30 protein-coding genes (1 of these 30 cut by a window edge) are annotated in these 57,671 nt (G+C 42.0%); all 30 read right to left on the bottom strand.

Annotation, left to right across the window (positions count from 1 at the left end; translation table 11 throughout):
• Positions 1 to 212, bottom strand: the 5' portion of a protein-coding gene (locus tag GO621_RS02820; protein WP_157563999.1) for a heparinase II/III family protein. It extends 1,726 nt beyond the left edge of the window; 212 of the gene's 1,938 nt are visible here — the first part of the coding sequence; its start codon is at positions 210 to 212; its stop codon lies off the left edge, out of view.
• 243 nt (positions 213 to 455) lie between these two features.
• Positions 456 to 1,463, bottom strand: coding sequence for a DUF5017 domain-containing protein (locus GO621_RS02815; protein WP_157563997.1), 1,008 nt, complete (start codon positions 1,461 to 1,463; stop codon positions 456 to 458).
• 37 nt (positions 1,464 to 1,500) lie between these two features.
• On the bottom strand, positions 1,501 to 3,489 hold the full coding sequence (locus GO621_RS02810; RefSeq protein ID WP_157563994.1) for a RagB/SusD family nutrient uptake outer membrane protein: 1,989 nt from the start codon (positions 3,487 to 3,489) through the stop codon (positions 1,501 to 1,503).
• A 32-nt stretch (positions 3,490 to 3,521) separates the two neighbouring features.
• A complete protein-coding gene (locus GO621_RS02805) occupies positions 3,522 to 6,710 on the bottom strand; it encodes a SusC/RagA family TonB-linked outer membrane protein (protein ID WP_157563992.1) in 3,189 nt (1,062 codons plus the stop codon).
• Between the two features lie 453 nt (positions 6,711 to 7,163).
• Entirely contained in the window at positions 7,164 to 9,563 is a 2,400-nt protein-coding gene (locus tag GO621_RS02800; RefSeq protein ID WP_157563990.1) for a glycoside hydrolase family 3 C-terminal domain-containing protein, read from the bottom strand.
• A 531-nt stretch (positions 9,564 to 10,094) separates the two neighbouring features.
• The gene (locus GO621_RS02795) at positions 10,095 to 14,201 is read right to left on the bottom strand and encodes a hybrid sensor histidine kinase/response regulator transcription factor (protein WP_157563989.1); all 4,107 of its coding nucleotides are present in this window, start codon (positions 14,199 to 14,201) and stop codon (positions 10,095 to 10,097) included.
• Between the two features lie 439 nt (positions 14,202 to 14,640).
• Positions 14,641 to 16,041 carry a phosphoglucosamine mutase gene (gene glmM / locus GO621_RS02790; RefSeq protein WP_157563987.1) on the bottom strand — a complete coding sequence of 467 codons (1,401 nt, stop codon included), beginning with the start codon at positions 16,039 to 16,041 and terminating at the stop codon, positions 14,641 to 14,643.
• A gap of 231 nt (positions 16,042 to 16,272) precedes the next feature.
• Positions 16,273 to 17,835: a chondroitinase-B domain-containing protein gene (locus GO621_RS02785; RefSeq protein ID WP_157563985.1), complete on the bottom strand. Its 1,563-nt coding sequence runs from the start codon at positions 17,833 to 17,835 to the stop codon at positions 16,273 to 16,275.
• A gap of 331 nt (positions 17,836 to 18,166) precedes the next feature.
• A complete protein-coding gene (locus tag GO621_RS02780) occupies positions 18,167 to 19,309 on the bottom strand; it encodes a formylglycine-generating enzyme family protein (RefSeq protein WP_157563984.1) in 1,143 nt (380 codons plus the stop codon).
• A gap of 312 nt (positions 19,310 to 19,621) precedes the next feature.
• Positions 19,622 to 21,184, bottom strand: coding sequence for a sulfatase (locus GO621_RS02775; protein ID WP_157563982.1), 1,563 nt, complete (start codon positions 21,182 to 21,184; stop codon positions 19,622 to 19,624).
• A gap of 191 nt (positions 21,185 to 21,375) precedes the next feature.
• The gene (locus GO621_RS02770; RefSeq protein WP_157563980.1) at positions 21,376 to 22,785 is read right to left on the bottom strand and encodes an alpha-L-fucosidase; all 1,410 of its coding nucleotides are present in this window, start codon (positions 22,783 to 22,785) and stop codon (positions 21,376 to 21,378) included.
• Positions 22,786 to 22,858: 73 nt separating this feature from the next.
• On the bottom strand, positions 22,859 to 24,631 hold the full coding sequence (locus tag GO621_RS02765; RefSeq protein ID WP_157563978.1) for a RagB/SusD family nutrient uptake outer membrane protein: 1,773 nt from the start codon (positions 24,629 to 24,631) through the stop codon (positions 22,859 to 22,861).
• Between the two features lie 17 nt (positions 24,632 to 24,648).
• Positions 24,649 to 28,089 (bottom strand): TonB-dependent receptor, encoded by a 3,441-nt coding sequence (locus GO621_RS02760; protein ID WP_198170106.1) that lies wholly within the window; start codon positions 28,087 to 28,089, stop codon positions 24,649 to 24,651.
• Between the two features lie 204 nt (positions 28,090 to 28,293).
• The gene (locus GO621_RS02755) at positions 28,294 to 29,454 is read right to left on the bottom strand and encodes a FecR family protein (protein ID WP_157563974.1); all 1,161 of its coding nucleotides are present in this window, start codon (positions 29,452 to 29,454) and stop codon (positions 28,294 to 28,296) included.
• A gap of 1,139 nt (positions 29,455 to 30,593) precedes the next feature.
• A complete protein-coding gene (locus GO621_RS02750) occupies positions 30,594 to 31,187 on the bottom strand; it encodes an RNA polymerase sigma factor (RefSeq protein ID WP_157563972.1) in 594 nt (197 codons plus the stop codon).
• Positions 31,188 to 31,394: 207 nt separating this feature from the next.
• Positions 31,395 to 33,686, bottom strand: a complete 2,292-nt coding sequence (locus tag GO621_RS02745) for a GH92 family glycosyl hydrolase (protein WP_157563971.1) — start codon at positions 33,684 to 33,686, stop codon at positions 31,395 to 31,397.
• 107 nt (positions 33,687 to 33,793) lie between these two features.
• Positions 33,794 to 36,037 carry a family 20 glycosylhydrolase gene (locus tag GO621_RS02740; protein ID WP_317163378.1) on the bottom strand — a complete coding sequence of 748 codons (2,244 nt, stop codon included), beginning with the start codon at positions 36,035 to 36,037 and terminating at the stop codon, positions 33,794 to 33,796.
• A 162-nt stretch (positions 36,038 to 36,199) separates the two neighbouring features.
• On the bottom strand, positions 36,200 to 37,621 hold the full coding sequence (locus GO621_RS02735) for a glycoside hydrolase family 125 protein (protein WP_157563967.1): 1,422 nt from the start codon (positions 37,619 to 37,621) through the stop codon (positions 36,200 to 36,202).
• A gap of 23 nt (positions 37,622 to 37,644) precedes the next feature.
• A complete protein-coding gene (locus tag GO621_RS02730; RefSeq protein WP_157563965.1) occupies positions 37,645 to 38,970 on the bottom strand; it encodes a sugar MFS transporter in 1,326 nt (441 codons plus the stop codon).
• A gap of 212 nt (positions 38,971 to 39,182) precedes the next feature.
• Positions 39,183 to 41,102 (bottom strand): glucosamine-6-phosphate deaminase, encoded by a 1,920-nt coding sequence (nagB, locus tag GO621_RS02725; RefSeq protein ID WP_157563963.1) that lies wholly within the window; start codon positions 41,100 to 41,102, stop codon positions 39,183 to 39,185.
• A 6-nt stretch (positions 41,103 to 41,108) separates the two neighbouring features.
• Positions 41,109 to 43,805, bottom strand: coding sequence for a glycoside hydrolase family 2 protein (locus tag GO621_RS02720; RefSeq protein ID WP_232335571.1), 2,697 nt, complete (start codon positions 43,803 to 43,805; stop codon positions 41,109 to 41,111).
• Positions 43,806 to 43,974: 169 nt separating this feature from the next.
• Complete coding sequence (locus GO621_RS02715; RefSeq protein ID WP_157563959.1) at positions 43,975 to 45,183, bottom strand: ROK family protein; 1,209 nt, start codon at positions 45,181 to 45,183, stop codon at positions 43,975 to 43,977.
• Positions 45,184 to 45,573: 390 nt separating this feature from the next.
• The gene (locus tag GO621_RS02710; protein ID WP_157563957.1) at positions 45,574 to 46,752 is read right to left on the bottom strand and encodes a sialidase family protein; all 1,179 of its coding nucleotides are present in this window, start codon (positions 46,750 to 46,752) and stop codon (positions 45,574 to 45,576) included.
• Positions 46,749 to 47,930, bottom strand: a complete 1,182-nt coding sequence (locus GO621_RS02705) for an AGE family epimerase/isomerase (RefSeq protein ID WP_157563955.1) — start codon at positions 47,928 to 47,930, stop codon at positions 46,749 to 46,751. The genes GO621_RS02710 and GO621_RS02705 overlap by 4 nt, the downstream gene beginning before the upstream one ends.
• Positions 47,931 to 48,102: 172 nt before the next feature.
• The gene (locus tag GO621_RS02700; protein ID WP_157563953.1) at positions 48,103 to 50,175 is read right to left on the bottom strand and encodes a GDSL-type esterase/lipase family protein; all 2,073 of its coding nucleotides are present in this window, start codon (positions 50,173 to 50,175) and stop codon (positions 48,103 to 48,105) included.
• A 14-nt stretch (positions 50,176 to 50,189) separates the two neighbouring features.
• A complete protein-coding gene (locus GO621_RS02695; RefSeq protein WP_157563952.1) occupies positions 50,190 to 51,758 on the bottom strand; it encodes a sialidase family protein in 1,569 nt (522 codons plus the stop codon).
• 330 nt (positions 51,759 to 52,088) lie between these two features.
• Positions 52,089 to 53,333 (bottom strand): MFS transporter, encoded by a 1,245-nt coding sequence (locus GO621_RS02690; RefSeq protein WP_232335570.1) that lies wholly within the window; start codon positions 53,331 to 53,333, stop codon positions 52,089 to 52,091.
• A complete protein-coding gene (locus GO621_RS02685; protein ID WP_198170105.1) occupies positions 53,330 to 54,490 on the bottom strand; it encodes a Kelch repeat-containing protein in 1,161 nt (386 codons plus the stop codon). The genes GO621_RS02690 and GO621_RS02685 overlap by 4 nt, the downstream gene beginning before the upstream one ends.
• 439 nt (positions 54,491 to 54,929) lie before the next feature.
• A complete protein-coding gene (locus GO621_RS02680) occupies positions 54,930 to 55,871 on the bottom strand; it encodes a dihydrodipicolinate synthase family protein (RefSeq protein WP_157563947.1) in 942 nt (313 codons plus the stop codon).
• Between the two features lie 240 nt (positions 55,872 to 56,111).
• Positions 56,112 to 57,656 carry a SusD family outer membrane lipoprotein NanU gene (gene nanU, locus GO621_RS02675; protein ID WP_157563945.1) on the bottom strand — a complete coding sequence of 515 codons (1,545 nt, stop codon included), beginning with the start codon at positions 57,654 to 57,656 and terminating at the stop codon, positions 56,112 to 56,114.
• Positions 57,657 to 57,671: the final 15 nt, after the last annotated feature.

Genomic DNA, 57,671 nt, shown 5'->3' with positions numbered 1-57,671 from the left:
GAACGATTTTGATAAGGATCGCCAAAGCCTTTTGGTGTTTGCGGCAGCATGTTTGACACTTCAGCAACCCTATCCATATCTAAAGGCACAAGCGGCACAACTTTCCGGGTAAGATCAATGCTGTCCAGTACCCCTGCCGAGGCCACAGTAACAGTTACATTTGCAATGGCAAGCAATATTGCCAGGCGTATTGTAATATTTTTTCTTCTCATTGTTAGTAGATCCTGTTTAAATCTGCATCAGATCCTTCGATATTCTCAGGATTGGTGCTGATGCTTCTTTTATACCTATAAAATTAGCCTCACCCCGCCCTCTCCCAAGGAGAGGGGGCTGCCAATACAAAAAGCAAATAGCCATTTAGTTTTTTGTGCGATAAAAGAAGCATGCTAACTATTCTGAATAAAATTTAAACAAGCCCTTAATTCTTAGCTGCCCTGTAAATAACACCTCTTTCATTATAGCTTGATGGTTAGTGGTATTTTTTTAACCAGCATATTCGACCCATCGTTAGTATTGTTTGAGGCCACAAATACTGCATTATAAGAGCCTGCCGTAGTATAATTGTAAGAATAAGAAGCCAGCCTTGCAGAAATGGATTTTATACCAACACCCGCATCAGGTGTTACACGTGTTAAATCTATTGGCCCCATTACGGCCCATGCCTCGGCAGGTGCGGTAGCTGTTGCAGCAGTTGTAGCACCTGTTATTACCAGAGATGTTTTATCGGTATAAACCCAGGCATAATTGTTCACGTTTTTTTTGGGATCGTAAGAAACTGCCCAACCTGGCCCATAAGTAGTATTACCATAATTAGTGAAGGCTGTTGTTGGCGCATTTAAGTTGGCGATGGTATAGGTTGTGCCATCAGCCAACACATTATTAAGGGAAAGGGCGCTAATAGTCCATTTGTTTTGGATGGTTCCGGCAGCGGCAGTATATTTAAACGCAATATAAACCGGTTTACCAGTTGAAAGATCCGACAGGTTTATAACACCGGAAGGAACTGCTGTAGTCCCGCCTGTTGATAGCGTTGCACGGCTGGTAATATCCGTCCAGGCAGCGGCGGCTATGTTGGCATTGGTAGCTGCAGTATCACGTGTAAGCACACCGTAAATATTATTCGCTACTACGCCTTTAAAATCAGAGGAAACCAATAATGATAATGAGCTGGGTTGCGTGCCGTTGGCCAGTATAGAACTAAACTGCAATTGCGGCATGCCCGCAGCACTGACCCGATTTCTGAAATCATAATTTTTGCCTGCTTCCCCTGAAAAATAGGTGATCACATCCGGGTTACCTGTAAAATTAAACTGAACGGTATCCTTAGTAGAAAAAACGGTTGCTGCCACTCCGCTATTTTTGGCGCTGATAACGTCGAATGCCACGGGCATTACGGCTACATTTTTATTGCAGGCCGCACAAGCCAATAAAAGCATTGTTAGTATTAAATATTTAGATCGCATATTTTTTTGTTTTGTTATCTCCTGCTGATTCAATTAATTACCATCCCGGGTTCTGAGTGGCGAGTTTGTTAACAGACAACTCAGAAGCCGGTATAGGGAACAATACATTCCGACCGCTAATATTAGAGCCTGCCAATGCCGCATAAGCAAATGTGGCACCCGCGTTAGCTTTTATATCGGCTGCCAGGTTGTTCATGGTTGTTACCCATATCCCCCAACGGATAAGGTCGGGCTTGCGTAATGCTTCATAGCAAAGTTCACGCGCACGCTCATCCTGGATGGCCTGAAAAAACGAAGCCTGGGACAAACCTGCCAGATCGACGGCAGTAGTAGCAATGGTTACCGTAGCTGTAGCTTTAACACCTGCATAAGTAAAAACAGCGCCTGTTGCTGCAGCAGAAGATGGGCCGGAAGTTTGCGTTGGTCCGGTAGCTGTTGAGGTGCCTGCCGTAGTAACCGTATATACATTGTTACCGTTTACCACCTGTGTGCCTGTATTGTAAACTGTATTTGCAGCCCATGGCGTACCAATAATTGCTGTTGGTACCGAGGTATAGCCGCTGCCCGGATTGGTGATAGCAATACTGGTAACCTTACCTGTTGAGGTAGAAACGGTTGCCATACCTGTAGCACCTGTGCCGCCGCCGCCTGTAAACGAAATCGGAATATTAGGAACTGAAGTAAGATACCCTGTATTGCCACTTGTTGACAAGGTTAGGCTACTCACTACTGATACAGAAACAACCGGAGTTTTAGGGTTCAATCCAAAACCACGCCTTCTCACCTGGTTTATGGCATCATAAGCTGTAGCTGTTGGCCCGTTAATTTGGTTCTCGGCCTCGGCCAGCATTAATAAAACATCTGCGTAGCGCAAAATCGGGAAGTTAATAGGTGTAATATTTTTACTCAAAAGCGGTGATAATTCATATTCCCTGCGGAATTTTCCGGCATTGCGGTTATATATTTGTGCAGCGGTGAAATAATTATAGGAAACGGGGGTGGTAGCAGCATTATAACTGTAGGGTGCAATGGACCAGTCCCTGCGCAGGTCTCCCGACGGATACAAATTGAATAACTTAGCCGTTGCACTAACAAATCCATAACTGTAGCCAGGGAGGTTATTATTGGCTGTGTATTGAATCCCGTTGGTGTTGCCTAACCTGTTAGCATTGCCCATCCCATCAGCACCGGTCCCTTTACTTTCAACTTCCCACATACTTTCCTTAATGTCATAAATGTCCTGGGTAAGGTTGATAAATATTTGCCGATAACTTGGGTTCAGGCTATGAACACCTGCTGCCTGCACCTTTTTGGCCCAGGCCAAAGCATCGGCATATTTGCTTGCATCGTTAAGTGGCGCACCAGCCATGGTTAAACAAACCCTGGCCAATATACCTTCAACGGCTGTGGTAGAAACATGTCCGCCCCCACCCAATGCAGTAATAGAACTTACCTTACCTTCAGCAGCAGTCATATCTGCAAGTATTTGTGCATATACCTGCTTTGCCGCGGTACGAGGCAGGTTTACGTCTGTAACAGATGCAGTTGGCGTTGTTTTTAATGGAACATCTCCAAAATTGCTTACCAGAAGAAAGTAATAATAACCCCTTAAAAACAGCGCCTCCCCTAATATTACCTGGCGCTTGGTTTCATCCATCGGCGCAATATTGATATTCTGGATCAGGATGTTCGCTCTTTCTATACCTACATATAGCTGGGTCCAGAAATTATTTATATCGTTGTTGCCATAATCAAAGTTATAAGCCACAACACCGGTTGTTACTGCAGACCTTGCGTAAAAACCCTCGTCGGTACTGGCACCAAGCTGATCGAACAAATTGTTACCATAAATACCTTCTGTATTTAAAGGCTGATATACGCCCGCCAGGGCTTGGTTTAATTTGGCTTCGGTATTATAGTATTGCGATTGTACAAGGGAATCTGTTGGAACGGTATCCAAAAATTTTTTACATGAAACCATACTGATGCTTAGTATGGTTACCAGGATGAATAATATTCGTTTCATATTGATCATTTCTAAATCTTAATTTCCAAACCTTAAAGAGTTACATTTAGGCCAAAAGCAATTGTTCTGGGCCTCGGATAAGAACTATAATCAAAGCCACCCGTGAGAGCGGAATTATAAGTGCTCACTTCCGGATCAAGGCCGGTGTATTTGGTCCAGGTCCATAAATTCTGCCCGGAAGCATAAACTCTCAGGGAAGAGATTTTAACCCTTGCTAACATTTTTTTAGGAATATTATAACCCAAAGAAGCGGTCTTTAGCCTCAGGTAAGAACCATCCTGTACCGTTCTGGACGAATATCCCCCGCCAAAATATCCGTTGGTGCGATAATTAGGGGAACCCTGGTTGGTAGGCGACCATCTATCAGCATAGCTTGCATATTGTTCAAGGTACACTTTGTTCAATCCGTTACCGTCGAAAACAAACTCGTTTACGTCCTGGATGTTATTGCCATAAGACCATTGAAAGAAAACATTCAGATCAAAGTTTTTATAGGTAAAGTTATTGCTAAATCCACCAACATGTATAGGCAGTGACCGGCCAATTACTGTATAATCAGAAGAATTGACCACACCATCCCCATTAATATCTTTGTATTTGATATCGCCGGGCTGAATGCTCGTACGGGTATTACCATTGGTTGGAACATTATCTTTTAAAACATAAGTACCTGTAGAACTAATGTTAAAATCACTGTACTGGTAAATACCATTGTAAAGATAACCATACATTAAACCTAAAGGCTGTCCTACCTTCGCTATATAAGACGGTATCGACGTCCAGCCATTGTCCCAAGGTATAGCAGTAGTGAGGGATTCCTGGTTATTAGCCAAAGCCAAAACCTTGTTTTGATTAAAGGAAATGTTAAAATTACTGGTCCACTTAAATTCTCTCGAAGTAATATTAGTTGTATTTATGGAAAGCTCAAGCCCCTGGTTTTGAACACTGCCAATATTTTCAAAAGCGGTATTGTAACCAGTTGAAGTTGGCAAGGTAGCATTGAGCAACAGGTTTTTAGTTATTTTACGGTAAACATCAGCAGTCAGGCTAACACGGCTGTTTAAAAATGACAGGTCTAACCCGGCGTCGTACTGGTCTGTTGTTTCCCATTTCAGGTTTGGGTTTCCCACTGTAAGCGGAATAATACTGGAAACATAAGCGTTGTTGAATGAATAACTGTTTGCCGGGGCAACAGTAGTGGTGGATAAGTAGGAAAAGTCGCCTACCCGGTTATTTCCTGTTTTACCATAGCTAAGCCTCAGTTTTCCGTCTGATACGATCTTATTATCTTTCAGAAATTTTTCCTGAGTAAACCTCCAGGCTAACGCTCCCGAAGGAAAATAACTCCAGTGATTTTGCGGGCTGAATTTGGATGAGCCGTCTGCCCGGTAAGAAGCTGTCAGATAGTATAGTGAATTATAATTATAGGCTATCCTGCTTAAAAAAGAAGCCGACGTCCATAAGGAACTTATAGCCTGGGTTGCAGATGGATTTAAAGTCCCTTCATTCAGGCCGCTTATCCCCAGAGATTCATTTGGTAAAAAGTTAGCGCCAAAACCATAGGTGCTGGAGGTGTTGCCTTGTTCTGTAAAACCTGCAAGTACATTGAAATTGTGAACGCTGTTAAATGTCCTGGTATAGGTTAGCGTATTTTCGTTTGCCCAATTATTTACTTTGCCTGTGGAAATTGAACCATTTACCCCGTTTGCTTGCCCCGGGTTAGTTAACGGACTGCCGTAATAGGTATTGGAGTTATTAAAATTCTCATTATTAACCGTGCTGTTGTTAAGGATTCCCGTTACCCTTAATACCAGGTTAGGAACAATTGTATAAGTTAAATAGGCGTTGACGTTTAAATTATTTGTCTTAACATTCCGCACGATGTTCTCCTGGTTTAGAATCGGGTTAAACTTATAATCATTTGAAGAACTGGTAGTAGGGTCTATTGGCTGATTATCAGTAATTGCGGCAAGCGGGCTGGACCCCCAAACGCTATATAGTATATTTGTTGTGCCGCTATTGGTTGAAGTTGCGGGGGAATTGCCGGCCTGCAGTAAATAGGCATAATTGGCATTAATGCCTACTTTTATCTTATCGTTAAGCGACTGATCTAAAGTAATCCTTCCCTGGTAACGTTTATAACTGGTGGCAATAACAGTTCCGTCTTGCGTATCAACCGAACCGGAGACAGAATAAAGTGTTTCCTTGGTCCCTCCTCGGACGGCAAGTGAATAATTCCTGAGATCGCCTGTTCGAAAAAAAGGCGACTGCCAATCGGTAGCCGGATAGTTTTTATAATCGTTCAACGTTTTACCAGGTACTGTTAAATAAGTATAAGTAGGTGTTGAGGCCGTACTTGAGCCTAAAGTTGGGTCGCGCTCCAATTGGTACTGCAGAAACTGGTAAGCGTTCATTAGCTGCATGGTCTTTATATTATTATTAAAGCTTTGCGTTGTTGTGAACGTAGTTTGTGCTTTTCCAGCCTTGCCTTTTTTAGTCGTAATGATGATGACACCGTTAGCTCCTCTTGCACCATATATTGCTGTTGAAGATGCATCCTTTAATACTTCGATCGATTCGATATCCTGCGGGTTAAACACATTTAAGTTAAATCCTTCGATAGGAAATCCATCAACCACATATAATGGCGAATTGTCTTGTGTAATTGAGTTCGCACCCCGAATTACAATATTTACCGGTGCACCCGGCTGCCCGTCTGATGAGTTCACCTGCACACCGGCAACACGTCCTGCAAGTGCCTGGTCAATTGACATTACCGGCGCTTTATTAAGGTCTTGTATAGAAACCTGGGCTACAGAACCGGTAAGGTCCTTTTTCTTAGCGGTTCCGTAACCGATTACCACAACCTCATTAAGGCCTGATGATTGCTCTGCAAGGACAACATTTATGACAGCTCTGCTGCCAACCAATTGCTCCTGGGTTACAAAACCTATGTAGCTAAATACCAGAGTGGATTTATTATCAGGAACAGTGATTACATATTTACCATTGACATCGGTACTGGTGCCTGCCTGGCCATTTTTCACTCTAACGTTAACACCGATAAGCGGCTGCTTGTGCGAATCGATAACCGTACCGGTTATCTTCAGGCTTTTAGCTTGCCCGAACGATTGTACAGATAATAAACTCATCACCAGGAAAACAGCGGCAACTGCTGTTCCGCAGCATATTTTTAAATACTTAGGGTAGAGATAGGGCATGTTAAACTCCTTTCGTTTTTTTGGTTAATTGCTATTTTTAATTAGTACACATCAATGGCATGTTTATATTTTATCCGCGGAATTGACCATGCTTCTTTTATGCCTATAAATTTTGTTTTAGATACTGTCTAATAAAAAGTATAAAAATTCAAGGTTTTTTAGGTGGTAAAAGAAGCATAGAAAATAAACCGGGCAAAAATTAAACAGGCCCTGATTGAGTTTATGTATTGCCTGACTGATCCGGCCAATGCAGGCAAACTCTATTTTCTATCTTAGCATTTGTCCCTGTATTTTGTATAATGCGGGGTAAATTTTCTTTTCATATCTTTTGTTAAATTGGTATAAGGCTAATGTGAAATTATTTGTTGTTTTATAGGGTTAACGTATCGGTATGATTAGGGGTAAAATTTAGTCGCGTGCTGTTTTTTCGCCCTTGATCTGCGGTTTTTAACGTTATTTCATCTCAAATTTACCCTTCAGCCTGATGTCGCTGGATGATGAGCCAATCATCACATTAAAGTCTCCGGGCTCAACAACATGTTCCATCTTCCGGTTATATAACTTTAAATCGTCGGGTACAATAGTGAATGATACTTCTTTTGTTTCGCCAGGTTTTAAGCTGATCCTGTCAAAACCCCTCAACACCTTTTCATAAGTGGTAACCGTACTTAAAACATCCCGGATGTAGAGCTGCGGTATCTCGTCGCCTGCTACTTTACCTGTGTTTGTTATTTTAAAGGATACTGTTACGTTTCCGGCAAGGTTTTGTATTTCGGGCGTTATTTTAAGGTCGCTGTAACTAAAGGTGGTATAGCTCAACCCAAATCCAAACGGGTACAAAAGGCCTTTTATTTTTGCCAGTTCGCCCTCATCTGTTTCCGAATTTGGTTTTGTGGGGAAGTTGAACGGCAATTGTCCGACGGATTTAGGGAAAGTTAAGGTTAGCTTGCCACCAGGGTTATAATCGCCAAATAAAACATCAGCTAAAGCTGTGCCTCCCTGCATTCCGGGGTAACCGGCATAAATTATCCCATCCACATTCTTGTCAATCCAGTTAATGGTTATGGGCTGCGATCCTATCAATACTACAACCACAGGCTTGCCGGTTGCTTTAATGGCCTGAACCAGCGCAAGCTGTTGTCCGGGAAGGTCAAGACTGGTACGGCTTTTATTTTCGCCGGCAGTTTGGGTATTTCCGCCAAGCACTACTACGGCCATATCTGCACGTTGCGCTGTTGCTACCGCGCTATCTATCATAGCCTGTTCTGTTTCATCCGGGCCCTGCGGGAATATCTCGCTTTCTGGCCAGTGTTTATCAACTAAAGTACAGCCTAATGAATATAGTACTTTTGATGCGCCGATTTTGGTTTGGATACCCTGAAGTACATTTACACTTTTTGAGCCCAGCGGGCCATAATGTGTATGTGCATAATTATCATTTACAGCATTAGGGCCGATCACGGCAACGGTTTTCGATTTTGGAATCGGTAAAATATTGCCTTTATTTTTTAACAATACAATACTCTCTTTAGAAGCCTGCAAAGCTACTGCCCGGTTTGCTGCGCTGTTTACTACTTTAACACTGTTTTCAACATTTTCTACATAAGGATGATCAAACAAGCCTATTTTAAATTTAACCCGCAGCACATCGCGTACGCGATTGTTAACCGTATCTATGGGCAATTTACCCTCTTTAACCAGTTGCCTGGCATAAAGGATAATACTATCGGGAGGGCTGAACGTGGTGCGCACATTCATACCTGCCATAAATGCCTGTAAAACCGCATCTTTTAAGTTAGCTGCTACATGATGTTTGCTGTATAAATATTCGAGGGCATCGCTATCGCTCACTACATAGCCTGTAAAGCCGAATTCTGTGCGAAGGCGTTGTATCAGCCAGTAATCACTGCCGGAAATGGGTATGCCGTCGTAATCGTTGTACGAACTCATGATGCCCATTATATCCGCTTCTTTTATTACTTTTTTAAACGGATATAATAAGATGTTCTCCACCTCACGCGGTGCAACCTGCGGATCGGTACGTGCCAGACCTTCTCGCGCGCCTTTGTTGGCGCTATATACGGCAAAGTGCTTAGCGGTAGCTGCTACCTGGTTGTTTTGCTGCATCCCTTTAGCCATTTCAACGCCCAAGCGTGCAACCAAATATGGGTCTTCACCATAAACTTCTTCAAGCCGGCCCCAGCGCTGGTCGCGGGCTACATCTAATATGGGTGCGTAAATATTGGTATAACCCAGTGCCCTACCTTCCTGACCGGTGATAAAACCTTCCTGGTGTACTAAGGCTTTATCCCAGGTCATGCCCATGTTTAGTTCTGTTGGGAAACCGGTTGACTGGTACGCTTCCACACCCCGGATACCTTCATTCGTAAAATCGGCAGGAATTCCTAAGCGCGTCTGTTCAATAAAAAAGCGCTGGGTTTGGTTCATGGCCAAGATGTGCTTGCGGATATCGGTAACCAAGGGCGAATTTGATATCACGCCCCATTTAACAAAGCCGTTTAAATGCTCATCGATATTGGCTATGCCATCCTTCCAAATCTCATTTTTCCAATTAGAAGTTGGTAATGAGTCTTTTAATATACGTTTATAACCATATAGCGTGGCAAGCTGGCAGGTTTTTTCTTCCAGCGTCATCTGACTTAATAAATTGTTTATCCGGGCATCGATAGGTTGAGAGCGGTCTTCATAAATATCTTTCTTGCCATTTTTATTCAGATCTATCCACCCTTTCTTATAGATAGGAGGATCGGCTTTGAACGAAAGGCCCACAAGCACTAAAAACAAAACGGCTATGCCCGGTAATATACTTTTGTTGGGGGTAGTAAATTTCATGTCTTTAATAAAATATTTGTTTTAGTAGCTTGTATTTTGTTCAGCATCTTTTTCGATGCTTCTTTTATCACCTAAAAATCTGTAAGACCCATTTGCTTTTTGTAACGGCAGCAAGGGCAATGCAAATTTTATAGTGCTAAAAGAAGCATTAGGTTTTTTTTGATATAGATTATACAAGTTTAAACCTGTTCAAATTTTACCGGCTTCTTTTTTCGATGCTTCTTTTATCACCTAAAAATCTGCAAGGCCATTTGTTTTTTATACCGATAGCAAGGGCAATGCAAATTTTATAGTGCTAAAAGAAGCATCAGGACCAATCCTGAGAATATCGAAGGATCTGATAGAAACTTATTCAGGTTCTTATAGTACTCGTTAAATTGCGGTAGCAAAGGCGAATATGAGATTGCATCCTTAATTTAAGGGGCGAAAAAATAACTTTTTTAGGGTGAAAAATCGGTACAAATAAATTGCACCTGTAGGCAGCGTTATTTTATTGTTAACGGGCAGCAGGGTTTACTAGACTTTAAGAAGTTAAGCGCCAACCTGATCCATATATTCGGACGGGGTTTTGCCAAATTGTTTTTTAAACTCTTTGCTGAAGTATTTACGATCGTTAAAGCCAACGGCATAAGCTACCTCGGCTATGCTTAATTTGTTTTGGGCCAGCAGCGCGGCGGCCTGTTTAAGCCTGGTCGATTTTATAAAATCAGTAATATTCATATCGGTTAAGGCTTTTACCTTGCGATACAGGATAGACTGGCTCATTCCGATCTCTTTAGTCAGTTTAACCACATCAAATTCAGAATCTTCCATGTGGGTTTCAACAATGGCCATCAGCTTGTTCAAAAACTTCTCATCAGGGGATCCGATCAACTTATTTTTGGGCATTAGGGTTAGCTGCTGGGTAAACTTTTTACGCATAAACTGCCGCGTCATGATCAGGTTACGGATGGTAAGCTCAAGCATTTGCATGCGAAAAGGCTTGGTGATATAGGCATCTGCCCCTGTTTCAAGCCCGTTAACCTGATGAACGTAGGTAGCTTTAGCGGTAAGCAATATTACCGGGATATGATTTGTACGTTCGTCGGCCTTTATTTTGGAGCAAAATTCAAGGCCATCCATAACCGGCATGGTTATATCGCTGATAATCAGATCGGGAATTATCTGGCAAGCTGCTTCCCACCCTTGAGCGCCGTTCGTACTTTCGTGAATAACATATAATCCTGCAAGCGACTCTTTAATTAAACCCCTTACTTCGTTATTATCTTCCACTAACAAAACGGTTTGCTTTTGTTGAGTATTAGGCACTTCTATGTCTTCGGCCCGCGGCATTAACGCCGGGGTGTTTACCTGCTGTTGTAATGCGTAATCCCCGGCAGGGCTATCGTCCAATTCACTGGCATCAAAATGAGCTTTTCCTTTTAACAGCGAAATGGTAAAAACAGTTTTTCCCGGGCAGGTATCCGTAGCTAATTCGCTTTCAACACTAACCTTTCCTTTGTGCAGGTCAACAATATTTTTCACTAACGCCAAGCCGATACCCCAACCTGGTGTGGTGTTATTTTGGGCCTGGTAAAAGTTATCGAAGATCAGCAACTGTACATCTTTTGCTATACCAGGGCCATTATCGGATATAATGATGTTCACATAATCCTGATCCTCATTTACCGAAAAAGTAACCGTACCTTCAACAGGTGTGAACTTAAAGGCGTTAGATAAAATGTTAAACAACACTTTTTCAAACTGGGCAGGATCGAAATAAACGGTTGTAGCATCGATCTCCTGCTTAAACTGATAACTAATATTTTTCACCAGGCTCAAACGCTCAAACGAAAAGAAGATATCCTGGCAAAATTTAACGATTTCATGCCCGGATACGTGCAGTTTCAGGTGCCCGGTTTCAATCTTCCTAAAATCCAGAAGCTCGTTCACCAACCTTAATAAACGGTCGGCATTTTGTTTTACATAAGTAAGTTGACGGCCTACTAACGGATTATCCAGGGTAACATCTATCAATTTTTCTACGGGAGTTAATATCAGGGTTAGCGGTGTTCTGATTTCGTGTGATACTTTGGTAAAAAAGTCGAGTTTCATCTGATGCACTTCCTGCTGGCGCTCGTAGTTCAGGTGTTCGTAATACAAATCGCGCTCTAACCGGGCTTGCCGCCTAAAGAATCGGATAACCAGAAAAAGTATTCCCGCAAAGCTTAAAATATAAAAGCAACAGGCCCACCATGTTTTCCAGATGGGTGGAAGGATAACGATGTGTAAACTTGCAGCCCTGCTGCTCCACAAGCCGTCGTTATTGCTGCTTTTTACCAAGAAATCGTATTCGCCGACAGGCAAATTGGTATAGGTGGCTGTGGGTATCTTCACAGAGTTCCAGTTTTTTTCGAAGCCTTGCAGTTTGTACATATACTGGTTGCGGCCCGGCTTATCGTAATTAAGGGCAGTAAAATCTAAGCTGAACACGTTTTGATCGTGGGTAAAAGTGATCTCACGGGTTAGGCTGATATCTTTTTGTAGCAGCTTTGTTTTATCTGCAATGCCTACGGGCTGGTTAAACAATTTTAAGCTTGTAAACAGCACCGGCGGGGCTATTACATTTTCTTTAATTTGCTTCGGGCTAAAACTAATCAGGCCGTTGTAGGTGCCAAAGTACAGGTTGCCGTCGGCATCTTTAAATGATGAATTGTAGTTAAACTCGTTTGTAGGGAGGCCATCTTTAACGTTATAGTTTTTAAACCTCCCTGTAAAGGTGTTAAATTTAGAAAGGCCGTTATCGGTACTTATCCATAAATAATTGCCATCGGCGGGTTGTATGTTCAGCACATTATCGCTGGGAAGGCCGTCCTTTATTTTGTAGGTTCTGAAGGTTTGCTTAAGATTGTCATATCTGCTTAAACCACCGTGAAAAGAGCCTACCCAAATTGTACCATCATTGTCCTCTTTTACACAATTAATATAGCCAGCTTTTAAGCTGGTTGCATCACTTTCACTTGTTTTAAAAGTGCTAAATGAGGTTGCACCGGGTTTTAATATCCCAAGTCCGTCTGACGTACCTACCCATATTTGATGATGCCTGTCCTCGTAAATACATCTGATCGCTATATTGCTTAAATATAAATGTGTTGACGGGTTATTTAGATAGGTGCGGAATTGCTGCTGTTTCTTGTCAAAAATATCGAGGCCTTTTGAAGTACCTACCCAAAACCGGTTAAAGCTATCCTCCAAGATACAACTAACAATATCGCTGCTGATGGAATAAGGATTGGTGGCATTATGGCGATAATGTTTAAAAGTAGCAGAAGATGGCTGAAACAGTTCTAACCCGCCCTGGTGCAAGCCTACCCAAATGTTATTTGCCTTATCCCGATAAATAGCCTTGATAAAATTGGTGCGGATACTGCCTTCTTCACTCGGATCGTTGATATAGTGTTTAAATACCTGTTTAGTTTTGTCATAATAATTTAAACCGTTGCCTTCGGTGCCTATCCATAAATTTTGTTTCGCATCTGCAATAATAGTACTTACAACGTTGCCGCTAATGCTATTTTTATATTTACTGGCCTGATAAACATTAAAAGGTATGGTATTAGGATGGATAATATTAACCCCTCCGAACATCGTTCCGATCCAGGCCGTACCATTGTTATCAAAATAAATTTCTTTAATAGAATTATCGCTCAGGCTATTGCGGCTCTCAATATCATGCTGGTAAAGTTTAAACTCTTTTTTGCTTTCATCATACAGGTTTAAGCCGTTCATGGTGGCTATCCATAGTACGCCATTCCTGTTTACGATCTTCCTTATATCATTATTGATCAAGGAATTATTGTTTGCAGGATCGTGTTTAAGATGAGTGAAGGCCTGGGTTTTAGGGTCGAAAATATTAACGCCGCCTGTTTGGGTACCTATGCAAATATTGCCCTGGCTATCCTGTGCAATAGCCTGTACAAAATTTCCATCCAGGCCATTAGGGTCGGTTTTGCTGCTGATAAAATTTTTGAAAGCATAATGGCCGTTCTTCAGGCTCATCAGGGTAAGGCCTTCGTTTGTACCAACCCACATATTGCCGTCGCGGTCCTCAAATAAGCTTTCTATCTGGTTACCTGCAAGGCCAGGGCCGTTCGCTGTAGCTTTAACAAAATGAGTAAACTTTCGGGATGAGGAAAAGCTGAGCATATTGAGGCCTCTTTCGCTCCCAAACCAAATCCGGCCGCTCCTGTCCTGGTAAGTACAGCGGATATTTTTACCCATAAGGCTTTTCGGGTTACTATCTTTGTGTATCAGGCGTTCAAATGAATCGCTTTCGGGAATGTAGCGGTTAAGGCCTTTCGAAGTACCTATCCACAAGTGCTTTTCGCGGTCTTCAAAAACAAAGAAAACGTAATCGCTGCAACTTATGCTCGTGGTATCGCGGTAATCATAATTGTATATTTTGATGTTGCGTGCATCATACCGGTTTAGCCGGTCGCGGGTGCCAAACCACATATAACCGCGGCTATCTTTAAGGATAGATAATACCGTACTTTGAGAAAGGCCGTTTGACACGGAAATATGATCGAACGAAAGCTGGCCAAACGAAGTGTTTAACAAAATGAACTGTAAAATGACAAGAATGAAAAACTTTTTCATTTACTAACAACAGGCAACTATAAATCCTTATAACCCTAAAGTTAACAGTTATACTGTTATGTACATAATGGCATAAAAGAATTTTCATTTATCACCCACAATTGATTTCTATATTAGAAGTTGTTTAAATTTATATCAGAAAAAAACCTGATGCTTCTTTTATCACTATAAAATTAGCCTCACCCCCCGCCCTCTCCAGAGGAGAGGGAGCTGCCGGTACAAAAGTTAATGGCTTGCAGATTTTTAGGTGATAAAAGAAGCATATCAAATATTCTGAACATCATCATTTAAACAGGCTTTCAGACGCTGACGAAAACTTTTTTTGAGTTGATGCTTCTTTTATCACCTAAAAATGTTGGGCATTAACCTGCTACAATTATTTCAACTACAGTGTGTGATCCGATATAGCAGGTTCCGCCTGTTATTAATATTCTTTCCTTTATGGCTGGCTTTCTGATTGTTGCAGCATTGCCTGCAATTCGGATATCATTTTAACTGCAAGATTATTGGCTGATGCTTCATCCGATGACTCGGCATAGATCCTGATAATAGGTTCGGTATTGGAACGGCGAAGGTGCACCCACTCTTTACCAAATTCAATTTTCAAACCATCGGTTACATTTTGCGGCTGATGTTTGTATTGTTTGCTTATTGCTGATAAAAGCCCATCCAGGTCAAGGTTTTCATCTAACTCAATTTTGTTTTTGGCTATGAAGTATCGCGGATAGCTGTCCCTTAATTGCGAGATAGTTTTATTTTGATTGGCCAGATGTGTTAAAAAAAGCGCTATCCCAACTAAAGCATCCCGGCCATAATGCAACTCCGGATAGATGACACCACCGTTGCCTTCGCCACCAATAACCGCATTTGTTTCTTTCATTTTGGTTACTACGTTCACTTCGCCTACGGCTGATGCACTATAGGCCATTCCCGCCGCTTCTGTCACATCACGCAAAGCCCGGGTTGACGACATGTTAGAGACTGTATTACCAGGCGTAAACCTTAAAACGTAATCCGCCACCGCCACTAACGTATATTCTTCGCCAAACATGGACCCGTCTTCGCAAACAAAGCAAAGCCTGTCCACATCCGGATCAACGGCAATGCCCATATCAGCGCCTTGTTGTTTAACTGCGTTTGAAAGCCCGGTTAAATTAGCCGGCAGCGGCTCTGGGTCATGCTGAAAATTACCATCGGGTAAGCAGTTTAATTTGTTTATTTGAGTTACACCCAAAGCTTCCAGCAAAGCTGGTACAGCAAAACCACCGGTAGAGTTTACAGCATCAACAATAATGCTGAAACCAGCATTTTTAATGGCCTGTACATTTACAAGCGGCAAAGCCAATATTTTTTGGATGTGCCAATCAATATAGGAATCAAAGTAAGTTACTTTACCCAATTGGTTAACGTCTGAATAAGATAAGCCATCAGATTCCGCTATTTCTAAAACTTTGATACCCTCTTCGCCACTAATAAATTCGCCTTTGGCATTTAATAATTTCAGTGCGTTCCATTGTTTTGTATTGTGGCTGGCTGTTAAGATAATACCTCCGCCTGCCTGCTCTTCGGCAACGGCCATTTCTACTGTTGGCGTGGTGGATAACCCGAGGTCAACAACATCGATACCGATACTTTGCAAAGTGCCAACAACCAAGTTACGCACCATATCGCCAGAAATGCGGGCATCGCGGCCGACCACTATTTTGCTGATTCCGGATGTGGTTTTAATGAGCTGGCCAAAAGCGGCTGTGTATTTTATAATATCGGGCGGGGTTAAACCCTTACCGGCATTACCGCCAATTGTACCGCGGATACCTGAGATTGATTTAATTAAAGTCATGCTATTATTTAATCGTTTTAAGTGGATGAGCGACAAAAATGAATGAACAGGTTGAATACCTGGGCTGATAAATTAGTCTTACCAGGGATAATGATTATCTTTTTACAGCCCTGCTGCCGGTACAAAAAGCAAATGGCCTTGCAGATTTTTAGGTGATAAAAGAAGCATATCAAACATCCTGATATAAATTTAAACAGTTTCCCAAAAATATTACCGGGAATTGTATGGCGGTTAATGTTCCCTGCTGATAACTTCTTTAAATTTTACTTCTCTCGAAGGTGATAATTTAGTTGTAAGTGCGTAAGTACCAGGAATTTCTTTCAACCAGTTTGGCCTGACATCATTCCAGGTAAGTGGTTTTCCTTTGATCCCGCCATCAACCAATTGCTGAATATCCAGGTCAATCCCTTCTATCGACTTAATTCCGTTTATTAACGACGGTTTGTATATCGATTTTAAATTGGCAGCATCGCCATTGAATTCATTTTTGGCCAATTTGAATTTGGTGGATTTTAGCCCATCTTCCGCAGGGATGCCTGGTTCACTGCCATAAAAAAAATTGTTTTTCCAGTCTTGCTTTTGGGAAATAGCAAAATCATCTTTAAAAAAAGTATATTGAGAACGATTTTCATGATAAAATATATTTCCGCTGATTAACAGATCATGCGGAAGCTCCATTTTCAATTTATTCTGATCAGCAAATTCTACCCTCCGCTGATACAACGGATTAAAATGGATAGCATAGCCATTGATGTTTTTAAAGATATTATTGGCTATAATCAGGTTAAAAGCCAGGGCATGTTCTGAGTTTTCCGGCCCAGGATTTAAATACAACGCTGCATTACCCCGCGAATCAATTGTTTCTGGCAGTTCAAAATAATTACAAGCAATAATATGTTTGCTCCCCCAAACAAACATTCCGCCATAGCCGAATTTAGTATCATTACCTATATAAAAATTATTGATGGCTATCTGGTGATCGCCGTGCCGAAAATTCATTGTTCCCTGGCAGTCGAGGCAAGTATTGGCATAATAAACATTTTCCTGGGATTTACTGGTAATGATCTCGGCTTCAGAATCCTGGCGTTGAAACAGATTAGAATCAACCAGGCATCTGCCCATATCATTTCTATAATAACCAATACGTATTGCGCCGCCAGCGTTACCCGGTTTTTGGGGATTAGAAAAGAAACAATGGTCCACCCGATGATACATCGGTGGTCCGCCAGGCCTGCCATCTTTTATTGCCGACGCTGTATTGTTTAAGTTGATAACCTGATCAAACGTAATTTTATCTGTAAATACACAATGGTCAATGCGGCAATGCTGTGGCACACTACCCTCTTTGGTCAATGAAGTTGTTATATAGGCTGAATTGGCCTCGTCAAAACAATCAAAAACACATTCAGTAACCCTGTTATAACTTCCATAAATTGCTACCAAACCGGGCCCGTGCGATTTCCATTTATTAACGTCCCTGTTTCCATCTTTAAACCATATACCGGCCAAAATAATGTTTTGCGCCCGTAATTCAACTTTGGCATCCCCGGTAAAATATACCTTACCAGGGTTTAACGCTTTGATGATGATTGGCCTATCCGTATTTCCCGACCGGGTAACCATTAATTGAATATCTTTATATTCTCTGTCATTAATTTTTATTTCATCGCCTGGTTTCGATTGGGCTACGGCTTTATATATTTCCTCTTTTGAAGAAACAATTTGCCCAATGCTGTTTAATGTGATGAAAAAAAATGCAATAATTAACAATAAACTTAATTTACGCTTGTTCATTACCTGTCTTATAGTATAAACTCAAACGAAATTAAGATCGATAAACCCATTGGAGAGGGTAATAATTAGTTTAAGTAAGGGTAATAATTGGTTAACATCTCTATTTTTTACTTTCAGTAAGCTATGAAGTTGTTTAAACTTTTTTCCTGGTTTTCTTTTTTTAGGCTGATGCTTCTTTTATCACCTAAAAATTTAAGCATCGTTTCTTTTTGATCTGTTTAAATAAATGCAACACCAGTTTTACCCGGTAAAAGAAGCATTAACTAATTGATTGTTGTTGATCGGGAAAAGTTTAAACAAGTACCTAACCCAAAAACCTGGGTTAATTAAACTAATTGTCCTGGATACATCTAAAACCTAAGTGCTCCATGCCGCTGTCTTCTGTACTTTTCATCCTTCGGGATACCCTGTAACCAGAGCAATAACTATCATTACATAAAAAAGACCCTCCCCTTATTACCCGTTTTTTGGCGTAAGGATCTTCAGGATCATAACTTTTATCTGGCCCTTGCGGATTTTTAACACCGTTTGCACTGGCTACACTTTCATAATATTTGTTATTGTAATAATCGGAGCACCACTCCCAAACATTGCCAGCCATATCATATAAGCCATAGCCGTTTGCAGCAAAAGAGGCAACAGGCGCCAGGCTATAAAATTTATCCTTCATCGTATTTTTGTCAGGAAAATGCCCCTGCCAGGTATTTGCTTTAGGTTTACCCGCATCAACCTGCTCATTGCCCCATGGATAGACCTTATTTTGCAAACCGCCGCGTGCTGCCCATTCCCATTCTGCTTCTGTAGGCAGGCGTTTGTTTGCCCACTTGCAATAGGCAACCGCATCATACCAGGAAACGTGTACAACCGGGTAATTATCTTTTCCTTTGATACTGCTGCCCGGTCCATGAGGGTGCTTCCAGTCGGCCCCTTTTTTCCATGCCCACCAGTGGCTGTAATCATTTAAGTCAACTGCATGGTTTGGTGGGTCAAACACAAGCGAAGCGGCAACCAGTACACTGTCGTCTGGTTTCGGGGTACCGGGAGGCAATTGCTTTTTAAGTTCATTCCAGTCGGGCTTACGTTCTGCGGTAGTAACGTAACCTGTAGCCGCTACAAATTTGGCAAACTGGGCGTTGGTAACTTCTGTTTCATCCATCCAAAAACCTTTTACAGAAGTTTTATGCTTAGGAAACTCATCCGGCGCAGCCTGGTTATTATCTCCTCCCATCATATAAATACCCGGCCTGATCCAAACCATCCCTGCATGAGAAGATGTTCCGAGCGCCTGTGTTACAGAATTTTTAGAACTATTTAGGGAGGGAAAACGTGATGGAATATTCGATTCGCAACAAATGGCCTTTTTTGATAACGCCGGTAAAACGTTGGCATGGGCAGTTGCAGTAGAAGTTTTTTGTTTACATCCACAAAACAGCAGCGGTACAAAAAGGCTGATTAATAAGAATTTGAATTTCATTTTATAAATATGGATTGAACTAATATTACACCAGGCCCGGGAGAGTGGGTTGCATTAATTGCACGTTGTACGCTCAAATTTAATATCATTCTTTTAAAAACCAATATTATCCCTTCAGGGCCTGTTTAAATTTATATCAAAAAATCTAAAATGCTTCTTTTATCAACATAAATCTGGTATTTAAATTTCATATAGATCCAAACCCTGAAAGTATTTTTTTAAATTGATAAAAGAGGATTAAACAAACCAGCTGCCTGACGGAATATTACAGGAAGGTGATTTTCGGTTTTAGCAGATTAGCTTGCCTGCCCCTTAAAGGCCAACAATTTCATCAGGCATGGGCACAGGCTTTCCGGTTAATTTATCAACGGGTAGCTGGGCATTATAAAGCTTTAATTTTTGGGTTAAAAGCTTGGCTAATAATTTTGTTTCCGCAGGACGTTTTTTTGCCAGGTCATGTGCCTCTTTAATATCATCCCGCAGGTTGTACAGTTCCAGCCTGCCGTATTTTTCGAAATAAATCAGTTTCCAATCGCCTTGCCTGATGGATGTCATCCAGGCATTGTCATCGCCCAGGTTTCCGCCTGTCCAATTGTTAGGAAAGTTCCAGACCAGCACCCGTTCAGGGTCACTTTTTTTGGGGTTTTTTAAATAAGGGACTATACTTTCGCCATCTACCGTTTGTACGGTTTGATAGCGTTTAATGTCGGCCATTTCTATTAAAGTAGGATAAAAATCTTCGATATGGACATATTGTTTACAGATACTGCCAGCCTTTGTTACCCCGGGCCAGCGCACCATCATGGGTTCCCGCACACCGCCTTCATAGAGCGAGCCCTTTCCGCCACGCAAAGGGTAATTTTGGGTATTGTCATTTCCCTGGCGGGGAGGATGAGAGAACCCGCCATTGTCTGACATAAAGATAATGATCGTGTTTTGAGTAAGGTTATGCTGATCTAAATACTTCATCAAATCGCCCAGGCTTTTGTCCATGCCTTCTACAAGCGCAGCATAAGCGGCTTCAGGTTTAGTAAGCCCTTCATCAAGATATTTTTGCACAAAGCGCTGATCGGCATTATATGGCAGGTGCACGGCATAATGGGCCATGTACAGAAAAAAAGGTTTCTTTTTCATCTGTGCTGTATCCATGGCCAATTCGGCCTCTTTTGTTAAATCTTCTGTTAAAAAAGTGTTGGTATGCCAGTACTTTTTCATATTTGGGATATCCGCCTGCAATATAAATTTTTCGGGATTATAGCCAAAATCATCTTCCGCTAAATAAGATGCCGGATTGCCGGCAGCGCTCCCGCCGATATTTTTTACAAAACCCAGCTTTAAAGGGTCTGCACCCACTGTTCCGTAAGCGCCAAAGTGTGCCTTTCCGCATTGAATAGTGTAATAGCCATTGTTTTTCAGGATCTGGGGCAAAGTGGTAACATACACACTTCTCGGGTCGCCTGGCACAGGCGATAAACCATTAACGTTCCATTGCGGGACCATTAATTTATCATCGTTATAATCTACCGGTTTATCTTTAAAGGCCGTCCAGTTGGTTACCCGGTGGCGGGCTGCATTCATTCCAGATAAAAGGCTTACCCTGGATGGCGTGCAAATGGAGTTTGCATAAGCCTGGGTAAATTTTATGGAAGTTGCCGCAAACTGCTCCATATTCGGGGTATGAAATTTTCGGTTGGCATTGGTAACACTGTCCCAAAAAGGAACCGAAGTATCCTGCCAGCCCATATCATCCACCAGAAATACGATGATATTGGGCTTTGCAGGCTGCACTTCCAACTTGAGCTGGGCATTTACAGAAGTAAGTGCTGTTGCTGATAAAAAGGCAGCCAAAGCACTTTTTAATATTATTGTTTTCATGTGGTTTACTAATTAAGGATCATATTTTCCGGATACATGCTTCTTTTATCGTTATAAAATTCGTTTTTTATTTTTTCTGCGGATAAAAGAAACAGGTGAATGGATCAATTTTTAGGTGATAAAAGAAGCATGTGAAACAGATTAAACAAAATCTAAACAAGCTTTAATTTTTAGGTGATAAAAGAAGCATCTTAAATTTTAAAAACCTGAAACAGTTTTACAACCGGCCGGGCATCGCTTTTGATGATCCTCAACCTGATCTGATTGGTGTTTACCGTTTTAAATGTTTGTATTCTTTTATTGCCTATAGACTGGCCGTTGCATACGCTTTGCCACTTGCCGCTTAAATTAGCTTCTACCTCATAAGAGCGTATCCTTTCCCCTTGGGTTATATCTTCAGCAATTACGATCTGATCCATATCCACAGGTTTATCTAATTTTATGGTGATCAATGTACCTGATCCGGATTTTTCTGCAATCGGGTTTTCAAAAAGACATTTTATCTCGGTCCCAAATTCTTTTAAACGCTGCACATCTGCCTGAGGTAATAAACCTCTGTTGTCTGGTGTTAAGCCTAAAATTAGTGTAGCATTTCTTCCAACCGACTTGTAATACATTTCCACCAAATTATTTAATGGAAATATATGGCTTTCGTCGCCTGGTTCCCAAAACCATTCATGTCTTCCGTTATAGCCTCTTAACGGAACGTCTGCCATTGCCGGCACCCAATACTTTCCTTCGGGATCTCCGTTTTTTAACAAAGCATAACCATTTGCCGAAATGCCGGGGATTGCACTTTCACCGCTTCCGGTAAAATGATAAGGAAAAGTTGCCCAACAAGGATAACCCACAGTTCCGCTTTCTGAACCTCCCCAACGTGCTTCTGCTAATTGATCGTTATGATAGAACAAGCAATCCGGCTGATATTTTTTAACGATGGGTAAAACATCCGGTGCCCCTTTTTCGGGACTGCTGGCCCCGCCATCAAACCATATTTCAAACAGCTGACCATATTTTGTACAAATTTCTTTTACCATTCCTTCCACCATGGTGTTGTAATACTTTTGCCGCTGTTTCTGCATTTCGCCTGCGCCATCAACCTTAAAATCATGCACCCCTAAAAAAGAGTTCCAGCGTATGCCCAGGTAAATACCTGGTTTTATATCGTATTTTCGGCAGGCATTAACAAATTCCCTTACCAGGTCTGCCTTTCCATCTCTCCATTTTAGCGCTTTTAAACTGTATGGATTTACATCAGATTGAAACATGGCGAAACCGGTTTCGTGCGTAGCGGTAAACACGGCAAATTTTGCACCTGCAGCTTTTGCTGCCCTAACCCATTGCTCCATATCCAGTTGTTTGGGGTTAAAAATATTATAATCAGCGATAGGCGTAATCCTGTTACTTGCCTGAATGTATCTTGTTGTATCAAACACATGAAGGTCGTAACTGAGCAGCACTCCAAATTCAGCTTGCTGCCAGGCTAATTGCCGGTTATTTGGTTTCGGAACTTCTTTAACCTGCGCTAAAGAAGTTTCTGCCAACATTAACCATACTGCGATAAATTTAAATATCCGTGTATAGTAAAAGCTTTTTTTCATGCTCACTATTTAATAAAAACAGCGCATCCTATAGATGCGCTGTTAAACATCTTTATTACCTGTTGCTGATCTATTACCAACCAGGGTTTTGTTTTATTTTAGGGTTCACTGTTGTTTCCTGCAAAGTAATTGGCAAAAGGTAATCCCTGTTCACATTAAAGTTATAACCGTTTGCCATGCTGCTTACATTTGTATAGGGTTGAATGTAACCTTGTGGGTTAACATATATATTCTTACCAACAACGAGAGATGGAATAACTGTTAAAAATTGTTTTGCCATAGCGCCTAAAGGTTGCTTGCCTACAATAAGGACAGGTGCAGCAGCCCATCTGCATATATCATTAAGCCGGTAACCTTCGCAAGCTAATTCTACGCGGCGTTCGCGGCGGACCTCATTAATAACAGGAGAAAGTTGCGGAAATGCCCATTTTGGATCAGGAATGATATTACCTATATTTAAATGCGGCATTTTCACCCGGTCTCTTAGTTTATTAATGGTTATATCTACGTCATTTTGGTTTATCAAACCCAATTCTGCACGCGCTTCTGCATAAGTAAGTAAGATCTCCGCATAACGCATATAAATAGTTCCTGTTGTACCTCCTGGCCCATTATGAACATCCTGAAAAAAATCTGTACTAAGCCCTTTTCTGATCTGATAACCGGTAGTACATGGGGTACCGGAAACGAGCGCGGGGTAAGTAAATCTTTTAATCGGATTAGCCCCTGGCATATTGGATATCACCGTATCGCCATAAAAGAAAACGATTTGCCTTAATCTTGGGTCCCGGTTTTTTAAAACATGCGCAAGCGAATCATCTCCCTGATAATTACGACTTATACTGATCGGATTGCCATCATTACACAAATAATCATCCACTAAGCTTTTTGATATACCATCAGAATTTGTACCGGAAGAACCAAACTGGTAATAATTCTGCCAGTCGGTTGTAATGTTAGCCTGCTGGTTATAGGCGCCCCAAAACATTATTTCTTTACTACTGCTATAGTCTGTTTGATTAAATAAATTAAAATAACCGTTAGGTACACCTACATTATCCAGTTGATAAATTCCTGAAGTAATTACCAGGTTGGCGGCATCAGCGGCCATTTGTAAAAAGTTAGCGCCATTTTGGCCGGCAACACCAAAAACATCACCAGCATGATATTTCTCCCAAGTACCTTCATATAAACACACCCTTGCTTTATATCCTTCCGCATATTCTTTATATAAACGCTGTGTTTGGGCACTGCTTTTAGTTGGCAGATAGGCGATTGCTTTATTCAGATCATTTACTATTGAATCTACTACTATATCTCTTGAAAGCCTTGGGGCATTTATCAAAGCCGTATCGGTAAGGTCCAAGGGTTTATTTATCCAGGGCATAGCACCACGGTTCTGAACTGCCTGAAAATACAAAATAGCCCTGAAAAAATAGGCTTCGCCAAGGTAAGGTGCAACACTGCTTGCCGATGCAGTAACTTTTTTATAATTCGCCAGGAAATAATTTACATTACGGATATTTGTCCAATCCGCATAGCCACCGTTACCTGCAACTGTTAACTGGCCGTTTAACCGTGCATTAACCGTTTGTGGCACCATATTATCGCTATTGTCATCAACACTATAGATGCCTAAGTTATTATAACCCAGGTAATGAGGAAAAATACCATCAACGCCATAGAGATTATTCATGTAATTCTGTAAATCATTTGTAGTATGCCAGTAAGAGGCTTCTGCAAGCGAAGTTGGCGGCAATTGGTTCAACAAATCATTTTTTTTACAGGAAGCAATTGCCAGTAAGCAAATCATGGAATACAGATATACAATTTGTCTCGGTTTCATATCTCAAGTCTTTAATATTATTTAATATTCATTTGCAAACCAAAAGAGTAGGTTCGTTGTAAAGGATAAATTTTTTCATCCGACTGCAATAGTTCGGGATCTACATACTGATGTGCAAATGCGCCCGAAAAGGTCAGTGCATTTTCAATACTTGTATATAATCTAAGCTGATATACATGGAATTTTTTGGTAAGCTGATCCGGGATAGTATAACTTAACTGAACATTTTTTAACCGGGTATAAGCCGCATTTAACAAATATCCGGATTGGGGGATTTGATTTTTACCTGCACCATTATTAATATCTATTCGTGGGAAATAACCATCAGGATTGGTAGGCGACCACCTGTCGGCTAACTTCGGGGTTACCGTACTCTGGTATTCTGAAGTGATTCCCCAGAAATAATTGTTACTTGGCATATAATCAGCATGTCCCTGCCCTTGAATAAAGACAACGAGATCAATTCCTTTCCAGTTAGCGCTGGTAGTAAAACCATATAAGTACTTAGGGGTGCTGTTGCCGATAATGGTTCTGTCGCCCGGATTGCTAACAGTATTACTTCCATAAGTGATCTTTCCGTCGTGGTTAAGATCAGCATACTGGATATCGCCAGGCAGATAACCGGTGGCATTAATGGCAGTTTGACTTGGGGCACTGTTAACTTGTGCCTGAGTCTGAAATTTACCTACCGTTTTAAATCCCCATATAGCGCCCATTGGTTCGCCTACATAAGGCTGGGTGATGAGGCTTTGAGGATTTCCGGTATATTTAGTTATTTTTCCGGCATAATGAGATAAGGTTGCCCTTGCCATTAAATTTACTTCACCTACACGGTGCTTCCAAGAGGCCGTCATGTCCCATCCGATAGTTCTGGATGCAGCACTGTTTACTGTCGGCGGGGTAACCCCTAACGGGGCAGGATATGTATTTGGAGGGCCAAACTGGTCGGTTATATTTTTATTGTACCAATCAAAAGTAGCGCTAAAATCAGTCAGGAAATCCACATCTACACCCAAATCAAGTTCCGAAGGCTTTGCCCAGGTAAGTGTAGGGCTTACCAACTGGCTTGGGTTGGCAACATAAGGCAAACGTCCGCCGGTTGCAGGTGTAAATATCCATTGGCTGCTTGTAGATGATCCGGTGCGCAAATTACTGAGGTACGGGTAATAATTTCCGCTGTTAAGAAATTGGGAAATATCGCCCAGCCCTCCGTAGGAAGCCCTGAATTTTAGATTATTTATAGCCTTTAAAAGAGGTTTAAAAAAATCTTCCCTGGAAACATTCCATCCTGCTGATGCTGAAGTAAATAAATGATATCGTGTATTAATAGGAAATAAGGAAGTTCCCATATAGCTTGCATTGCCTTCAACCAGGTACTTTTCTTTATAATTATAGTTAATCCTGCCAATTATACTGTTTGTAGCCCAGCTATAACCACCTAAATCTGTGGTAGAAGGTGTTGTACCACTGGTAAGTGCAAGTGATGGTTCTGTTATGCTATACAAATACTGGTTTGTTCCTGTTAAATTGGAATAGGTCTTCTTCTCCGTCTGCTCGCCCAGCAATACTTTAAAATAATGGCCCCCTATTTGTTTCTCATAACTGCTAAAAAGATTATAATTATAATAATTGGTAGCGGAGTATGTTTGGCTGACAGAGGATATGGTAGTGCTAAGAAATTCAGGGTTACTCGGTACTGCATAGGTAAAAGGTAAAACAGAGGATAAGATGTTGTAATTGTTGTAATCATAATTATAATGACCGGTGATATTCCAGCCAGGCAATGGCTTAATGGTAATATCACCGCTTATCCGACTATTGTTGGTACGGCTAGTATTGCTACCGCCTTGTTCTATCTGATGCACGTAAGATGCAAATTCGTAGCCACCGTTAGGATCAATTAAGGCTACTGTTGGCCATATTCTGGCCAGTTGATGGAACCAGTCGCCGCCTGTGCTTGTTCCTCCGTTATAAGGAGAATAAATGTTTTCCTGCGAATAGGAGGTTTTTAAGCTGAAGGTAACGTATTTATTAACATCGGCAGTAATATTTGCCCTGAAATTGTCCCGTTTATAACTATCATTAAAGTAATTATACAAACCGTTATGATCTGTAGTGCCAACCCCAAAAAAATAGGTTATTTTATCACTGCCGCCATCTACACTTAGGTTATGCTGCTGGCTTGCAGACCATTTTTTTAAATAAATTTTAAACCAGTCATTATTTGAATTTGGAAATACAGGGTCATACCGGGCATAAGCATCAGAGCCCGGAACAGCAACGTTAGTAGGGGTGTTTTGGGGATCCTGAATATAAGCTTTAATCCTTTTAAGGGCATCAGCAGTAAACAGCGGCGCTAAACCTGCATTGGTATATGCCTCGTCCATCGTATTTGCAAATTCAAGTGAATTCACCATCGTTGGTTCATTTAATGGCTGGGCGTATGAAAAATTATTAGAATAACTTAACCTAAGGGGCTGATTTTTTTTACCCTGCTTTGTAGTAATTAATAAAACGCCATTAGGCGCCCTTGAGCCATAAGCGGCCGAAGAGGCAGCATCTTTTAACAAACTGATACTTTCTATATCATTTACATTGATGCTGTTGATATTTGTTTCTACACCATCAACAAGAATAAGCGGACCGGCAAGGTTATTACCACCGGAGGAGCTAAAACCCGTATAACCGCGCACGTTTATGGTTTTTGTGGCGTCAGGGCTTCCTCCGGCATAATTAGTAGTTACGTTAAGGTTAGCCATCATGCCTTGCAAAGCGTCCCCTACATTTGTTAATGGCCTGTTTTGTAAGTCCTTACCGCTAATCTGATCGACTGCGCCGGTAAGGTCAATTTTCTTCTGAGTAGCAAAACCTACTACCACAACGTCATTTAAAGAGTTGGCGTGCGGTAATAAAGTGATGGTCATTTCTAATTTATCGTTTACTTTGACCTCTATAGGATTATATCCGATAAAGGATACAACCAACATGGCATTTTCATCAACATCGGTTAATTTAAAAACACCGTTCTGGTCTGTAACTGTCCCCTGTGTAGTTCCTTTTACTTTTACCGTAGCCCCTGGCAGCCCAAGGCCTTTTTCATCTAATACCCTACCCCTAACAGTAATCGTTTGTATAACAGCAGCGCTTTCCTGCGATAAATCTTTAACCCGGTTTTTAATGATAACTGCATTCTCTTTTACGATATAAGTAAAAGGCTGGCCCTGAAAACAGGCTTTTAACACCTCATCTATACCTGCATCTTTTACATCAATAGATACTGGTTTGGCCTGTTTGATCAGTTTCAGGTTGTAAAAAAAATCATATCCTGTTTGTTCCCTGATATGGTTAAATATTTTACTGATCGAGGCATTTTTTTCATTTAAAGTTACCCGTTGAGCAAAACTGCTGGCGCTTACCTGCAATATAGCTGTGGTTAAAATAACTATAATGAGTTTCATTACGAACAGGATTTTATTTATACGGTTGGTTTTACCGCATAAAAATAGCTTGTAAAAATTCATACATTTGGCATGTTTAGGTTTAACGTATTGGTTAGTTTAATTGCCCCGCATAAAAGGCATTGAAAGGTTTAATCTAAATACTGATCAGGGCCCTGATGGCAGTCGGGGCCTTGTTTCTTCAGATAACCGGAAAAGTAATCCTTATTTCATCACCGTTACCCTCCTTCCTTCGATCCTGAAATGAACGTTTCCTGTTGCTTCAATAATATTTAAAACAGAATTGATACTTTTTAAGCGCGATACCTTACCGGCAAATAACAAATCGGGGTCTTTGCTGGTCTCGTAAACAACCTCTATATTGTACCACCTGGATAATTTTTTCATGATACTTTCAATATTCTCATTGAAATTGAAGTAGCCATTTTTCCAGGCTACGGCATCTTCTGTATCCACGTCCTTTATAGTTATGCCTGATCGGCCTAAAGCGCTTTGCTGATCAGGTTTAAGTATCACTGATTGTTGAACTGTTTGGTTTGTACGCCCTACCGTGATCTTTACGCTGCCTTCCAGCAGGGTTGTTCTTATTGCATTTTCATCTGTGTAGGCGTTTACATTAAAATGTGTACCTAATACTTCAATTTCCTGTTTATCTGTAACCACTTTAAAGGGCTTGGTTTTATCTTTTGCCACTTCAAAATAGCCTTCTCCGGTCAATTCTACCCTCCTTTCATTACTTGCAAATTGTGTAGGGAATTTTAAAGATGAGGCTGCATTTAACCAAACCCTGGTTCCGTCGGGCAGGTTTATTGCATATTGCCCTCCTTTTGGAGTTTCAACGGTATTAAAAGCTAATGTTCCTTGGGGATACTTACCTTTAGGGCCTAATGTTTTATAGATCAGTTGGCCAGTTGTGGCCTTGGTAATTGTTAAACTTCCTTGTTTAGCAACCTCACCATTTGAAGTAGTATTCAAATCAATTTTAGATCCATCGGCTAAGATTAGAATTGCCTTATTTCCTCCAGGCGTAATTTCCTGTTTTGGATGATTGGTTGTATTGGATGCATAATATTCGGATTTACGGTTGGCATAGAAATATAATCCTACCGAAAGTGCAATCAGGATGGCGGCAGCAGCCATCCATCTGCCCCATATACTTTTAACGACAACTGTTTTCTGTTGATGATGAACTGGCAAGCTGGCCCAGATTGCATCCAGGTGCCTTTCCATTGCATCATAATCCACTGTACTTTGTTTTGATTTTGCTTCCGACAGGTACCAACTGTCTAACCGGGCCTGCTCTTCAGCAGATATATTCCCTGATTTGTATTTTTCTAATAACGCTTTCGCTTCCTGGTTCTTCATAAAGAAAAGATATTGATACCTTTTCGGGATATGACGGACAAAAGAGATGCTGGTAGTAGAAAAAATAAGTTTTATATAAGAAGTTGTTTAAACTTTAGGGCCCGTTTAAATTTGTACAGATCCTTGGATATACTGATGCTTCTTTTACCGGGTAAAAATTGGTGTTTGCATTTAATCAATCAAAAAAACATGGTTAACATTTTTAGGTGATAAAAGAAGCATCAACACAAAAAATCAAAACCCGATGACCAGCATTTTCAGGTGATAAAAGAAGCATCAAACCTAAAAAATCAAAAACTAATCATTCAGGGCTTGTTTAAAATATATTCCGTAATTTTTGTGTGTCCCTTTTTTGGCTAAAGCCGCTGCCTGTGTTTATGCAACCCACGGCCTAAAGGCCGTGGCAATTTTAAAGCTTGGTTTTACGAAAGATTTTTATTTACTAATGCTGAATTGGCCTTGTACGGACAGAACGCCCAGTCAGGTCCAAATGCAGTTGCCACGGCCTTCAGGCCGTGGATAAAGGATAACCGGCAACAGGCTTTAGCCAAAAAACCAAAAACATTTAAAAAATGAGGGCATCAAAGGGCATCAAACCAAAGGATCAAATTTAAACAGGCCCTAACATTTTTAGGTGATAAAAGAAGCATCGACCCAAAAAAAAGAGGGCAAGAAAAAAAAGTTTAAACAACTTCATAAATTAAAAGCTTGTTTAAATTTTGTTCAAAATATTTGATATGCTTCTTTTATCACCTAAAAATAGAAGATCTATAGCGTGTTGAACTGGTACCGGAAAACAAACACAAAATCACTAAAGACCTATAAGGTTTTCAAAACCTTATAGGTCTTTAGTGATTTAACGGGTAAAAATTGGTGTTTACATTTAATCGATCAAAAAAACAATGGTTAACATTTTTTAGGTGATAAAAGAAGCATCAACCCTAAAAAAGAGGGCCGGAAAAAAGTTTAAACAACTTCTTAATTAAAAGCTTGTTTAAATTTTGTTCAGGATGTTTGATATGCTTCTTTTATCACCTAAAAATCTGCAAGCCATTAACTTTTGTACCGGCAGCTCCCTCTCCTTTGGAGAGGGCAGGGCGAGGCTAATTTTATAGTGCTAAAAGAAGCATCAGAAGATTTCAGCTAAAAAGTTTAAACAACTTTTCTATAAAGGGGAGCAGAATAAAAAGTGAACCTAATTTAAGCCGGAGTATTTTTATGGCATTGTTCACTTGCTTTTTAACCGTTTTATCAGAAATATTTAACCTTTGGGCTATCTGTTTGTAAGGCAGATGTTCTTTTCTGCTTAGCTCAAATACGGTACGCATTTTAGCTGGCAGGCTTGATATTTCTCTTTCAATGATGATACGCAATTCTTTTTCCCTAACATTATAATCAGTTAAGCACTCTCCCTGCAACAGAAAGCTTTGCAAAGAACCTTCATATTTTAACCTCACCTTTTTATTGGCAATCAGGTCTAAGATGCGGTTTTTTACTGCTTTATATAAATAAGCCGCTAAAAAAGTTTTTAAATTGATTTCTGTGCGTTTATTCCATAATATGATGAAAACCTCCTGAACCACATCTTTCGCCTCTTCTTCATCCTGCAGCATTTTATAGGCATGAATATAGAGTATAGATTTATAACGGTCATAAATCTCTTTATAAGCAGCTATATGGCCTTGTTTTAAAAGGTCAAATAAAATCTCATCGTTTTGCCTGTCAGTACTCATTTACCTATAACCGTTAATATTATAATCTTTTACAGGATTGGATTAGTATAGCTATAAATTATTTCAAGGTTTGAATAATCCCTTATTAAGTCACTTTCTTTTAAGCTGAATTGTAAGTATTATCATTGATTAACATTTGTTAATCTATCCAACATTAGCACAGAAACAAGCAATAGCGGCCAAACTTAAAAAAGCTTTTTATCTAATTTATAGCTGCGGCCGGTCCTTCGCCAAACTGCCCCAGCTTGCACTAGGTTTGCTGCCCATTTGCAGCACCAGCTGGCCGCCTTGCGCCAGCTCTTGGTAAGTGATAAATGTACGTGTATATTTTTTACCGTTAAAAGAAGCATTCTGGATATAAATGTTTTTAGCGCCGTTATTTTTAGCAATGATGTGCAGCTTTTTACCTGCTGCCAGTTGTACGGTGGCTTCGTTAAAAAGCGGACTGCCAAATACGTAAACACCGCTTGCCGGATTAACCTGGTAAAACCCTAAGGACGACAAAACATACCAGGCCGACATCTGCCCGACATCTTCATTTCCGATAATGCCATCCGGCTGATCGGTATAAAAATTATCCATGATGAAACGTACTTTCTCGGCTGTTTTCCAGGGCTGCCCGGCATAACTATACAAGTAAGTAATATGGTGCGATGGCTCATTGCCATGTGCATATTGACCGATCAGGCCGGAAATATCCGGCGATCCTTCTTTCCCCAAGCTTCCCTTAACTATAAACAGCGAATCGAGTTTTTGAATGAAGAGCTTTTCGCCGCCTTGTAAAGCAATCAATCCTTTTACATCCTGCGGAACGAGCCAGGTGTATTGCCAGCCGTTCCCTTCGGTATAGTCATCACGTCGGTGTCGCGATTCGAAGGGACTAAAAGGCGTGCGCCATTCGCTTGCCGATAATCTTCCACGCATAAAATTGGTTTGCTGATCAAAATAGTTGCGGTAATTTTCCGACCGTTTGCTGAAGTATTGGTAATCGGCCGCTTTTCCCATTTTTTTGGCCATTGCTGCAATTCCCCAGTCATCAATACTGTATTCCAAACCCATTGCCACAGATTCAACCAGGCTGTCTGCCGGTATATAACCCAGCTTTTTCACATAATTTAAGCCGCCGTCATTGCGCATCGCGCTGGCTTTCACCGCTTCATAAGCCAGGTTCGCATCAAAGCCTTTAAACCCTTTTAAATATGCATCGGCCACAATAGGTACGGCACTGTAACCTACCATCGTATTGGTTTCATTCCCCATTAAATGCCAGACCGGCAGCTTGCCCTGCTGCTGGTAAATGGCAAGCATGGTATTGATGATATCATTAACTTTTTCTGGCTGGATAAGCGTGTAAAGCGGGTTTAAAGCACGGTAAGTATCCCACAAAGAAAATGTAGTATAGTTGGTAAATGCTGCTTTTGCATGCACTTTTTTATCGGTGCCCCAATAATCGCCATTGTAGTCATTAAATATTGACGGCGCGATCATCGTGTGGTACAAAGCCGTATAAAAAATACGTTTTTGCTTTTCGCTGGATGTTTTAATCTCCACTTTTTGCAGCTCTTTATTCCAGGCTTGTCCTGCAGCCGCAACAACCTGGTTAAAATTCCATCCGGGAATTTCTGCCCCGATGTTCATCATCGCGTTTTCGGTACTAACCGGCGAGATGCCTACTTTTACCAGTACTTTTTCACCTTCCTTGGTAGCGAAAGTAAGTACGCCTTTTACTTTTTCACCTGTTAAAGATGTACCTGTTTTAGCAGCTAAACCATCGTAAACCGAAAAATCTTTAACCGGTTTTGAAAAAACGGCCGCAAAATAAACGCGCTGGTCTTTCGCCCAGCCGGTGGAATAACGGTAACCCGTAATTGTGGTTTCGTTAACCTGTTTGATGGAGGTTTCCGTTGGCTTATCCCATCCCAAACCTTCCTGCAGGTCAATCACAATATGCGACTGGCCGCTTTTAGGGAATGTGTACTGATGAAAGCCCACACGCTTAGTCGCCGTTAATTCTACAGCAATATCATATCGTTTTAATTTTACGGCATAATAACCTGGGCGGGCGGTTTCATCCTGGTGACTGAACAGCGAAACATAACCGCTTTGCAAATCTTTCGCACTGCCTTTCATCGTTTTGATGGGTCCGGTTGTAGGCATCAAAGAAATATCGCCCAGATCGCCTATTCCGGTCCCGCTTAAATGGGTATGCTGAAAACCGACTATGGTAGAATCGGAAATATGATAACCGGAGCACCAGTCCCAACCCTGCGAAATATTGCTTGGGCCTAATTGCACGGCACCAAAAGGAACATTGGCGCCCATAAAAACATGCCCGTGAAAACCTGTTCCGATAAACGGATCAACATATTTGCACAGGTTTTCCTGCTGTTGCTCTTTGATAACTTGAACAGGCTTTTGCTGGCAGTAACCTACATCAGCAAAAATGATACAAGCGCTTAAGAGCAGTAAAAATTTATTCAGGACCGGTTTTAAAGTCATGGTACAAATGCTGTTTTTATGGATGAAAAATCATAATTCATAATATGTTTTGCCAAAAGCGGATGCTGTTTTTATCAGCCTAAAATAGAAGCGTTCTTCTCACAGGCTTAATGTTTTAACCAGGATGACGGAACGCTTTGCGGAGCAGAACCATTTACACTATATTTCAAATTCAAGGTATAACCGCCGCCGCCTTCTACAAAGTCAAGTGCAAGAGGCTGCAATCCTTTTTTTACGGCTATTTGTCCGGATTTTTCGATAGCACTGTGCCAGCCATCGTTGTCCACTACTTCCCTGCCTGCAAGCTGCAAGATGCCGCCATCATCACACGTTAAATAAAAAGTGTAGATACCATCCGCAGGAATATCAAGATAACCCTGATATTTTAAGCCGAAACTGGATGCCTTTGCTTCTTTTGGCACTTCAATATTATCAACGGTAAAAACAGCATTTGCTTTGCCAGCCATCAATTTGGCGCTTTTAAAAGGGCCGGGATAATAACTGCAAAGCAGCCCCGGGCTAACAGAAGCAGTTACCGGTTCGGCAAGGGTTTGTTTGGTATAATGCAGGTTATAAATATCGCCGCGGCTTCCAGCTGGTGTAAAAGCGGCAAGCCGGATGAACATTGATTTTTGGATGGTAAAAGGAGCATTAAGCGGGGTTGAATTTTGATCAGGCAAACTTCCATCCGTAGTATAGCGAAGCGTTAAATCTGGCATTGGTTTCTCCGGGTTTAAAACCGCTTGGTCGGTAAAAACGTTCTGGTCTACCAAACCTGCAATATCTGGTAAACGGTAATGTACACCCAAGGCATCTAAACGCGGATAGTTCATTTTTAACCGCTGCAGATACGTTTCGTACTCGTCCTTGTTGGTCCATAACCGTTCTGCCAGGGCAGTCATTCGGGGGAAAACCATATAATCGGCGCGGTTTTCCGTTGGGATCCATTCCGTCCAGGTATTGGCCTGTGCACCTACAATATTTTGTGCCTCTTTGTCTGTTAAACCTTTTGGAATAGGGTTGAAGTGATAAACATTGGAGATGGAATACGGATTGGGCTGGGCATCAAAATAAAGCGGGTTTCCGGGCGACATCACAACCTGGTTACCGTTTTTGGCCGCTTTTACCGGCGCTGTCGAAACCCAGGTGCGCCAGTACATTACCATCGCAGTAGAACTAATACCGTCTTCCAGGATCTCGTCCCAGCCGATCAGTTTCCTTCCTTTAGAGTTGAAGAACTTTTCCATCCGGTTGATAAAATAGCTTTGCAGTTCGGCGGTGGTCTTCATGTTGTTTTTCGCCATAAAATCCCTGCAAACGTCTGATTTTTCCCAATCGGTGCGGTCAACTTCATCACCGCCAATGTGAATGTATTTGCTTGGGAAGATGTCCATAATCTCCGTAAAAACATTCTGTGCAAACTCGTAAGTACTTTCATTGATTGGGCAAATCGGGGTTGAAAAATCTTTTCCCCACCTGTTTTCGCCGTTGCAGGTTAAAAAAGGGTAAAGATTGATGGCGGCCATCATGTGGCCTGGCATATCAATTTCGGGGATGATATCGATGTGCCTTGCCGCTGCATAAGCTACCACGGCTTTCATTTCCTGCTGGGTATAAAAGCCGCCATAAAGCGTTTTTCCGTTTTTTTGGATGATGTGTTTTGGATCGATGATAAAATCAGGATTGTCTTTGGAACGTGCCATGCAAACAGAATCCTGACTGTTAAAGGTGCGCCAGGCGCCTTCTTCGGTCAGTTTCGGATATTTTTTGATTTCGATGCGCCAGCCCTGGTCGTCTGTTAAATGGATATGAAACTTATTGAACTTGTACAGCGCCAGCCTGTCGATAAACTTTTTTAGATAATCAACCGAAAAAAAGTGCCGGGAAACATCCAGGTGCATGCCGCGCCAGGCATAAGCAGGCTGGTCGGTAATGCTGACTGCCGGAAGCGAAACTTTTTTGAGGAACGTTTGGCTGCGTTCATCCGCCGGTAGCAATTGCCGTACCGTTTCTACCGCCCTGAACATGCCCGCTGCTTCTTTTGCTGCTAAAATAACCGTGTTAGCAGTAATATTTAAACGGTAACCTTCCGGAGCAGCAATACCGGCATCATATTGCAGTAAGATCTGGTGCGCCGGGCCCGCTTTGCCTTGTTTTAGCGGTTTGCCTAAATATTGTTTCAAAAGTGCATTCAGCTGCAAAGCTTCGTTGGTAAAGCGGGAACTAGGCGAGACGATCCGGGTTTCTGCAGTAATCACAAAACTGCCTGTGCCTGCCGTTAAGGCGGTTGGATACGGGATCAGCGGAAATTTTGCATTTGCCTCCTGCGCCTGGGTTTTATAAAAAAACACGGAGCAAAAAAGGAGCGTAAGACAGGTTGTTTTTCTATAAAAATATTTTCTCATAATAGGTTTTATATTGATGACCGGTTAAAAAACACTTCAGCTACCGGAAAAATTTAACGCAACAAAAAAAGCCTGGTAAAAGAAGCATGCTTCTTTTACCAGGGTAAATTATACATGGAGCAACTGTGGCTTTTGCTGATAGGTTTCCCACAAAAACTCGCCAAAAATAGTATTGGCCCAGGCAAACCAGCTTCTTGTAAAATCTGCCGGATTATCTTTGTTAAAAGATTCGTGCATAAAACCTGTGCCGGCATGGTTCGCTTTCAGCATCCTGATGCAATGTTTAATTTCCTCATCGTTTGTGCTCGTTAAGCCGCGTGCAATTATGCTGAGCGGCCAGATCATGCCGTCTTTTCCTACATGCGGCCCTCCTATGCCTTCTGCTGTTTTTCCCCGGTAAAAAAACGGATTGCTGTTAGACAATACAAATTTCCGCGTGTTCTGATAAACCGGATCGGATACCGAAACCGCATCCAGATAAGGCAGCGCCAGCAAACTTGGGATATTGGCATCGTCCATTAAACTTTTATTGCCAAAACCATCTACTTCAAAAGCATAGATCTTTCCAAAATCCGGATGTTCTGCAACAGCATGTTTTTGCAAAGCGTCTCCTACCTCTTCAGCTAAACTTTTTAAATCCAATGTTAATTTTTCATCCTTAAAAACAGCATCCACTATTTCAGCAGCTTGTTTTAGGCTGATGACTGCAAAAAAGTTGGACGGAATCAGATACGGATAGATCGTAGCGTCATCGCTAGGACGGAACATCGAGCAAATCAGTCCGTTTGGTTTTACCGGGAAACCATAACCGCCCATCGGAAGGGTGTCTGTCGGGGTATGGGTATTGCGCTGGAAATGATAAGGGCCGCGGCTGGTTTTGCGCTGCTGCTCTTTAAACGTTTGCAGGATCAGTTCAACTGCTTTTTTCCAATTTGCATCAAAAGGCTTGGTATCGCCGGTTTCTTTCCAGTAACGGTGCGCCAGGCGGATGGGATAACAAAGCGAATCGATTTCAAATTTACGCTCATGTATGCCGGGCTTCATCGTGGTATAGTCACTTTTCCATTCGCTTACCTTCGTATCGTCTTTATAAAAAGCATTGGCATAAGGGTCTTCCAAAACACAATGCGTTTGCCGGTTGATCACCCCGGCGATCAGTTGCCGCAGCTTTTCGTCTTTTTTAACGAAAGGAAGATAAGGCCAAACCTGGGCACAACTGTCGCGCAGCCACATGGCATCGATGTCGCCGGTGATCACATACGTATCCGGCCGTGCTTCTTTTATGGCATAAAAAACGGTGGTATCTAAGGTGTTCGGGAAGCAGTTCTCAAAAAGCCAGCCCAGTTCCGGGTCTTTAACTTTTGATTTGAACTGTACAATGGCCTCTTCAACAGCCTTACTGGTAAAGTTTCTTTTAGCTAAGGCCGGCCTTAAACTCTTATATTCAATACCAGAGGCAAACAGGTTTTTATTAAATATCAATCCGGCAGATAACAAACCTGCCTGCTGTAAAAACGTACTTCTTTTCATACTAAAAAATAAATTACGACAGGCTATTCTGAAACCGGGTAAACATCAGCAACTTTTACATTAGGTGAAACACCAATTTTATGGCCTTTTATCCCATAAAACAAGATAAACAAATAACATGGGACGAGTATCCAGTAAGCATGGCTGGGGTTAACTATATCGGCCAGGCGGCCATAAGCCAAAGGGATCAAAGCGCCGCCGCCGATAGCCATGATCATAAAAGAAGAACCAATTTTGGTAAACCTGCCCAGGCCGGCAATAGCCAGCGGCCAGATGGCGGGCCACAATAATGAATTGGCCAGGCCAAGCAAGGCGATGAACAGAACGGAAATATATCCGGTAGTAAAAATAGCAACCAGCGAAAAAATAACGCCCAGTACAGCGGATACTTTCAGCGCTTTTTCCTGCCTGAAATATTTCGGGATACAAATAATGCCGGTGATATAACCGATAGTCATCCCAAGCAAAGTACAGGTGGTAAAGAATTTTGCCGTAGATAAAGGAATGCCCTGGCTTGCTCCGTAGCTGATGATCGAATCTCCGGCCAAAACCTCTACCCCAACATATAAGAACAAGGTTAACACACCCAGCAGTAAATGCGGGAACTGGAAGATGCTGGTTTTACCGGTATTGGCAGCAGCAACGTTTTCATTTTCATGGTCGGTATCAATTTCGGGCAATGTGGAAAACGAGATCAGAATGGCCAGGATGACCAGAATGATCACAATAACGATATAAGGTGTAATTACGCGATGGGCCAGTTCATTCAACTCTGTAACTTTTTGTGCTGCAGGCATCGAAACTAACCTTGCTTTTAAACCGTCTGCATCTTTTAAAGTGATCGCCCCTAATACAATCGGGGCAATAGCGCCCGCAATTTTATTGCAGATACCCATAATACTGATGCGTTTGGCAGCGCTTTCTATCGGTCCCAAAATAGTAATGTAGGGATTGGATGCCGTTTGCAAAACGGCCAAACCCGTTCCCTGAACAAATAAGCCTAATAAAAACAGTATGTACGTTCTGCTTAAAGCTGCCGGAATAAAAATTAAAGCACCAACGGCCATAATGGCCAGCCCAACGGACATACCATTCTTAAAACCTGTTTTTTTCAGCAGCCAGGCGGATGGAATGGCCATCACCAGGTAAGAAATATAAAATGAAAATGCTACCAGGTAGGATTCAAAATTATTAAGCTCGCAGGCCAGCTTTAAGTAAGGGATCAAAACGGAGTTCATCCAGGTTACAAAACCGAAAATGAAGAATAAGGCCCCGATGATCAGGATAGCATTAGAACTTTTATCCGGCTTGATACTTCCTGCTAAGGCCGGACTGGTAACATTTGTCATTTTAAAAAGAGTTAGGGTTTACTGTTTTTAGGTTGATAAAAGAAGCATTACTAATTCATTATGCCTTCTGCTGTCATTTCAACTTTCGCTGTCATTTCGACCGCCGGGAGAAATCTTCTTCAAATAATACAAGGTTTCCCTTTCGCTTTGATGAAGATCTCTCCTATCGTCGAAATAACAGCCGGGTTTGTTCAATACTGTTTTTACCGGTATTAATCTAATCTATACCTTACAAAAGCTTCCATGGCTTCATATTCTGCCATGCCGAGCTTATCATAAGCACAAGCTGTTTCACGGTTGCGGTCTTCTGCCCGCACCCAGAACTCCCTGGCATCATCGCCCGGGAAAACCGGTAAATCTTTTTGCGACTGGTGCTTGTAAATAGCCAATCGTTTGCGGATTACTTCCTGCGGCGAAAGCGGAACGGCCATTTCGATCTCATGCGTTTCAAACTCATGCCATGCCCCACGGTACAGCCAGATCCAGCAGTTTTTAGTCCACTCTTCAGTTTTCAATCGTTTTAAAGCTTCAACCATAATATTGAAACAGATTTTGTGTGTGCCGTGCGGATCGGCAAAATCCCCGGCAGCAAAGATCTGGTGCGGCTGCACTTCCCGAAGTAATTTCATCGTTTCCTGAATATCATCTTCATAGCTCACGTTTTTCTGAACCTTAGAGCGGTCATAAAAAGGCAGGTCCATAAAGTGGATATGGTCATCGGGAACGCCGGCAAAACGTGCCCCGGCAATAGCTTCGCCTTTGCGGATCAGCCCTTTTACCGTTTTCATTTCCTGCGGGTCAGCTTCGTTAGGTAGTTTATTTTGGGAGAAAGTGCGCATGCTGTCATACAATCCTTCCAGTTTGGATGGTTCTTCACCCTGGCTTTTGGCAAAATCAATGGCAAACTCCACAAAACGCAAGGCATCATCATCCCAAACCGCGTTGTTGCCTGAAGTTTGATAAGCTACGTGAACATCATGCCCCTGGTCAACCAAACGGATAAAAGTCCCGCCAACCGAAATCACATCGTCGTCCGGGTGCGGCGAAAATACAATTACCCGTTTTTTTGCCGGTTCGGCACGCTCCGGCCGCTGGCTGTCATCAGCATTTGGTTTGCCGCCCGGCCAGCCGGTAATGGTATGCTGTACCTGGTTAAAAATATCAATATTAATGTTGTAAACCGGTCCTTTTTCTGTAGCCAGTTGTGCCATACCGTGGTTGTTGTAATCTTCTTCGGTTAGTTTTAAAACCGGTTTTTGTACCGTACCAGCCAGCCAGATCACTGCTTTTTTGATCAGCTTGTCTGTCCATACGCAATCTTTAACCAGCCAAGGCGTGTTAAAACGGGTCAGTTCTGCGGCTGCTTCTTCATCCAGCACAAATTCTACATTTTCTGAAAGCTGCAGGTAAGTGGCCGGAACATCCGAAGAAATTTCCCCTTCCACTGCTTTTTTGATGATCGATGCCTTTTTATAGTTCCAGGCCATCAAAATGATTTCCCGTGCTTTAAAAATCGTTCCGATACCCATCGTAATAGCCTTTACCGGCACATTTTCTTTTCCTCCAAAATCATGGGAAGCATCCCTTCTCGTCAAATCATCTAAGGTAACCAACCTTGTTCCTGAGTTTGGCGCCGAGCCCGGTTCGTTAAATCCGATATGCCCGGTACGGCCGATCCCTAAAACCTGTAAATCCAGGCCGCCATAACTGCTGATCTTTTTTTCGTATTCCAGACAAAAAGCGGCCACATTTTCCTGTTTTAGCGTTCCGTCCGGAATATGGATATTTTCCTTTTTGATGTCGATATGGTCGAACAGGTTTTCGTTCATGAACGTCACATAACTCTGCGCCGCGTCTGGTTTCATCGGATAATATTCGTCCAGGTTAAAGGTAATCACGTTTTCAAAGCTCAAACCTTCTTCGCGGTGCAGCCGGATCAGTTCGGCATAAACTTTAATTGGCGTAGCGCCGGTTGCCAGTCCTAAAATCGTTTTTTCACCTTTTTCATTTTTTGCGATGATCAGATTGGCGATCCTTTTCGCTACTTTTTTAGAAGCAAAAGAAGCATCAGGATAAACCGTTACCGGCAGCTTCTCGTACCTGGTCTCTTCCAATAAATTTAAACGGGCCATAATATATTAGTTGATATGAATAAATTGTTCAGACAAATTCCAGCCGCTTACCGAAAGCTGCGGATTGTTTATTTTTGATGCGTTTTCTACCAATATTTTTTTTGTTTCGCCAGGAAGCACGGAAACATAGTTATCCGAATAAAAAACCGGCAAAACCCGATTGTGCGTAGAACCATCCACTAATGATAAACGGTTAAAAAAAGCCATCGGTGCTTTTGCCGGATTGCTTAACGTAACTTCTATTTTGCCATTGTTTAATTTTTGTGCGGAAGTTTGCAATTGCGAAGCTGCCAGTTTCTGCAAACCCGAATGATTGCCATTTGCATCCGGCAGCCAGTAGATGTTTTCGCTCAGCTTATTTTTATTTTTGTCAAAGATTTGCAGACATAAAAATACGCCTTTGCTTTTTGCCCGGCGTTCCACTACTCTTTTTAGCGATACAAAACCCTTAACGGATGAAGCCTGCGCTTCTACAAAAACCTGTGTAAGCAAACTGTCGGCACCGTTCATGTCTATTGTTCTTGCGGTCAGCATCAGGTCGCGCTTCGTTTCGAACGTATTGTTCACCACCGAAACCATTCCGGTAAATTGATTATACATCACATGTAAAGGTTCGCTTCCGCTATGCAAACCGTACAAGCAAGCGTTCGGGTCGAGGTAATAATCGTACATCTGCCCGCGCATCGCCGTCCAGGGGTTTTGCGTTTTCCAGATGATCGTGCCTGTGTACCAGCTCCACATATGCGAACTGAAACCTTCCATCAAAGCGCGGTATTGATCGTAATTGACCAATTGTGCTTTCGCAGCAAAATCTTTTGCACTTTCAGCTTTTCCGTATGGGTCTATGGAAGCATCGTAGCCGATATATTTATGATAATCCCAAACAGAATCAACTTTGCTGCTTTTCTTTTCGGCTGAATATTGCGGCGCAACCATATTTTTTTCAGGAATGAAACGTTGCAGCGATTCATAATCACTTACACCAACTGAACCAACTTCGGAGTTAAATGGCCAGGTACGATCTACCCAAAAAGCAGAAAGTGGCTGGATGCCGTACGGGCCATCTCCATTGCCGCCCATTGTGTTTAACGACATTTTATCGGAGTTGGAATAATCCACAAACCAGCGCGTGCCATCCAGTTTGGGCATGATCGTATCACGAACGGCCAGCAAAATATCTTCCGGGGGCGTAATTTCGTTTCCGCCGCACCAGATGGCCAGTGAAGCATGGTTTCTAACTAATTTGATCTGGTCGGAAACGGATTTTAAGTACAAAGCATGATCGTCCGGATATTTGCGGCGTGTCCATTGGTCGTCGGCTTTCGCCGGGTCAACCCATTTGCCGTTTGCATCGCCCGAAATCCAGAAATCCTGGAAAACCAGCAAGCCATATTTATCGCAGGCTGCATAAAATTCCGGCCGTTCTACCAAAGCACCGCCCCAAACCCGTATTAAATTCAGGTTCATATCGCGGTGAAAATGAACTTCCGCATCGTAACGGGCATCAGAAAAACGAAGCATCGCATCCGAAATAATCCAGTTGCCGCCTTTAATAAAAACTTTTTGTCCATTTACGTTGATCTGCCGACTATGCGTTTCCGTGTTCCATTCCGAAGAAATTTCCCTTACGCCAACCGAAACATTTTCCTGATCTGAAACACTTCCCCCAACTAAAAAACTCATTTTTAAGTTGTACAAGTTTTGCGGACCGTAACCATTTGGCCACCATAACTTTGGATTTTTAAGGCTGAAATCTGCCAGCGAAACTTCTGTTGTTGTATGCGGTTGAATGGCCACCGATTTGGAAACCGTGCTGCCATCCAACACATATTGTAATACTCCTTTTACCGTATGATTTGTTGGGTTTTGCAGCTCTGCCGAGGCTTTGATAATTGCTGGTTGCTGTATTCCTGCAATCTTCCTAACTCCAGGAACCAGGGTAATTACATGTGGGTTTTTAAGGTTGATTTCGCCGGTTTTTTCAATTGTAACTTTATCCCAGATGCCGGTATTACGATCACGCATTGGCTGGATCCAATCCCAGCCAGCAGTATATTGCAAACCAACACCTTTAGCAATCCGGCCGTCGCCGCCTTGTCCGCCGTTCGGATTTCCAACCGGGTTTGGCGGGTAAACAAGTACCGCCAAAAGGTTTTTTCCGTTTTTATTGATAAAAGAAGTGATGTTGTAAGATTCCCGCAAGAACATGCCCACATGCGTTTTCGGGTTTACTTTTTTACCGTTCAGGTAGATTTCGGCACTGTAATTAATTCCCCGGAAATTCAGATAAACCTGACGGCCATTTGTTGGTGCAGCTTCGTCAAAATCCTTTACAAACCAATAGGTATAATAATCTCGCCCTGTATTATAGATGTCCTTGATACGCTCGTTGTTCATTCCGTAAAAAGGATCGGGCACTTTTTTATTGTTCAGAAGCGTGGTTAAAACTGTTCCGGGAACGGTGGCCGGCATCCAGTTTTGGGTAGCAGAATTTGGCTGGGACAAGGCAATTCCATCTGCCTTAACTTCAGTAACCTGGGTACATTTCCAGCCGGAATTTAGCTCATAAGAAGTTTGCGCTTTGGCACTTGCCACTAAAAAAACACCGATAAAAACAGCATGTAAAACCGCTTTTAAAGATTTTTTTATGGAAGGTATTCCGGTTGGTTTTTGCAATGTATTCAGTTTAAAATCAATAATCAATTTTAAAAGAGGCTTCTTTTAGCCCTTTATTTCTGGCAGGTGCAGGTATATTCATCCTAATCCTATCCGTATTAATTTTCTATTTTAGCTTTTGGTTACTTCCCAACATAACCACTTTTTTTAAGCTGATTTAAAAAAAATCTTATTCATGTGCACAAGGTTTAGCCATTTATACAGAAACCTGGTCTTCTATCTCATTCAGTTTACTTTCCAGGTTTTTACCAAAATTTTCTACCACCAATGCAGCCCCGCCAATTAACTGCGCCCTGGTATTGAGTTCAGAGATGATGAACGTTGTATGGCTGGTTAACATGGGGATACAATGCTCATTGATAGCTTGTTGTATGGGTGCCAGCCATAATTTACCTACAACGCTGCCTTTACCGCTTAAAACAATTGCCGCCGGGTTCATCAGGTGGATCAGTATGGCCAAACCTTCCCCTACATGATAAGCGGCCTCTGAAATAAGCTTTACTGAAAACCTGTCACCTTTAATTGCCTCGTTTATAATGATGTCTGCATCTATATCTTCATAATTTGCAAGACTGGTGATTTCCCCCTGCCCAATCCCCTGCTTAGCGATTGCCGTTACTGCAATTAAGGAAGCTTCCGTTTCCAGGCAGCCATGTTTGCCACAAGTACAAAGCTTACCGTTTTTAAAAAGCGGGATATGACTGAATTCGCCCGCAAGCCCGTTGTTCCCCCTGAAGATCTTATCGTTCAGGATCATACCCAGGCCAATCCCCCAGCCTAAGTTTAATACCATCACATTTTTTATCCCAGCCGCTACACCAAACTTCTGCTCGGCAAGCGCGATAGCTGTGGAATCGTTATCTAAAAAAACCGGGATAGAGATATTTTGCTGGATGTATTCTACCAGGGTTTGGCCGGCTACTTTTAAATAAGTATAATTTACACCTTTTTCAGTATCAACAAACCCGGGCATCGTTATCCCAATCCCTATAATCTTATTTTTGGCAAACCCGGAAGCTTTTATAAAATGATTTAAATATTCAATAAACTTATCTGTTTGCAGGTCACGCAGCTCAAACCCGTACCGTGCCACATCAGTTACAAATTGATTGTTCATGTCCACCAGCACCATTTGCGCCGAAAACTGGTCCATTGCAACCGACAGGAGGTAATGCGTATTAGCTACAAGGGAATAATTTAACGGTTTTCGGCCACCCTTGGAATTGGCCAACCCTTTTTCCTCCACATAACCTTCTGCAATCATCTCGTTCAATGTCTTTATCACATTTGGAATACTTTTTCCGGTATGGTTACTTACTTCCGTACTGGTTAACAGCGTATGATAATACAGGCATTTGATCGTTTTGCTATGGCTGATTAAAAAATCGATCTTATTGTCCCCCATTTCCTTTTTTAATATTTTACATATTTAATTTTATTTTTTGATAAAAACAAAAAACTTTTTAAAAATTTAAAAAAGAAGTGCAAGGTTTTATTTTATGATGAAATAGACCAAAGGCTTGTTGATATTATAAGGTTATTTGCCATGCTTCTTTTACCAAGTAAAAAACTGAGATTATATTTTGAACTATAAGGGCCTGTTTAAGTTTTATTGAGAGAAAATACAATGCTTCTTTTACCGGCATAAAATCGGCACTGATGGATTGCATCAACCCAACAATAAGTTTTTTATGCCGATAAAAGAAGCATCAACAGCTTTCTGAAGAAAATTTAAACAGGTCCTAAAAAAGTATGGCAGTGGAACCTTTGTTTTCCTTTAATAATCAGCGTGCCTTCATCGGTTTTTCCAGGTAAATTCCTGAAATACGATTTCTTTATAATTATCTTTTTCATACAAAACGCCAATTGCTGCATCCGACAATTTAACCAGGTCAGAATAGGCACTATAATCTCCTTTGTAACCCTCCGGGCTTTTTGCGATCACTTTGTTCAGCGCCCAGGTTTTACCTTCATCTAAGCTGATACGCAAAGTTAAATTATCTCGTTTGACAGTATCAGCATCATTGCAAAAAGCCACAACGCTTTTTCCTTTAAACTGCCCGATGGTGAGGATACTGCCCTGGCAAACGGGATCGGGAAGCTGGTGGTCAAAGTAGGTCGTGTCCCAACTTTTACCGCCATTGCTGCTAACGGCCACTATCCTTGCTTTGATATTGCCTAACTGATTGCGGATATTCATCATGAGTTTATTTCCGGACAATACCGTTGCCATGGATTCATTGCCGCCCGGTGTAGTTACATCCTCACTTAACTTAAAGGTTTTTCCATGATCATCGGTATAAAAGCCATTTGCCCTTCCATCTGCATAATGCGGTTTTGGTTCGCCTGCAGAATGATTAGCTGCAACATAAATCCGTCCTTTATATTTCCCCGAAGGAAATTGCACCGCGTGGCCCGGACCGTTGGCATAACTCCTCCAATCTTCCTGAAAATTATAGGCTTGATTAACCTGCGGCTGTTTTGGCTTATGCACCTGCAAAGTGATATTAACAGGGTTTGACCACGTAAGTCCGCCATCTGCAGAAGTTTTATACCAAACTTCCCGTAAACCTAAACCCTGGCGGATTTTGTTCTCGGGCACATTGCCGGTATTATAAAATAAAAAAATCCTTCCTTTAGGGAAAGCGGGGTCTGTCAGATCTACCACGGGCGAGGCATTGCCTGCCTGCAAAGTATCGTTTGATACCACTACTTTTAACGGACCCCAGGTTTTTCCGTTATCGGTGCTTCTTTTAAGCACTATTTTTACGTTTCCGAAATCGCCCGAACCGTTAACGCGCCCTTCGCAAAATGCCAGCAGGTTCCCGTTTGGCAATTTGGTTATGGCAGGGATACGGAAGCTTTTAAAGCCATCCGTTCCGGCTGTATAAACAGGAATATCCTGGGCTTGCAGTTTTGTATAACCGGTTAAAGCAGTTAACAATATAACCGCCAGTAAGCTTAAATTTTTCATGCGGGTATCTCTTTTAAAATTTGTAAACAATACCATTCCTGCCTTGGCAAATGAAAGGGCCCTTTAAATAAATTGCCTTTAGCGGTTTGTGCCAGGCTGCCGTCGCGGTGCAGATAACCAAACCATTCGCCATGCTCCTGATCGTGGAAATGTTTGTAGGCATAATCGTGCACCATTTTATGCCAAGTCTTATATTTTTCGTTACCTGTAATGAGATAAGCCAAAAGTGTTGCAATAATTACCTCGTTATGCGGCCACCAGAACTTCATGTCCTGCCAGTATTCCTGTACAGGTTTTCCGTAAACATCCCGGTAATATAAAATGCCGCCATGCTCTTTGTCCCATCCCCGTTCCCACATATAATCGAGCATTTTGCAGCCCAGTTCAATCAGGCGGGGATCATTGTTCCGATGTTTTGCTTCGTGCAAAATAAACCAGGCACCTTCAATCGCATGGCCGGGATTTAAGGTACGGCCGTCAATATGATCGATGATACTTCCATCGGGCGCCACCTGTTCCATCACGCATTGTATCTCGTGCTTTACAAAATCACGTTCAATCTCATCGATCCATTTACTGATGTATTCATCGCAGCGGTCATCGCCAATCGTTTCCCTTAACTGCTGGGCAGTATTGATCATAATCATGGGCGTACCGATACCTTTTGAAGGACGTGTAGGCATAAATTTAGGCTGAAGCAAACCCGGCACCGTTGCATACCTGATACATTGGCCAAATAAATCCCGGGCTTTTTGTGCGATATCCTGGTCGCCGCTGGCCTTTGCATAAGCAGCCATGGCAATAACAGCAAAGGTTTCGGAGAAGAAATAACGGCGTTTCCGAATAGGCTGTCCGTCGCGGGTTACGTGGAAGAACATTTGCCCGTCTGTATCGAAGCAATGGTTCAACAAAAAAACAATGCCTGACCTTGCGCCATCCAGCCATTCCTGCTTCGGCTCTACTGTGTTGTACAAGGTAGATAAAAGCCAGGCAGCACGTCCCTGAATCCAGACTGCTTTATCATCGTCCAGCAACGTTCCATCCTGATCGCGCATCAGCAAATAGCCTCCGTACTCTTGATCGATAGACCGCGGGAACCAAAAAGGAACGGTATCATTTAACAGCTGGTTCTCATAAAACGTTTTTAGTTGTTCTATTTCTGTTGGTGTGTAACTCATTTTGAATTAATTATGGTTTGAGGATGAAGCATGCTTCTTTTACCACTATAAAATTAGCCTCACCCCAACCCTCTCCACAGGAGAGGGAGCCGTTTGGAAAAGTATTGAAGGTTTGATGATTTTTAGGTGATAAAAGAAGCATAGCAAACAGGTTGATATAAATTTAACAGGTTTAATTTAAGGGTATAGAAAATGTAGATGCCGGCAGCGACACCTCGTTCACTAAATTTGCGCGTGTAAAAGGCTGCCAGGCATATAAAACGGCTTTTATTTTTTCTCCTACGGGCAAAACAAGGTGTACCGTATTTTTAATGATGCTTGCGTTTACCGGAATATGTATCCCTTTATCGTTAACCACTTCAAACCCAAACACAGGCTTTTGATTGCTTGTTGCCAATTGTTTTGCATGGTTAAAAGAAACGATGACCTCCCGTTGCTTCTGCTGTGCATTGATAACTTCAGGCCCGTTAGCTTCTATGTTTTGATAATAAGTATCGCGCAGCGCCAAACGTGCCAGGCGTTCACCTACTTCCTTTTTTCGGGTAGGATGAACGTTTAAGGAATCACCCAAATCTGAAATTACGGCCATGCCGGTATTTTGTATCTGGAGTTGCAGTTTGCGTTGCGAATCCCTGAAGTAAGGCCAGGATGGCCTGTCGATACTGCTTAACTGCACGAAATAAAACGGGAAGTTATATCCCCATTTTTGCCGCCAGCTATTAACTAAAGTGGTAAATAACCGCTCGTGCAATTCAACGTTCTGCGCATTGCTTTCCCCCTGATACCAGATCACTCCCTTAATTGGAAACTGTATGAGTGAATCGATACCGGCCTCGTAGTTGTAACACGGCCCGTAAGGATGCCGTTGTTTAGGATTGGCGGCATTTTTCAGGTTTACATCTGCCCGTTCCCTTGCCCACTGCTGTATAAAATCAGATCTGCGCCAGTTAGACAATTCATCTACCAGTAAATTATCCTGCTCCATCGTAAACCGGTCTATCCACGATTCTGTTGTTGAGCCGCCTACCGCAACTTCAATTAAGCCGATGGGTACTTTTTCTTCCTGTGAGATACTTTTGCCAAAATAGTAGCCGACAGCTGTAAAATCAGCTGCAGAAGCGGCCGTATTTCGCTGCCAGCTTCCTGAAAAGAATTTTAACTCATTTGTTTTAGCTAAGGTTACTGAATCCCAAGCCGAATTATCAGTTTCACTCAAGGAGTTCAGCTTGAACAATCTTAAAGAAGGGCTTTTGGATGCATTCTCTAATTCTGATTTTCCCGTCGCCGCATTTTTTAACGGGAAAGCCATGTTCGATTGCCCTGAACATAGCCATACATCTCCCATTAAAATATCAGTTAATAAAATGGACGCCTTTTTTGTCTGCACTTTTAGTTCATAAGGGCCGCCCGTAGGCATTGCCGGGAATAAAACTTTCCATTGCCCGTTTTGACCAGCGCTGACAACTAATTTTCGATGGTTAAAAGTAACTTCTACCTCATCGCCTGCGTTTGCACTGCCATATACAGGAATAGGTTTCAGCCGCTGCAAAACCATGTGGTTGTTAAAAACAGAAGGAAGTTTTAATCCGCCAAAATCACCGGTCACGCTCTGATAAACTGTTTTGGCGATAATGCCGGCGCCTTCTCCATTGGGATGCAAATTATCAGCGAACAGATCCGGCCGGTTGTGTAAAGGTATGTTGAGGTCAATGAGCTGCGCATGATTTGCTTTTGCAACTGATGAAATGCAAGCTTGTATCTGCCAATACCAATCCCGTGTACCCGATTTAAAACGCGGGTGCCCACTGAAAATAGGCGTCATCCGGCAAACATATAGCTTAACAGATGGATTTGCTTTTCTAAAAGTTTCCAGCAGTGTGGTATAATCAGCCTCAAAATCACCTTTGTAATCAGGCCAATCCCTGGGATCAGTGTCATTTAAACCCAAATGGATAATGGCAATATCAGGTTTGAAAGTAATCGCTTCTGTAAACTCTTTAGTTTTATAATAGGGATTATGCCCTTTTTTTAATAATGTAGCGCCGCTATGCCCAAAGTTTTTAACCTGATAAGCATTTCCCAGCATTTGCTGAAGTTGTGCAGGATAAGATTCCCCGGCGGGATTTTTTAAGCCATAACCATATGTTACCGAATTGCCAATGCAAGCTACCTTTACAGACTGTGCCGTAACCGATAGCTGCAGCAACATTGCAAAAAAAGCTATAATGGTCTTCTTTTTAAACATAGGAGTTAAAGTCTTTATTTAACAATGTCCTTTACAGGAATTCTCACAAAAAGAAGACTTCTTATTCCTTCATACAATATTCCCAAAGTGTTTTTATCTATTCTGGTAAGATCAGAATAACCATAGGATTTCCGTTCATCTAAGAACAACTGGTTATTCGGCTGCCAGGTCTCGCCCAGGTCCAAACTGGCCTTAATTGTTGTATGTTCCCTTGGGGCTTTAGAAGTATTGAGGTTACTGAAGAATAGCAGGTCCTTAGCTGATCCCTGAACATTTACGTTTGCTTTAATTAAACTTGCCATACAAACCGGATCAGGTAAAGCACTGCGGGAAGTGGCATGTTCGGTCCAGCTTTGGCCCATATCTTTAGTAGTGGCCACGCTCCTGAACCCTCCTCTGTTGTCTCTCATGTTTAGCATTAGGGTTCCGGGAGTGGTTTCAACCAGTTGGGCTTCGGTGGTGTTTGATTTTGCACCAATTCCGCTTTTCCAGCTTTTGCCATGATCGCCGCTGTATATCAGTGTAGAATAAGGCACTTTTTTTGCATCCCAATATTGGGCAGGGAAAACAATTTTGCCATCTTGCATAGCTATTCCATTTCCGGGCCCCTGAAAGAATATCTTCCATTCCGGATTTTTAACCTGAGCAGTAATACTGTAAGGTTTAGCCCAGGTTATGCCATCATCGGTACTGCTGGTAATAACAATTTGCCCGGTTTCGTCGGGTGTAAGGCCAGGGCCAGAGCCTGCAATTGAGTGGTTCCCTTTGCTCCATAAGGCAACAACCCATATCGTTCTGGTAACAGGATCGAACAATACCGAAGGATCGCCGGCGCCACTGTTGTCTTTAGGGCCGCCCATATCAATAATGTTTTTCATGGATTCCCAATTTTTACCGCCGTCTGTACTTCTGCTCATCCCTACATCAATATTGCCTGGCAGGTCTCTGTCATTATCATAACGGATGTCATAAACAGCAATCAATGTTCCTTTATCAGTGGTAACTATACCGGGAATACGGTAGGTATGTACATTTTCATCATAAGGCTTACGCAGCGCAATACCCAGGTACCGATCGGTTGTTTTTGGTTGCAAAACTTTGTAAACAAGCCCTTTCGAACCGATTAGCTGATCAGCTTTTATAGTGAGTTTATCATCAATATTGGCATCATCTTTTAAATTGACACTAAGCCATAAAATATGCCTGCCCGGGCTTAGTCTAATATTGAATCGGATATTGAATTTTTTTGATGATGGCACAGTACTTCCGAGCAATTTGTCAGTAGTAAATTCAGCGTTTTCATTGCCCAAATACAACTCCAGCCTGGAAACGTCTTTTATCGCCTCCGGATTGATGGTTCCTCCGAACTGTTGAAAATCCAGTTCCTTATTTCCCTGGGGAATATCAATTTCAATACGCAGGTACGGGTTGTTGTCTATCCTTTTAAAGATGGGGTTGACAGTAGGCACAGCTAAAACTTTTATGGCACCGGCGCTTTTATTATTGTAGATTTTAGGGGTACAGCCCGTAGTTGACAATAAAATCAGAAGTATTACAGTGCTGATATATCTTTTTAGTTTCATTTTGTTCTTCTATTTATACTGATCAGTTGGAATTAGGCAATCCTCTACATTAAGTGGTTATTGGGAGGATAAAAAAGCTCAATATGTTTAAATAGTTAAAATTCATTTTACACAATTGGCAATTGCCTGTTTAAATTTATTCAGAAAAACGCAATGCTTCTTTTATCGCCTAAAAAATGAGTACTGTTGATATAATGCCCCTTTAAAACGTAATGGCCAAAGGACCATGATTTTTACCCGATAAAAGAAGCATATAATCGTATTGAGCTAAATTTAGACAGAACCTGATATATTTTAAATTATGTTACCTAAGCTAAAAGAATGTTTTGCTTACGCATCTGCAAAATCATTCTGTTTCGGGTTTAAAAAATACAATTGAACGGCCAGGGCAACCAAAACAATTCCGGCTAACATGGCAAAATCTTTTCCCAAATGCCCGGCATCGCTGGATTTTCCTAACAGGTCGGTAATAAAAGCACCGAAGAACACACCCGTCATGTTCATGATCCCGTAAGCAGTTGCTCTGTATTTTGCAGAAACAAACTGACAGAGAATAGGCATATTGTTCGCATCAAATATGCCGTAACCCAGGCCAAAACAAAGGGCAGCGCCCATCACGTGGAAAAGTGTATGGCCAAAACCGATCAGCAGTAAGGAAGGTATGGTTAAGGCCAGGCCAATGGCGCTGGTGTAGATCCTTCCTTTAATATTTTTTTGGACCCACCTGTCGGATAAGATCCCCCCAAACAACACACCCAAAAACGAAGAAGCTGCAATGGTTATGGTGGATAATGGGCCTGCCTGGGACATGGGGATGTTTAAGTTTTGCGCAAAAAGTGTTGGCAGCCAGTTTTTGGTTGCCCAACCCGGTAAACTTGGAACGGCAAAGTAAAAAAGGATGATCCAGAAGGAGATATTGGTAAACAACAACGCCAATCCTTTGAACAATGGCGTTTTTTCTTTGACCAGAAACTGATCTGAAGATGTTGTTTCTACAGCGGCTTTTTTCTCTTTTAAAAGGGCGATCAGGATCAATGCGTATAAAATACCTACTATTCCAAAAGAATGAAAAGTGGCCTGCCAGGAAAATGATGCCGCTACGGTTGCACCAAAACCGCCCAAAGCCTGGCCCATATAAAGCCCCGTCATGTGGATGCCGATTGCAAGCGACCTGGTTTTAGAAGAATGATAATCAGCAATTAAAGACAGGCCGGCTGGAATATACAAGGCTTCGCTAACGCCCATAATGGCCCTTAACCAGTAGATCTGGTTAAAAGTGTTGGCAAAGCCCATGGCAAAAGTAACAGCAGACCAAACAAACAAACTAAAAACGATCAGCCACTTGCGGTTAAATTTATCGGCAATAACGCCGGAAACAGGGCTTACAAAACCGTATATCCACAGAAAAACGGCCATTAAATAACCAAAGTTCGTTGCCGATTTTAACTCTGCAATATCTATCTGCATGGCAGGCCTCATGGTTGCCAGCATTTGCCTGTCCATGTAATTTAACAAGGCCACGCCCCAAAGGAGGCCTACTACAATCCAGGGATAATTTTTTGAATATTTCATCATTTAAATTCCCCCCGAACCACATTTTCTGTACGTACGCCTGGTTTTATTTCCCCGCAGGGAATAAAAATATCATTTCCCCACTTTACGGCAGTAGTGGTAACCTGCCCGTAAAAAGGCAGTTCGCCGATCTTTTTCCAGGTGTCTGTCAGGGTATTGTACTGATACACATCCTTGCTAAATCCCTGGTGGTTGTTCAGCAGCTCCAGTTTTTCGTTTTGCAGCTTTTGCTTTTCTGTTTCATTTTGGGCCTTTTCTATCTTGGCGTTGTAGGTTTCGATCTGGTGAAATACATTTCCCTTATCGCCGCCAATTACGATGATATCAGCGTTTCCATGGGAAACTCCGGTAGCTGCAGACAGGTTGGTTATGTTTTCTCCATCGCCCACGCTTTTTAGCCGGAGCCATTTTTTCAAAGTAGGATCATAGCAAAAGGTGGTATTGTGCAGATCACTGATACCTGATGGCGTGCTGCTTCGTCCGCCAATCACATAAATACAGGAATGATTACCGTTCGATTGCGCTACGGCAACCGAGTGTGACATGGCCACGGGCAGGTCGGGCAAAGGCTGCCATTGCGGATGCACAGATGATAAATCGAGCAGGAAGCATTTGGCTGATGGCTTTCCGTTGCTTTCCCCTCCGATTAGGTAAATCGTTCTGCCGATATTTGCCATACAGGCATTAGCTACCGGAATGGGCAGGGAAGGCATTTCTTTAAACAACACTTCGTTTTTTGAGGCATCCCACTGCATCATAAAAACTTCCCTGCTGCTGTTTGCTTTGTCTGTTTCACCGCCGGCACAAACTACACCTTCTGGCAGGGTAACGCTTGCGCCATAAGCTACGTTTTGTTTGAGATGTGCTGGCTGAGGTTTAAGCCAGGAGAATTTGTTTTCTGCCTCTTTTTTCAATATATAAATATCATCCCGGTGGAGCTTTTTGCCTCCCTGCCAAGGTTTGGCACCATCTGCAAAGTTTGAACCGCCAGCAATTAACAATACATCGTTACTCACGCCGGTAAATACACCTGCCACACCTAATTGCTTTTGCATCCCGGCAACAACAGGCAGTTTTGCCACGGTAGCCCAGGTGATTTTGTTGTCTTTTGTATTGGTAACGGGATTACAGGAAACCAGGACCGTATAGATTGAAATCATTAGAAACGCTTTATTTTTCATTTTTGGAAGCTATTTGAATTTGTACCGGCTTATTTTTCATGCTTCTTTTAGGAGGTAAAAATATTGATCGGGACCATCTCTTCACAAAAACATTGATAAGGACATACCCCTAACCTCTCTCAAGAAGGGAAACCTGGCGCAGGCCTTTCTAAACGATAGAAAAGTAGCAAACTATGCTTCCCTTCTTGAGAAAGGTTAGGGGTGTGTTTGTAAATTAACCCGGTCAACCAGCACAAGCAAAAACCTATAATTATAGAAATATAAATCAAACATCAATTTTTATAGGGTAAAAGAAGCATGGCCAGCTGCTAATTTAAATAAGCTCTTTTATCAGGTCAGGTCATCCCCCTAACCCCCTTCAAAGGGGGGAAGCATGGCGACTACCTTTTCACCTTTCCACCCTTCACCTTTCCGCCTTTTACCTTTCCACCCTTGCCTCAGTCCGCGATTTAAAGCTTTCAAATCCCAGTTCCTGTACGTCTGCTTGAAAATTTTCAAATTGCTCGGCACTCATGTTAACAACCGGAAGCCTGAATTCGCCGCAATCGATGTCTACCAGTTTCATGTAGGCTTTACCGACAGAGATTCCGCCATATTTGCCTAATAAACGGATCATATCGATAGCTTTTTGCTGAAGCTGGCGGGCTTTTACCAGATCATTAGTATTGAAGGCTTCGATCAATTCATAATAAAGCGGCGCCGCATAATTAAATGTACTTCCAACCGCTCCCTTTGCACCCAGCACCAATGCCGAAAGCATGTTTTCATCGCGGCCCCAAAGCATATCGTATTTACCATTTTGAAAAGTCATACAGCTTTGAAAATCCATAAAATCCTCGTGCGTGTATTTTACCCCGGCAAAGTTGGGCAGTTTTCCGTCTATTTCTTTTAAAAGATCAAACATGGCATATCCCACACCGGTCAACACAGGAATATGATAGTAATAAAAAGGCATGTCGGGTACGGCGTTGGCCACTTCGATGCAGGCTTGGGCAAGCATTTTAACATTTGCCGGCTTAAAATAAAACGGGCCGGTAAAAGATACCGCATACAAGCCGATCTGCTGTGCATGTTTAGCCAGTTCTATACAATCGGTCAGACAAGTGCCGCCCAAAAAGGCCATCACTTTAAATTCCGGATCATGGTTGGAGCAGGCTGCCCAGGCTTCTGCAATTTTCTTTTTTTCGTTCATGCTTAGCGAAACGCCCTCGCCGGTTGAACCATTGATAAAAGCACCTGTAACCCCGTTCTGCTTTAAAAAAGAATAATAAGCCGGTATCTGTTCAACATGAAGTCCTCCTTCTTTATCAAAGGGACTAAAAGGGGCTGATAACAATCCCTGTAAATGTTCAAATTTCATGTATTAGCTATTTTAGTTGGAGGACATTTTACTTGTCCGAATTGATAATATGAAATGTATGTTTTATAAACCGTAATGCTTCTTTTACCCCTGTAAAATTAGCCTCAGCCCGGCCCTCTCCAGAGGAGAGGGAGCTGTCGGCTGTAAAAAAGCGAATGAAGCTTGATGATTTTTAGGTGATAAAAGAAGCATGAAGATAATTGACTTTTTTAAAAAATCTTTTGCTAAGTGAATCATCATTTAAAACTGGGCATATCCCGGGGTTTGCACCAACAACCTGTTATTGGTAAGTGAACCGCGGTCGATAGGCCATAACAGGGCATAGGCTTGTGAGGGCAGTAAAGTGGTATGTTCATAAACATAATTGTCGCCGGCCCTTCTCAGATCGTACCAGCGCTTGCCTTCAAAAACAAACTCATAAAAACGCTCCTGCAAAATGGCTTCCCGTGGGTTGGCATCGATGGGCTGGTTGGGGAAACCCAATGTAGCAGCGTTATAATTTGTACCGTAAGCCCTTGCCCGCACTAAATTGATCTCGGTTGAGGGGTCCTGGCCTAAAGCTACTTTCGCTTCTGCCATCATCAAAAGCAGGTCTGCATAACGGTAGATTGGAAAATCATTGGTGATCTGTCTTGTACCGGCATTTTGTTCGCCCTGGTACTTATCGGTAAAGCAGCCTGCAATTTTATAAGTACCGTTGCTTAATTTTGAATAGGCTGGCTGAATACTGGCCAAGGTACGGGTATCGGTACTTTTGAACTGCCGGAAGGTGGAGATTTTTACAGGCGCCCTTAGCAGACCGCCCCAATTATCAGTAGTAGCATTAAATTGCCGGTTGGCAAGAGAATCATAAAAATTGACGATCAAACTGGTTTGTGGAACAAAGCTGGTTTGTACAAAACCCATGGTGGCTTCGTTCAACTGGTAATGACTTACAAATATCATCTCATTGTTCCCTTTATTTGTTGAAGCAAACACATTGCTAAAAGAAGGCAACAATTGCAGCGACGGAACGTTGGTCTGGATATCTGTTAAAGCAGCTTTTGCTATGGTAACATCTGCTATGCCTCCGCTCCTGTTTCCGGTCCACAAGTAAACATCAGCCTTAAGCATTAGGGTTGCTGATTTTGACCAGTACCCTTTCAGGTTACGGAACGAATAATCAGGACCGAAACTGTTGATGGATTTGTCAATATCCGCTTTGATCAAAGCCATTACTGCATCAGCAGGGGAAGCAGCTTTTGCCAGGGAAGATATATCTAAAGTTGACCCTGATGTTGGATCTGTCTGAATGATAACTGAGCCCCAGGACCTATATAACTGATAATAGTAAAATGCCCTCATGCCATACGCTATTCCCAGGTAATAATTTTTATTGGCAGTCGTAACAACCGAAGTAGCATTTAATTTAGATATGAGCAGGTTAAGCTGATTGATGTTATAGTAAAATCCACCAAAACTACTTATACCTGGGTTATCCAGATTTAAATTTTGTGTCCATAAACGTTCCAGTCCCTGAGTGGCCTCTCCGGTAAAAGTACCATTGGTGCCTGGGTCAGTAGCAAAAATATCTGCACGCATTTCACCCAAAGTCTGGAAGGCTGAATTATTTGACCTGAACTGCGTGTGTACACCGGCAACAAAGGCGTCAAACTGATCTGCAGTCTGCCAGAAATTAGCATCTGACACACTGCTAACAGGTGCCAGGTCTAATTGCTTCCTGCATGAACTGGTTAATACCAGGATACATAATCCTGATAAAACTAAACTTATATATTTTTTCATGTAATGCTTAATTTA

This window comes from Mucilaginibacter arboris (assembly GCF_009754915.1).
GTDB lineage: Bacteria > Bacteroidota > Bacteroidia > Sphingobacteriales > Sphingobacteriaceae > Mucilaginibacter_A > Mucilaginibacter_A arboris.
The sequence above is the reverse complement of the archived record's forward strand: the minus strand, read 5'-3'. Positions and strand labels throughout refer to the sequence as shown.

Bases quoted from the DNA above. Each gene is read 5' to 3' on its own strand.
- GO621_RS02815 (WP_157563997.1), bottom strand. From the start codon at position 1,463: ATGCGATCTAAATATTTAATACTAACAATGCTTTTATTGGCTTGTGCG.
- GO621_RS02810 (WP_157563994.1), bottom strand. From the start codon at position 3,489: ATGAAACGAATATTATTCATCCTGGTAACCATACTAAGCATCAGTATG.
- GO621_RS02805 (WP_157563992.1), bottom strand. From the start codon at position 6,710: ATGCCCTATCTCTACCCTAAGTATTTAAAAATATGCTGCGGAACAGCA.
- GO621_RS02800 (WP_157563990.1), bottom strand. From the start codon at position 9,563: ATGAAATTTACTACCCCCAACAAAAGTATATTACCGGGCATAGCCGTT.
- GO621_RS02795 (WP_157563989.1), bottom strand. From the start codon at position 14,201: ATGAAAAAGTTTTTCATTCTTGTCATTTTACAGTTCATTTTGTTAAAC.
- glmM (WP_157563987.1), bottom strand. From the start codon at position 16,041: ATGACTTTAATTAAATCAATCTCAGGTATCCGCGGTACAATTGGCGGT.
- GO621_RS02785 (WP_157563985.1), bottom strand. From the start codon at position 17,835: ATGAACAAGCGTAAATTAAGTTTATTGTTAATTATTGCATTTTTTTTC.
- GO621_RS02780 (WP_157563984.1), bottom strand. From the start codon at position 19,309: ATGAAATTCAAATTCTTATTAATCAGCCTTTTTGTACCGCTGCTGTTT.
- GO621_RS02775 (WP_157563982.1), bottom strand. From the start codon at position 21,184: ATGAAAACAATAATATTAAAAAGTGCTTTGGCTGCCTTTTTATCAGCA.
- GO621_RS02770 (WP_157563980.1), bottom strand. From the start codon at position 22,785: ATGAAAAAAAGCTTTTACTATACACGGATATTTAAATTTATCGCAGTA.
- GO621_RS02765 (WP_157563978.1), bottom strand. From the start codon at position 24,631: ATGAAACCGAGACAAATTGTATATCTGTATTCCATGATTTGCTTACTG.
- GO621_RS02760 (WP_198170106.1), bottom strand. From the start codon at position 28,089: ATGAAACTCATTATAGTTATTTTAACCACAGCTATATTGCAGGTAAGC.
- GO621_RS02755 (WP_157563974.1), bottom strand. From the start codon at position 29,454: ATGAAGAACCAGGAAGCGAAAGCGTTATTAGAAAAATACAAATCAGGG.
- GO621_RS02750 (WP_157563972.1), bottom strand. From the start codon at position 31,187: ATGAGTACTGACAGGCAAAACGATGAGATTTTATTTGACCTTTTAAAA.
- GO621_RS02745 (WP_157563971.1), bottom strand. From the start codon at position 33,686: ATGACTTTAAAACCGGTCCTGAATAAATTTTTACTGCTCTTAAGCGCT.
- GO621_RS02735 (WP_157563967.1), bottom strand. From the start codon at position 37,621: ATGAAAAGAAGTACGTTTTTACAGCAGGCAGGTTTGTTATCTGCCGGA.
- GO621_RS02730 (WP_157563965.1), bottom strand. From the start codon at position 38,970: ATGACAAATGTTACCAGTCCGGCCTTAGCAGGAAGTATCAAGCCGGAT.
- nagB (WP_157563963.1), bottom strand. From the start codon at position 41,102: ATGGCCCGTTTAAATTTATTGGAAGAGACCAGGTACGAGAAGCTGCCG.
- GO621_RS02715 (WP_157563959.1), bottom strand. From the start codon at position 45,183: ATGGGGGACAATAAGATCGATTTTTTAATCAGCCATAGCAAAACGATC.
- GO621_RS02710 (WP_157563957.1), bottom strand. From the start codon at position 46,752: ATGAAAAATTTAAGCTTACTGGCGGTTATATTGTTAACTGCTTTAACC.
- GO621_RS02705 (WP_157563955.1), bottom strand. From the start codon at position 47,930: ATGAGTTACACACCAACAGAAATAGAACAACTAAAAACGTTTTATGAG.
- GO621_RS02700 (WP_157563953.1), bottom strand. From the start codon at position 50,175: ATGTTTAAAAAGAAGACCATTATAGCTTTTTTTGCAATGTTGCTGCAG.
- GO621_RS02695 (WP_157563952.1), bottom strand. From the start codon at position 51,758: ATGAAACTAAAAAGATATATCAGCACTGTAATACTTCTGATTTTATTG.
- GO621_RS02690 (WP_232335570.1), bottom strand. From the start codon at position 53,333: ATGATGAAATATTCAAAAAATTATCCCTGGATTGTAGTAGGCCTCCTT.
- GO621_RS02685 (WP_198170105.1), bottom strand. From the start codon at position 54,490: ATGATTTCAATCTATACGGTCCTGGTTTCCTGTAATCCCGTTACCAAT.
- GO621_RS02680 (WP_157563947.1), bottom strand. From the start codon at position 55,871: ATGAAATTTGAACATTTACAGGGATTGTTATCAGCCCCTTTTAGTCCC.
- nanU (WP_157563945.1), bottom strand. From the start codon at position 57,656: ATGAAAAAATATATAAGTTTAGTTTTATCAGGATTATGTATCCTGGTA.